Annotated in this window: 56 protein-coding genes and 1 tRNA gene; 40 read left to right on the forward strand and 17 right to left on the reverse strand. The window is 37.0% G+C overall.

The features are described 5' to 3' along the window. The first annotated feature begins 65 nt into the window (after positions 1-65). Both AC000W_RS00970 and rsmI read left to right on the forward strand, forming a co-directional pair. Positions 66-752 carry a hypothetical protein gene (locus AC000W_RS00970; RefSeq protein ID WP_474745258.1) on the forward strand — a complete coding sequence of 229 codons (687 nt, stop codon included), beginning with the start codon at positions 66-68 and terminating at the stop codon, positions 750-752. 81 nt (positions 753-833) lie between these two features. Continuing rightward, positions 834-1,505, forward strand: coding sequence for a 16S rRNA (cytidine(1402)-2'-O)-methyltransferase (rsmI, locus tag AC000W_RS00975; protein ID WP_474745259.1), 672 nt, complete (start codon positions 834-836; stop codon positions 1,503-1,505). Here the strand turns inward: rsmI and AC000W_RS00980 are convergent, their stop codons facing one another. Together AC000W_RS00980 and AC000W_RS00985 are read right to left on the reverse strand one after the other, a co-directional pair. After that, a complete protein-coding gene (locus AC000W_RS00980; RefSeq protein ID WP_474745261.1) occupies positions 1,506-1,682 on the reverse strand; it encodes a hypothetical protein in 177 nt (58 codons plus the stop codon). A 237-nt stretch (positions 1,683-1,919) separates the two neighbouring features. Continuing rightward, the gene (locus AC000W_RS00985; RefSeq protein WP_474745263.1) at positions 1,920-2,510 is read right to left on the reverse strand and encodes a carboxymuconolactone decarboxylase family protein; all 591 of its coding nucleotides are present in this window, start codon (positions 2,508-2,510) and stop codon (positions 1,920-1,922) included. 54 nt (positions 2,511-2,564) lie between these two features. On the opposite strand from AC000W_RS00985, the gene AC000W_RS00990 reads away from it, so the two are divergent. Together AC000W_RS00990 and recJ are read left to right on the forward strand one after the other, a co-directional pair. Then, the gene (locus tag AC000W_RS00990; protein WP_474745265.1) at positions 2,565-2,975 is read left to right on the forward strand and encodes an OsmC family protein; all 411 of its coding nucleotides are present in this window, start codon (positions 2,565-2,567) and stop codon (positions 2,973-2,975) included. Positions 2,976-3,020: 45 nt separating this feature from the next. Next, entirely contained in the window at positions 3,021-4,709 is a 1,689-nt protein-coding gene (gene recJ / locus AC000W_RS00995) for a single-stranded-DNA-specific exonuclease RecJ (RefSeq protein ID WP_474745267.1), read from the forward strand. Positions 4,710-4,872: 163 nt separating this feature from the next. Here recJ and AC000W_RS01000 read toward each other — a convergent pair whose 3' ends face one another. Beyond that, entirely contained in the window at positions 4,873-6,294 is a 1,422-nt protein-coding gene (locus AC000W_RS01000) for an HmuY family protein (RefSeq protein WP_474745269.1), read from the reverse strand. A gap of 12 nt (positions 6,295-6,306) precedes the next feature. Then, positions 6,307-8,433: a TonB-dependent receptor plug domain-containing protein gene (locus tag AC000W_RS01005; protein ID WP_474745271.1), complete on the reverse strand. Its 2,127-nt coding sequence runs from the start codon at positions 8,431-8,433 to the stop codon at positions 6,307-6,309. Positions 8,434-8,560: 127 nt separating this feature from the next. Between AC000W_RS01005 and AC000W_RS01010 the strand changes: the two genes are divergently transcribed. The 4 genes from AC000W_RS01010 to AC000W_RS01025 all read left to right on the forward strand — a co-directional run bounded on the left by AC000W_RS01010 (position 8,561) and on the right by AC000W_RS01025 (position 11,719). Beyond that, a complete protein-coding gene (locus AC000W_RS01010) occupies positions 8,561-9,487 on the forward strand; it encodes a DUF6607 family protein (RefSeq protein ID WP_474745273.1) in 927 nt (308 codons plus the stop codon). Next, the gene (locus AC000W_RS01015; RefSeq protein ID WP_474745275.1) at positions 9,453-10,025 is read left to right on the forward strand and encodes an FMN-binding protein; all 573 of its coding nucleotides are present in this window, start codon (positions 9,453-9,455) and stop codon (positions 10,023-10,025) included. Before AC000W_RS01010 ends, AC000W_RS01015 begins: the two co-directional genes overlap by 35 nt. 5 nt (positions 10,026-10,030) lie before the next feature. Continuing rightward, the gene (locus AC000W_RS01020) at positions 10,031-10,387 is read left to right on the forward strand and encodes a hypothetical protein (protein WP_474745276.1); all 357 of its coding nucleotides are present in this window, start codon (positions 10,031-10,033) and stop codon (positions 10,385-10,387) included. A 63-nt stretch (positions 10,388-10,450) separates the two neighbouring features. Continuing rightward, complete coding sequence (locus AC000W_RS01025) at positions 10,451-11,719, forward strand: MFS transporter (RefSeq protein WP_474745277.1); 1,269 nt, start codon at positions 10,451-10,453, stop codon at positions 11,717-11,719. Here the strand turns inward: AC000W_RS01025 and AC000W_RS01030 are convergent. Then, positions 11,709-12,482 carry a UDP-2,3-diacylglucosamine diphosphatase gene (locus AC000W_RS01030; RefSeq protein ID WP_474745279.1) on the reverse strand — a complete coding sequence of 258 codons (774 nt, stop codon included), beginning with the start codon at positions 12,480-12,482 and terminating at the stop codon, positions 11,709-11,711. The two genes, AC000W_RS01025 and AC000W_RS01030, sit on opposite strands and share 11 nt — an antisense overlap. Positions 12,483-12,591: 109 nt before the next feature. Here AC000W_RS01030 and AC000W_RS01035 point away from each other — a divergent pair, with 109 nt between their 5' ends. Next, positions 12,592-14,223: an N-acyl-D-amino-acid deacylase family protein gene (locus AC000W_RS01035; protein ID WP_474745281.1), complete on the forward strand. Its 1,632-nt coding sequence runs from the start codon at positions 12,592-12,594 to the stop codon at positions 14,221-14,223. Positions 14,224-14,235: 12 nt separating this feature from the next. Here the strand turns inward: AC000W_RS01035 and AC000W_RS01040 are convergent, their stop codons facing one another. The 6 genes from AC000W_RS01040 to AC000W_RS01065 all read right to left on the reverse strand — a co-directional run bounded on the left by AC000W_RS01040 (position 14,236) and on the right by AC000W_RS01065 (position 19,622). Then, on the reverse strand, positions 14,236-14,685 hold the full coding sequence (locus AC000W_RS01040; RefSeq protein ID WP_474745283.1) for a 6-pyruvoyl trahydropterin synthase family protein: 450 nt from the start codon (positions 14,683-14,685) through the stop codon (positions 14,236-14,238). A gap of 52 nt (positions 14,686-14,737) precedes the next feature. Beyond that, a complete protein-coding gene (locus AC000W_RS01045; RefSeq protein ID WP_474745285.1) occupies positions 14,738-15,856 on the reverse strand; it encodes an acyltransferase family protein in 1,119 nt (372 codons plus the stop codon). A gap of 97 nt (positions 15,857-15,953) precedes the next feature. Further along, a complete protein-coding gene (locus AC000W_RS01050; protein WP_474745287.1) occupies positions 15,954-16,823 on the reverse strand; it encodes a LytR/AlgR family response regulator transcription factor in 870 nt (289 codons plus the stop codon). 163 nt (positions 16,824-16,986) lie between these two features. Continuing rightward, complete coding sequence (locus tag AC000W_RS01055; protein ID WP_474745289.1) at positions 16,987-17,754, reverse strand: enoyl-CoA hydratase/isomerase family protein; 768 nt, start codon at positions 17,752-17,754, stop codon at positions 16,987-16,989. A gap of 20 nt (positions 17,755-17,774) precedes the next feature. After that, on the reverse strand, positions 17,775-19,067 hold the full coding sequence (locus tag AC000W_RS01060; protein WP_474745800.1) for an MATE family efflux transporter: 1,293 nt from the start codon (positions 19,065-19,067) through the stop codon (positions 17,775-17,777). Between the two features lie 54 nt (positions 19,068-19,121). Beyond that, positions 19,122-19,622 (reverse strand): GNAT family N-acetyltransferase, encoded by a 501-nt coding sequence (locus AC000W_RS01065; RefSeq protein ID WP_474745291.1) that lies wholly within the window; start codon positions 19,620-19,622, stop codon positions 19,122-19,124. 53 nt (positions 19,623-19,675) lie between these two features. Here AC000W_RS01065 and AC000W_RS01070 point away from each other — a divergent pair, with 53 nt between their 5' ends. The 4 genes from AC000W_RS01070 (at position 19,676) to AC000W_RS01085 (ending at position 20,916) form a co-directional block, all read left to right on the forward strand. Further along, positions 19,676-20,473, forward strand: a complete 798-nt coding sequence (locus AC000W_RS01070; RefSeq protein WP_474745292.1) for a universal stress protein — start codon at positions 19,676-19,678, stop codon at positions 20,471-20,473. 125 nt (positions 20,474-20,598) lie between these two features. After that, a complete protein-coding gene (locus AC000W_RS01075) occupies positions 20,599-20,772 on the forward strand; it encodes a GIY-YIG nuclease family protein (RefSeq protein ID WP_474745293.1) in 174 nt (57 codons plus the stop codon). Further along, complete coding sequence (locus AC000W_RS01080) at positions 20,727-20,849, forward strand: hypothetical protein (RefSeq protein WP_474745807.1); 123 nt, start codon at positions 20,727-20,729, stop codon at positions 20,847-20,849. The genes AC000W_RS01075 and AC000W_RS01080 overlap by 46 nt, the downstream gene beginning before the upstream one ends. After that, positions 20,840-20,916: transfer RNA gene (locus tag AC000W_RS01085), tRNA-Ala, on the forward strand. The genes AC000W_RS01080 and AC000W_RS01085 overlap by 10 nt, the downstream gene beginning before the upstream one ends. A 224-nt stretch (positions 20,917-21,140) precedes the next feature. Here the strand turns inward: AC000W_RS01085 and AC000W_RS01090 are convergent. Beyond that, positions 21,141-22,052 (reverse strand): helix-turn-helix domain-containing protein, encoded by a 912-nt coding sequence (locus AC000W_RS01090; RefSeq protein WP_474745295.1) that lies wholly within the window; start codon positions 22,050-22,052, stop codon positions 21,141-21,143. A 193-nt stretch (positions 22,053-22,245) separates the two neighbouring features. Here AC000W_RS01090 and AC000W_RS01095 point away from each other — a divergent pair, with 193 nt between their 5' ends. The 12 genes from AC000W_RS01095 to AC000W_RS01150 all read left to right on the forward strand — a co-directional run bounded on the left by AC000W_RS01095 (position 22,246) and on the right by AC000W_RS01150 (position 36,281). Further along, the gene (locus AC000W_RS01095) at positions 22,246-23,313 is read left to right on the forward strand and encodes an alpha/beta hydrolase (protein ID WP_474745296.1); all 1,068 of its coding nucleotides are present in this window, start codon (positions 22,246-22,248) and stop codon (positions 23,311-23,313) included. A gap of 28 nt (positions 23,314-23,341) precedes the next feature. Continuing rightward, positions 23,342-23,812, forward strand: coding sequence for a nuclear transport factor 2 family protein (locus tag AC000W_RS01100; RefSeq protein ID WP_474745297.1), 471 nt, complete (start codon positions 23,342-23,344; stop codon positions 23,810-23,812). 11 nt (positions 23,813-23,823) lie between these two features. Beyond that, on the forward strand, positions 23,824-24,273 hold the full coding sequence (locus AC000W_RS01105; RefSeq protein WP_474745298.1) for a nuclear transport factor 2 family protein: 450 nt from the start codon (positions 23,824-23,826) through the stop codon (positions 24,271-24,273). A 49-nt stretch (positions 24,274-24,322) separates the two neighbouring features. After that, positions 24,323-25,969 carry a carboxylesterase/lipase family protein gene (locus tag AC000W_RS01110; protein ID WP_474745299.1) on the forward strand — a complete coding sequence of 549 codons (1,647 nt, stop codon included), beginning with the start codon at positions 24,323-24,325 and terminating at the stop codon, positions 25,967-25,969. Positions 25,970-26,006: 37 nt separating this feature from the next. Continuing rightward, positions 26,007-28,175: a pyrroloquinoline quinone-dependent dehydrogenase gene (locus tag AC000W_RS01115; protein WP_474745301.1), complete on the forward strand. Its 2,169-nt coding sequence runs from the start codon at positions 26,007-26,009 to the stop codon at positions 28,173-28,175. A 78-nt stretch (positions 28,176-28,253) separates the two neighbouring features. Next, positions 28,254-28,709 (forward strand): (2Fe-2S)-binding protein, encoded by a 456-nt coding sequence (locus AC000W_RS01120; protein ID WP_474745303.1) that lies wholly within the window; start codon positions 28,254-28,256, stop codon positions 28,707-28,709. Between the two features lie 18 nt (positions 28,710-28,727). Then, positions 28,728-30,989 carry a xanthine dehydrogenase family protein molybdopterin-binding subunit gene (locus tag AC000W_RS01125; RefSeq protein WP_474745305.1) on the forward strand — a complete coding sequence of 754 codons (2,262 nt, stop codon included), beginning with the start codon at positions 28,728-28,730 and terminating at the stop codon, positions 30,987-30,989. A gap of 47 nt (positions 30,990-31,036) precedes the next feature. Further along, positions 31,037-33,298: a xanthine dehydrogenase family protein molybdopterin-binding subunit gene (locus AC000W_RS01130; RefSeq protein ID WP_474745306.1), complete on the forward strand. Its 2,262-nt coding sequence runs from the start codon at positions 31,037-31,039 to the stop codon at positions 33,296-33,298. A 397-nt stretch (positions 33,299-33,695) separates the two neighbouring features. After that, positions 33,696-34,565: a toprim domain-containing protein gene (locus tag AC000W_RS01135; protein ID WP_474745308.1), complete on the forward strand. Its 870-nt coding sequence runs from the start codon at positions 33,696-33,698 to the stop codon at positions 34,563-34,565. Between the two features lie 79 nt (positions 34,566-34,644). Further along, positions 34,645-34,941, forward strand: a complete 297-nt coding sequence (gene mbpA / locus AC000W_RS01140; RefSeq protein WP_474745309.1) for a mobilization protein MbpA — start codon at positions 34,645-34,647, stop codon at positions 34,939-34,941. Then, complete coding sequence (locus AC000W_RS01145) at positions 34,938-35,807, forward strand: relaxase/mobilization nuclease domain-containing protein (RefSeq protein WP_474745310.1); 870 nt, start codon at positions 34,938-34,940, stop codon at positions 35,805-35,807. Before mbpA ends, AC000W_RS01145 begins: the two co-directional genes overlap by 4 nt. A gap of 18 nt (positions 35,808-35,825) precedes the next feature. Continuing rightward, positions 35,826-36,281 carry a DUF6730 family protein gene (locus AC000W_RS01150; RefSeq protein WP_474745311.1) on the forward strand — a complete coding sequence of 152 codons (456 nt, stop codon included), beginning with the start codon at positions 35,826-35,828 and terminating at the stop codon, positions 36,279-36,281. Between the two features lie 183 nt (positions 36,282-36,464). On the opposite strand, the gene AC000W_RS01155 is transcribed toward AC000W_RS01150, so the two are convergent. Beyond that, the gene (locus tag AC000W_RS01155) at positions 36,465-37,451 is read right to left on the reverse strand and encodes a helix-turn-helix domain-containing protein (RefSeq protein WP_474745313.1); all 987 of its coding nucleotides are present in this window, start codon (positions 37,449-37,451) and stop codon (positions 36,465-36,467) included. Between the two features lie 124 nt (positions 37,452-37,575). Here AC000W_RS01155 and AC000W_RS01160 point away from each other — a divergent pair, with 124 nt between their 5' ends. From AC000W_RS01160 to AC000W_RS01200, 9 genes are all read left to right on the forward strand, one after another. Further along, positions 37,576-39,990 carry a TonB-dependent receptor gene (locus AC000W_RS01160; protein WP_474745315.1) on the forward strand — a complete coding sequence of 805 codons (2,415 nt, stop codon included), beginning with the start codon at positions 37,576-37,578 and terminating at the stop codon, positions 39,988-39,990. Positions 39,991-40,011: 21 nt separating this feature from the next. Beyond that, positions 40,012-41,454 (forward strand): hypothetical protein, encoded by a 1,443-nt coding sequence (locus AC000W_RS01165; RefSeq protein WP_474745316.1) that lies wholly within the window; start codon positions 40,012-40,014, stop codon positions 41,452-41,454. 88 nt (positions 41,455-41,542) lie between these two features. Then, complete coding sequence (locus AC000W_RS01170; protein ID WP_474745317.1) at positions 41,543-43,057, forward strand: ankyrin repeat domain-containing protein; 1,515 nt, start codon at positions 41,543-41,545, stop codon at positions 43,055-43,057. 7 nt (positions 43,058-43,064) lie between these two features. Beyond that, a complete protein-coding gene (locus AC000W_RS01175) occupies positions 43,065-43,562 on the forward strand; it encodes a DUF2271 domain-containing protein (protein ID WP_474745318.1) in 498 nt (165 codons plus the stop codon). 6 nt (positions 43,563-43,568) lie between these two features. Continuing rightward, positions 43,569-45,764, forward strand: coding sequence for a PepSY domain-containing protein (locus tag AC000W_RS01180; protein ID WP_474745319.1), 2,196 nt, complete (start codon positions 43,569-43,571; stop codon positions 45,762-45,764). 198 nt (positions 45,765-45,962) lie between these two features. Further along, positions 45,963-46,103 carry a transposase gene (locus tag AC000W_RS01185; protein WP_474745801.1) on the forward strand — a complete coding sequence of 47 codons (141 nt, stop codon included), beginning with the start codon at positions 45,963-45,965 and terminating at the stop codon, positions 46,101-46,103. 195 nt (positions 46,104-46,298) lie between these two features. Continuing rightward, entirely contained in the window at positions 46,299-47,306 is a 1,008-nt protein-coding gene (locus tag AC000W_RS01190) for a PfkB family carbohydrate kinase (RefSeq protein ID WP_474745320.1), read from the forward strand. Beyond that, positions 47,303-47,923: a bifunctional 4-hydroxy-2-oxoglutarate aldolase/2-dehydro-3-deoxy-phosphogluconate aldolase gene (locus AC000W_RS01195; RefSeq protein WP_474745321.1), complete on the forward strand. Its 621-nt coding sequence runs from the start codon at positions 47,303-47,305 to the stop codon at positions 47,921-47,923. Before AC000W_RS01190 ends, AC000W_RS01195 begins: the two co-directional genes overlap by 4 nt. Positions 47,924-47,981: 58 nt before the next feature. Continuing rightward, a complete protein-coding gene (locus tag AC000W_RS01200) occupies positions 47,982-48,914 on the forward strand; it encodes a sugar phosphate isomerase/epimerase family protein (protein ID WP_474745323.1) in 933 nt (310 codons plus the stop codon). Between the two features lie 79 nt (positions 48,915-48,993). On the opposite strand, the gene AC000W_RS01205 is transcribed toward AC000W_RS01200, so the two are convergent. Beyond that, positions 48,994-50,091, reverse strand: coding sequence for a sulfatase-like hydrolase/transferase (locus tag AC000W_RS01205; protein WP_474745325.1), 1,098 nt, complete (start codon positions 50,089-50,091; stop codon positions 48,994-48,996). A gap of 904 nt (positions 50,092-50,995) precedes the next feature. On the opposite strand from AC000W_RS01205, the gene AC000W_RS01210 reads away from it, so the two are divergent. The 3 genes from AC000W_RS01210 (at position 50,996) to AC000W_RS01220 (ending at position 52,912) form a co-directional block, all read left to right on the forward strand. After that, on the forward strand, positions 50,996-52,171 hold the full coding sequence (locus AC000W_RS01210; RefSeq protein ID WP_474745327.1) for an NAD-dependent epimerase/dehydratase family protein: 1,176 nt from the start codon (positions 50,996-50,998) through the stop codon (positions 52,169-52,171). A 4-nt stretch (positions 52,172-52,175) separates the two neighbouring features. Further along, positions 52,176-52,526: a hypothetical protein gene (locus AC000W_RS01215; RefSeq protein ID WP_474745329.1), complete on the forward strand. Its 351-nt coding sequence runs from the start codon at positions 52,176-52,178 to the stop codon at positions 52,524-52,526. Between the two features lie 74 nt (positions 52,527-52,600). Next, positions 52,601-52,912 carry a hypothetical protein gene (locus AC000W_RS01220; RefSeq protein WP_474745330.1) on the forward strand — a complete coding sequence of 104 codons (312 nt, stop codon included), beginning with the start codon at positions 52,601-52,603 and terminating at the stop codon, positions 52,910-52,912. A gap of 1 nt (position 52,913) precedes the next feature. Here AC000W_RS01220 and AC000W_RS01225 read toward each other — a convergent pair whose 3' ends face one another. Next, on the reverse strand, positions 52,914-53,927 hold the full coding sequence (locus tag AC000W_RS01225) for an AraC family transcriptional regulator (protein WP_474745332.1): 1,014 nt from the start codon (positions 53,925-53,927) through the stop codon (positions 52,914-52,916). Positions 53,928-54,097: 170 nt separating this feature from the next. On the opposite strand from AC000W_RS01225, the gene AC000W_RS01230 reads away from it, so the two are divergent. The 3 genes from AC000W_RS01230 to AC000W_RS01240 all read left to right on the forward strand — a co-directional run bounded on the left by AC000W_RS01230 (position 54,098) and on the right by AC000W_RS01240 (position 56,504). Further along, positions 54,098-54,778, forward strand: coding sequence for a hypothetical protein (locus AC000W_RS01230; RefSeq protein WP_474745334.1), 681 nt, complete (start codon positions 54,098-54,100; stop codon positions 54,776-54,778). An 11-nt stretch (positions 54,779-54,789) separates the two neighbouring features. Continuing rightward, positions 54,790-55,215, forward strand: a complete 426-nt coding sequence (locus AC000W_RS01235; protein WP_474745336.1) for an N-acetyltransferase — start codon at positions 54,790-54,792, stop codon at positions 55,213-55,215. A 65-nt stretch (positions 55,216-55,280) separates the two neighbouring features. Next, the gene (locus AC000W_RS01240; RefSeq protein WP_474745337.1) at positions 55,281-56,504 is read left to right on the forward strand and encodes an alpha/beta hydrolase family protein; all 1,224 of its coding nucleotides are present in this window, start codon (positions 55,281-55,283) and stop codon (positions 56,502-56,504) included. 37 nt (positions 56,505-56,541) lie between these two features. Here the strand turns inward: AC000W_RS01240 and AC000W_RS01245 are convergent, their stop codons facing one another. After that, positions 56,542-57,174 (reverse strand): hypothetical protein, encoded by a 633-nt coding sequence (locus AC000W_RS01245; protein WP_474745339.1) that lies wholly within the window; start codon positions 57,172-57,174, stop codon positions 56,542-56,544. Between the two features lie 4 nt (positions 57,175-57,178). After that, on the reverse strand, positions 57,179-57,589 hold the full coding sequence (locus AC000W_RS01250; RefSeq protein ID WP_474745341.1) for a hypothetical protein: 411 nt from the start codon (positions 57,587-57,589) through the stop codon (positions 57,179-57,181). Positions 57,590-57,671: the final 82 nt, after the last annotated feature.

Raw genomic sequence — 57,671 nt, forward strand, 5'->3', positions numbered from 1 at the left:
ATAAAAGAAGCTATAAAATTATTAAAAAAGAAGCACCTTTAGAGAATTAGGTTAAATAAAAAAGGATGAAAAGAAAATTGAAAGAAGAATTGGTAAAAATGTCTACAGATATTATTACTTCTAGAAACCTAAAAGAGATTCCAGAATTGTATGAAGCTGCCAAAAGTCTGTATGAAAAATTGGCGGTTCTTAAGTTCATAGATGAGAAACTAAATGATATTGAAATAGACGTGTCCAACAATGTGGTAGCTGCCAAATTTGAGAAAATGGCAAATGCTGTGATGAATGAAAATACGTCGGTCCCAGAAAATAATCCACACGATGAGGACATTATGATTCCAGGTATGGACACCATAAAGGATATGGTTTCCGAAATGCCCAATGATGCAAGCTCAAAAGAGGTGTTGGCAGATTTTTTGTCAACTCCCAATATAATGAAGAATGACATGGAGCTATTTATGCCCGAAACTAAAAATGGAGAAAAGGAGCCAACTCAACCAAAATCTTTGAATGATAGACTCAACAAGGATATGCAGGTAGGATTAAATGATAAATTGGCTTTTATTAAGCATTTATTTAATGACAGTGCAGAGGATTATAATAGGGTGTTGTCCCAACTAAATACAATTGATACAGAGGAACGCTCTCTCTCTTTTATAAATAATTTGGTAAAGCCAGAATATGATAATTGGGCCGGAAAAGAAGAAGTGGAAGCTCGTTTTATAGGGTTAATTACTAGGAAATTTAGTTAAAACAATAAAGAAATTTAAAATATAGGCCGAAAGCTGATGTATCAGCTTTCGGTTTCTTATTTTTAGTACTTACTTAATTCTATGGGAAAATTATATCTTGTTCCTACCCCTATCGGAAATTTGGAGGACATCACTTTTAGAGCTATAAAAGTTTTAAAAGAGGCCGATTTAATATTGGCAGAAGATACCCGAACCAGTGGTAAATTGTTGCAACATTACGGTATAGATACACATATGCAGAGTCACCATATGCACAATGAGCATAAAAAAGTTGAGGGGATTGTAAAAAGGATATTGGCTGGTGAAACAGTTGCCCTTATTTCGGATGCTGGCACACCGGCCATTTCTGACCCAGGATTTTTATTGACACGTGCCTGTGTGGAAAACAATATTGAAGTTGAGTGTTTACCTGGTGCCACGGCTTTTGTGCCAGCATTGGTGAATAGTGGACTCCCAAATGATAAATTTGTATTTGAAGGTTTTTTACCCATAAAAAAAGGCAGACAAACCCGACTGAAATTATTGGCAGAAGAAACCCGGACTCTTATTTTTTATGAATCTCCACATAAATTGGTAAAGACCTTGACCAATTTTGTGGAATATTTTGGGGAGGATAGGCCTATTTCAGTCTCACGAGAACTTACCAAGTTATATGAAGAAACCATTCGCGGAACCGCAAAAGAAGTTATGGAACATTATACTGCGAACCCACCCAAAGGAGAAATTGTGATTGTGGTTGGGGGGAAGAAGTAGTTATTTTCTAAATCTATCCCAAAAACTTGCTTTTTTCTCATATCTGGCAATTGCATCAATTTTTGAGTCATCCAAATGTTTTAGTTTATCTATTCTCTTTTGCTTACATATTTCCTTAATTATTGTGCTACCCCAAACAACTAAAGCATAAATTATCAAATATAAATAATCTTTCATATCCATTTTTTAAAAAAGAGAGAGTTTTGATTCTCTTTAGTTAAAACGGAATTTATTTATTCTTGTCAATTTTTATTGATTAAGTCACTCATAATGTGGTAGATACAAAGATGAAAAATCAATAATAATCATGGAATTAGATTTGATATTCATAGGTGGAAAAGATGGATTCCCCCTCTGCAGGAATGACAAAAAACTGTCTAAAAGCGAAGTGGTCTAATATTCGTTAACGAAAGGCTAAATATGTTTCCCCTTTTCCCATCCATGTTTGCCCAAATACTGTTCGCCACTTTCAACTGCTCCATTTTCAATAGAAGTTCCCATGGAGTCGTTCCAACGGTTAAGATATCCAAAAAGGGAAATTACGCCCAGCATTTCCACAACTTCACCTTCGTTCCAATGTTGGTACAATCGGGTTTTAATTTCATCGTCCACAGCATTGGGAACCTGTGATGCAAGCAGAGAAAAATCTAGCGCAGCACGTTCCGCGTCCGAAAAAGCTGGGTGAGTACGGTACTCCCATATATTGTCTAATTGTTCTTGTTCTGCTCCGTAACGTTCTGCGGCACGTATAGCATGGGCTTGGCAGTACCTACATCCTGTAGCATTACTACTCACCCAAGCAATCATTCTTTTTAGTGCAGAGGTCACCCTGCCTTCATTGGCCATTACTGCTTTGTTGAGATTAATAAAAGCCTTTGAAATGGCAGGCCTATGCTGCATGGTCAATACCGAATTGGGACAGAAACCCAAGGTTTCATTAAAGAATTCGGCTAGTTGTTTTGTTTCAGAATCGTGGTTGGGGTCAAGGGGTTGTACCAATGGCATAATGCAGTCTTTTTATTGTATTTTTATCCTCCACAAGAAACAAAAAATTATGTTATGACAAATCATATTACCACCAAATGGCTGGGTGAAATGGCATTTGAGAGCACCAATACATCTGGAAATACTTTTAAAATTGAAGATAAAGAGGAAAGTGATGGCCTTAGACCAAAATCCTTAATGCTTTCAGCTTTGGCCGGTTGCTCCGGATTGGATGTGGCTTCATTGATAAAAAAAATGAAGTTGGATGTTGATACTTTTAAGATAGATACGATTGCCAATATGACCGAGGAGCATCCTAAACACTATGATGCTGTGGTGGTTGAGTACCATTTTTATGGAAATAATTTAAATGAGGAAAGGTTAAACAGAGCCGTGAGCCTTTCGGTGGATAAATATTGTGGTGTCTTTGAAATGTTTCGTCAGTTTGCTAAAATGGAGACCAAGGTGATGTTTCATCATGGGTAAGCGTCATTGCTAACAAAGTTAAGTAATGACAAACAGAGAGAAATTATGCGCTGGACACTTAAGCCAAAACCACAACAAGAAGAGATAGACCAACTTTCAAATGCATTGAATGTTGACGGGTTGGTTGCACATTTACTTTTACAGAGAGGAATTACTACCTATAAAGAAGCAAAAATCTTTTTTCGACCAGAATTAGCTCATTTGCATGACCCATTCCTCATGAAGGATATGGATGTTGCGGTGGAACGTATTGATAAAGCGATTAACAACGGCGAAAACATTCTTGTTTTTGGGGACTATGATGTAGATGGCACCACGTCGGTGGCATTAATGTCATCCTATTTATTGTCTCATTACCCAAATGTTGCCACCTATATTCCTGATAGATATGATGAGGGATACGGGGTGTCTTTTAAAGGAATCGATTTTGCCGAAGACAATGGTTTTTCCCTAATTATAACGTTGGATTGCGGCGTAAAAGCAATTGATAAAGTTGCTTATGCCAAAGAAAAGGGGATTGATTTTATTATCTGCGATCATCATAGACCTGGGGACAACTTGCCAGATGCGATTGCAGTTTTAGACCCAAAGAGAAATGATTGCTCATATCCTTATGATGAGCTTTGTGGTTGTGGTGTGGGGTTTAAATTGGTGCAAGCCTTAGCTTCAAGAAAAGGGGAAAGTATAAATGAGTTAATTTCGTATTTAGATTTGGTGGCAACAGCCATTGCTGCGGATATTGTTCCTATGACTGGTGAAAATAGGGTGCTGGCGTATTATGGACTTAAGGTAATTAATGACAATCCAAGAATTGGAATAAAGGCAATCATCAATCAAATTAAAAAGACAGAACTCACTATTACCGATGTTGTTTTTGTCATTGCACCACGAATTAATGCTGCCGGGAGAATGGAACATGGACAACATGCGGTGAATTTACTGACTGAAACAAACTTAGACCAAGCAGAAATTTTTGCAAAACAAATAGAAGAGTTCAATACAGATAGAAGGGGATTAGATCAAGAAATTACCAAACAGGCCCTTGTCCAAATTGAAGAGAATAAGGAAGAAAAAGGGTACACTTCTGTAGTGTATAAAGAAGATTGGCACAAAGGTGTCATAGGTATCGTTGCTTCCAGATTGACAGAAACCTACTATAGACCCACATTGGTTTTTACCAAAAGCGGGGATAAGTTGGCCGCGTCTGCTCGCTCCGTTAAGGGATTTGACGTATATAATGCACTAGAGGGTTGTACAGATTATATAGAACAATTTGGAGGACATAAATATGCCGCGGGATTGACTTTGCTTGAAGAACAATACAAAGGTTTTAAAGAGCAATTTGAAAAAGTGGTTTCGGAAACAATTGACCCAAGTTTATTGACACCAGAAATTACAATTGATGCTCAATTGGAACTAAATCAAATTAACCCAAAACTAATGCGAATTATTAATCAATTTGCTCCTTTTGGCCCAGGCAATATGACACCTGTTTTTATGACGGATAGTCTTAAGGATACAGGATATGCAAAAACGGTTGGGCAAGAGGGCAAGCATTTAAAATTTGCAGTAAAAGGAAGCAGGAATATGACGATTGGGGCCATTGGGTTTAACCTCGGCAACAAGAAAAATTTGGTTACTGACAAAAAACCGTTCAGTGCGGCCTATGTTTTGGATGAAAATGAGTGGAATGGTAAAATAAGCCTACAATTAAGGGTAAAAGACATAAAATAGAGTGTTGTAATTATCAATAAATACAAATTAATAACCAAAAAGCATCAAAAATCAAAGACTATTGTATACAAAAAAGGCTGTTTTTATTTCAAAAACAGCCTTTTTGCAAAACTACTAAAAACCTAAAAGTTCAAATAGGATGTTAATTCGCCCCTATTCATTTTTACAATAACTCAAATTCAAATTCTGGATAACCTCTTACACCACTCTCATCTACAAGTGCAGTAAAACGAATTTTATAGATATTACCATCAGCATCTTTTAAAATATAAAATACATCATCTTTAATGGATGGCAAAGTATCTGGGCCACCACCGTTTCTCCAGCCACTACCAATAGCACGTTGGTCTGTTACAAACGATGCTTCATCCACATTGGTCATGGTAAAGTCAGCATACGCTGTTGTAGCCGTTTCTACTTGATATGCTGTAACGCCAGAAAGACTATTAGTGGTAATAAAATCTGAATATCCATAAGATCCAAATCCTGGAATCTCATTGGTAAAGACAGTAAAGTTCATGTCCCATTTACCACTTTCTGGTTGTACGGAAGCTAAATCCTCGGTATCAAAACTAAAATGAGTAAAGTGGTATCCAGTAGTTTTGGGAATAGTTACTTCAGTATGTTCAGAAGCATCTAAATCAGCATATTGTAATACATAGTCATCACCATTGCGCAATACTCTAATCTTCTTCCATCCACGTGGGTCATCACTTACATCCACACTTCCAGCTTCTGGAGTGTCTGTACCTACTTGGTAACCTAAGTTTACCAAGTAAACAGTATTTTCTTCATCTGTTGCAGAAATTTCAGCAATGGCAGTTTTAGTAATATCACCATCTACACCATCCACAAAAGCAATGTTGGCAGCGTCAAAAGTACCTACAGCAACCTGTGCCTGTAACTCTTCAACATCTGTAGGTGTAACTGCATCTATATCTGTTGCTTCAAGTTTAGCAGCGGCCATAAAAATGGAACCATTTAAAACCACTCTAAAATCTGTGCCACTATAGAATCCCAAATCCCAACTATCACGACTAATCGCTTTAGAGGATAAAGAGCTTAAATCTACATATACTTGATTACCCTCATTTGGACCGCCTACCTCTGGAGCAACGCTACCAGCTGTTGCAGCAGTTTCTGTAAAGCTTACTTGCAATGTGGTATTTCCATTGGAGACAGCATCAGTAATACTAATAGATGCTATACTGAAAGTCACAGATTTTGTTGTACCCTCTATGGCGTCTTTTAATTTGTTGAAAGTGAATGAAGCACTGTTTGTTGAAGCTGCAATATCAACAACAATGGAACCATCTGCACCAGATGGAGTAGTTGTAAAATCTTCAGTATCTCCATACGTGGCATTTTCAGTGGTGTAATTTATCGTTGCAGTTCCACTTTCCAACGCAGTGGTGGAGAATACCAGATTTATGGTCTTCTGACTATCTGCCGTATCAAAACTTAATGATGGATTTTCAAAGGCTACTACCAAATTTTCAGGTATTGTTCCACCATCATCACTACTACAACTAACCCCAACAAAGAGTAGGGCAAACATTATTAAATAAAGAATTGGATTTTTCATAAAGAATTGATTTTAAATATTTAGTTTATATAAAAATTTTAGAAAATAAGACCTACCATATCCTATTAAAAGGCCATTGTTTGGAGTGGAATGTATCTGCCCCCCCGTACTGGTCTGCCTATTGATTCGTGTTAAATTGAAAAGATTCCTTGTGCCTAAAGTGAGGTGCAGTTTTTTATTCATGAATGTCTTTTTAACAGATGCATCTGCCCAGCTATAGCCATCCTGTTTTGTTCTAATAAAATTGGAATTATCACCTTGGGTATCCAATACAAATTGATATTCCGGACCATTGTATTTAAAGAACAATGAGAAAACTGTATTAATTTTTGGTGCCGAATAGGCCAAATTGGTGTTGGCCTGTAACGCATAGAGGTAATCATCGTTATATTCCCCATCACTCTCCAAAACCTTACTTTGCCCAGAAAAGGACAACCCTACATTTAATTGCAGATTGTCATAAGAAAACCCATTGGAGAAAGTAAGCCCCCAAGTTTTAAAAAGATCAATATTGTTGTATTGGAAAGCCAATGGACTGGGGTTTACCACAGTAAGCTCAATGCGGTCATCTACCTTAAGATACCACCCAGAGAGCTTGCTATTTATTTGCCAAGCAAGGTCTTTGGAAAAGAATGATTTTTTAAGGTGTAAAAAAGATGAAAAACCGCGTTCTGGTTTTACATTAATATTGCCACGCAAATCATGGTTTACATCCACAAAGTAGGTAAAAAGCTCATCGTAGTTGGGGTTTCGGGGGGAACTACCTACAACAGCACGCAACTGATAATTGTTTTTAAGAATATAGCGCACACTTAAAGAATGTGCTGCCTGTGCATCAAATTGGGAGGAAAGCATTAATCTGCTTCCAGGTTGTATGGATATCTTTTTTCCCAAAGGAATTTCCGCAGTTGCAAAGACATCATAAGACTCTAACCTCCTTTCAATATTATCACCGTCAAAACTCCCTGCCAAGGCTGAAGAATATCCATTAATATTACTCAACTCATAGCCTAATTGAAAATCCAGCTTATCAGTTTCAAAAAAGTTGGTAAACGTCCCTCTGGAATAAATTCCTTTTCTAGATTCATATTCCTGTTTGTCAACATCAAATTTTTCTTTGGCATTTATACGGTAATTGTACTGTTCTATATTTCGTTTTTGCTGTTGGTAAGAAGCTGAAATATCATAATCTAACTGCCCAAACACCTTTCCTGCAATATTTGCATGGTGGTACAATCTAGTAGAAGTAAAAATCTCATCCGTTGAGGTAGGATTGGTAGTTTGTGTTGCAGAATTGTAATTTTCCCTAACAATGGAATCATAACGCTCTATGGTTTCGTCAAAATATTCTAACCGGTAAAAAGCTTGTGTATTTTTAGAGGTATATTTTATTAGTCCTTTCCCAGAATATTGCTCTTTCGGAAGCCACTCAAACCCTCTTTTTCCATCGTTCAATGAATGGTGCTGTCCTAGTTGTTCATTGGAAAATCCAGTAAAGTCATTATGGGTAAACCCTGCATTAACATACCAATTTTTAGAAAGTTTATGGCCTATTGTTAAGGATTGTATGTGCCTGCCTTTGTCAAAAGTGCCATATTCATCACCAATGGTTTCTTCTTGTATGTAGGGAGTAATTTCCCATGTATGCTGGGACTCTTTCTTAGTTATTATGTTTATAATACCCGAAACAGCGTTAGAACCATATTGAACTCCCATAGAGCCCTCCACAATTTCTATTTGCTGAATATCATCTAGGTTTATTTGGGTTAAATCTGTATTGTTACCCAGACCTTCATCGTTAATAAGTGGAATATTATCAACCAATATTTTAAAATACTGGCCATCTAGACCAAAAAGACTTACACTGCTTTTTCCTGTAGAAGGGTTGGGTTCAATGGTAATATTTAAAGATTGGTTTAGGACATCTGCCAAGGTGCTTCCAGCAAGTCGCTCTATAGTTTCTTGATTAATGACCTTAACCTCAAAAACAGATTTATCTACACTTTTCTTATTTATTTGCCCTGTAACAACCACTTCATCTAATTCATTTAGAGGAATACTGTCCTTACTGTTTTCAATCTCTTGTGACAAGAGAAACATTGGAACTAAGCAGGTGAAAAATACTAGTTTTGTTTTCATTTATTATTTAGAACAAATCTTAATAAAAATAATTTTCGACAAATATATTTAGTTATTTTTAATCAATCTAAATAAATTTAATATTTTTGTCAAAGAATTTTATCTATCAACTTTTAAAACAATTATTATGAAAAATTTTAAACCCCTAACCGCACTTTTATTTTTGATTGTGTTCGGGGGGATTGCCCAAGAAGGGAAAAAGCAACAGGACATAGACGCCATTAAGGCTATGTGCGGTTGTTATGACATTACCTTTAAGTACACTGAGACCTTTGCTCCAGAGATTGATTATGAACAGCACCATGATTACACTGCTTCTGCCCACGAACTGGCTTTGTTGATAGAAGATGGTGATAACAAATTGTCTATTCAGCATTTATTGGTTCTCAGGGACACCATGGTTATTAAGCATTGGAGACAGGATTGGTTGTTTGAAGATGACAAAGTATTCCATTACGACAAGGATAACAATTGGGTGTTTTCAGCCGTACCAGAAGAAGAGGTTAAAGGCCAGTGGACGCAGAAGGTATACCAAACCGAGGATAGCCCAAGATATGCAGGTTCCGCTACATGGATTCATGCAGATGGTAAACATTATTGGGAAAACAAGTCCAGTGCTCCATTGCCAAGGAGAGAGTATAGCAAGCGTAGCGATTACAATGTAATGTTCAGGGGAAACCGTCAAGAAATTACAGATTACGGTTGGGTACACGAACAGGACAATGATAAGATAATTAGAGAAGATGGTGCCGAAGATGTATTATTGGCACAAGAAAAGGGGTACAATATTTACAAAAAAGTGCCAGATGAAGAATGTGCTGTTGCCAAGGAATGGTGGAAAAAACACAGTGATTTCTGGGCAAAGGTTCGCACTTCTTGGGAAGAAGTCTATAATAGAGAAGGAGATTTAACGCTTAAAAAAGCTGTGGACGAGAAGCCTTTATTTATGCATTTGTCTACATTACAAAAAGAGAATGGCGATATAGATGATATAAACAAGGTTCTTCAAAGGTTTTTAGATGATAAAGCAACGGCAAGTGTTGAAGGGAAGTAAAACAATAATAGGTACGGTTGTCATTTTTTTGACGACTGTACTTCTTTGCTCTTTTATTGAAGTACAGTTTCCACCACGACTTCAAAAGAAAATAGATAGCGCATTAAAGACCACTTTTATGGTGGAGTCTTATACATTGAAACAAGTAACAGTTTCTGATAAAATAAATAAGTCGACAAAGGCAGAATTATCGGGAGACAATCTTTTTAAGGTTTTGGAAAATGATGAGTTACTGGGATACATGTATGTTGGGGAAGCACCAAGCATGAAAAAAGTATTTGATTATGTTATACTGTTTAATCCAGATTTGACCATTAAAAAAACCAAAGTGCTCATTTATCGCGAGGATTATGGTTTGCAGATAGGTAGTCAGCGTTGGTTAAAGCAATTTATTGGTTTATCTATCTCGGATTCAGCAATTTATGAAGAAAATATTGATGGCATAGCTGGCGCTACCATTTCTGCAAGTAGTATGACGCGCGCTACGGATGATGTGTTAAAGACGTTAAAAAGTCTTCAAGAAAAAGAGCTTTTATAAGTAAGATGAACGACATAGACCACATATACAGTAATAATTTTGGAGTGGCTTTTCAATGGAAAAGAGGTACTGCCAAGCACTATAAAAAAGTACAGGTGGTTTTTAGAGATACGGGTCTGTTATTGTCCAAGGAAGAATTGGTGCAATTTGCCAAGAATATTGAATGTACTAAAGGGGAGAGGGGTCTTTGCGGGCAATGTTCCCAAGATGAAGGTTGTAGAGCTTTGCTTTTGGACACTCCTGCGCCACAAATTACTTTGGCGGTTAGCTATAAAGAACTGCAAGCCATTCAAGATTTGGTTGAGGGAACTTTGTTCCAAATAAATCTTGATAATTATCTGGGAGATATTATTGGGAGTTAGACATTATTTGGGAGTCAATAATAGGCAATAAAGAATACCTTTGCAGCTTTATTTCCCACCAAAATGAGTGTAAAAGACCCATACGCCGCATTACGACATAAAGAATTCAATATTTTTCTGATAGTTCGTTTTGCCATGGTCTTTGCGTGGTCCATGCAATTTATTGTAATAGAATGGCAAGTGTATTCCATGACCAAAGACCCTTTGTCTTTGGGAATTATTGGCCTTATGGAAGTGATACCTGCTGTTTCTATGGCACTCTTTGCAGGTCATATAGTGGACCAAAAGGAAAAGCGAAACCTTTTGGTGAAGTGTATTCTAGGATTTTCGGTCATTAGTTTTGGTCTGTTTTTATTGAGTTGGCCAGTAGTTTTTGATGGGATTCCATCAAAAACTACTTTATATAGCATCTACTTTTTAGTGTTTTTGGGCGGATTTGTTCGCGCTTTTATTGGACCAACAATTTTCTCCTTGGTTGCACTCATTGTTCCTAAAAAAATATATCCCAATGCTGCTACGTGGAGCAGTTCTACCTGGCAAGTAGCGTCTGTTGTGGGACCTGCATTGGCAGGTTTTTCTATTAGTTGGATTGGAGTCCATTGGTCCATGTGCCTAGTCTTTGGTTTTTCCGTTATGGCTCTAATAGCATTGTTTAGAATACCAAAAAAACCAATTTTAAACCCTAAAATTGGCGAACCTGTGGCGCAAAGTTTAAAAGAAGGACTAAAATTTGTTTTTAACACAAAGGCTGTTTTTGGGGCACTGACCTTGGATATGGTGGCAGTTCTTTTTGGTGGAGCAGTGGCATTACTGCCTATTTTTGCTCAGGATATTTTACATGTAGGTTCCCAAGGGTTTGGAGTTTTAAGAGCCGCACCAGCAGTGGGAGCTAGCATAACAATGTTAGGTTCTGCCTATTTTCCGTTGCATAAAAACGCTGGCAAAAAATTGTTGTGGGCCATCCTAGGGTTTGGTATTTGTATAATTGTATTTGGTCTATCCACGTCCTTTTGGATTTCTGTCTTAGCACTTTTTGTAAGCGGTGCCGTGGATGGGGTTTCAATGATTATACGCCAAACAATTCTGCAACTAAAAACACCGGATCATATGAGGGGCAGGGTAGCTTCTGTAAATTCTATGTTTGTGGGTTCATCCAATGAATTGGGTGCTTTTGAAAGTGGATTTACCGCTAAATTAATGGGCACGGTTACCGCGGTTGTTTTTGGAGGAGCCATGACCTTGTTCACGGTAGGACTTACCAGTATTGTATCACCTAGTTTTAGAAAGTTGGATTTGACCAAAGATTTGGAGGAGCATGAAGCTACTCAGTAGTATCAAGTTTTTTTAACTCAAGTTTTTCTCCATCAAAATCAGCATATGTGTAATGCGTTATCCAATCACCAAGATTAATGTATTTGGATTTTTCATTCAGGTTAATGTTTAAAGGTAAATGGCGGTGGCCAAAAATAAAATAATCATAATGTTGGTTTTCTAACTTTCTCTTGGCATATTGTACCAACCATTCGCTTTCTTCACCTAAGAACTTTATATCCTCATCACCAGAAATAAGCTTGTTTTTAATGGAAAGGTACTGCCCAAGCTTTACCCCTAAATCGGGATGCAACCATCTAAATAACCATTTGGCCAATGGATTGGTAAAAACTTTTTTCATTCTTTTGAACCCTTTGTCCCCAGGACCCAAACCGTCACCATGACCAATAAAAAAAGAAGTATTGTTAATTTTGAATTGCTGAGGTTCATGAAAAACAGGGATATTAAGCTCTTCCTCAAAATAGCCGTTCATCCATAAGTCATGATTGCCAACAAAGTAATATATGGGGATGCCTTCATCAGATAATTCAGCTAATTTTCCTAATGTCCGTGTAAAACCTTTTGGGACAACGGTTTTGTATTCGCACCAGAAATCAAAAAGATCGCCCATCAAAAAAATGGCCGCGGCATTTTCTTTTATTTGGTCTAACCAAGCCACAAATTTCTTTTCTCTGGGTAGACTTTGTTCCATTGTGGGGGCACCCAAATGGTTGTCACTTGCGAAATATATTTTTTTGCCTGTTAAAAGGGAAATATTCTTCATTTATCCAACAAATATAATTAAAGATTAAAGAGAACATCATACCTATATTACAGGGGCCCTTTTTATAATGGTTTATTTCATAGTTTTATAACTCAATAAACCATCCATTATGAAATACTGCTTTATTTTTTTCTTGGTTTTTGCATTCTCATGTAATAACGCCCCAGAATATGATACAATAATAAGGAATGGAACTATTTATGATGGTACTGGAGACAAGCCATACATTGGCGATGTGGCCATACATGATGATAGGATTGTTGCCTTGGGAACTTTAAAAGGAGCTGGGCGTGTGGAAATTGATGCAACGGGGAAAGCAGTTTCCCCTGGATTTATTAACATGCTTAGTTGGGCAAATATTAGTCTGTTGGAAGATGGTAGGTCCCAAGGAGAGATTCGCCAAGGTGTTACCTTGTTGGTTATGGGAGAAGGAAGGTCTATGGGGCCTTTGAATGATGAAATGAAGAAAGATATGCTGGATGGTCAGCAAGAAATAAAATTTGATGTTCCGTGGAGTACTCTTGGAGGGTATTTAACACATTTAGAAGAAAAAGGAGTTTCTACCAATGTAAGCTCCTTTGTTGGCAATGGCACCTTGCGAAGCCATGTTATGGGCTATGATAGTAGAAAGCCCACACCTGAAGAACTGGAGCAAATGAAAACTCTTTTGGCAGAAGCCATGGAGGAAGGAGCTGTTGGGGTTTCTTCTTCGTTGTTGTATGCGCCAAGTATGCATTCTGATACTGATGAATTAGTAGAGCTGGCAAAAGTGGCCAGTGCTTATGACGGCATGTATATTTCCCATATTAGAAGTGAAGGAAATGAATTGTTGGAATCTGTTGATGAGGTTCTGACCATTGCCAAAGAAGCAGATATTAGAGCTGAGATTTACCACCTTAAAGCGTCCAGTGCAAATAATTGGCAGAAATTGGACACTGTTTTTAATATGATAAATGAAGCCAGAAGCAGTGGTTTGGAGGTAACAGCAGATATGTATACCTACAATGCAAGTTCTACAGGACTACATGTTATGTTGCCAGAGTGGGTGCGGGAAGGCGGTGTAGAAAATATGTTGGAAAGGTTAACAGACCCCATAAAAAAGAAAAAGGCAATCGAAGATATCTATTGGAGGGTCCCCTCACACGGGGTATTGTTTGTTGGGTTTAAAAATCCTGAATTACGTAAGTTTTTGGGGAAACGTTTGGATGAGGTTGCCAGAGAAATGGACTTGCCCGAAGATGAAGCCATTGTAGAGCTTATTTTACAAGACCAAAGCAGGGTACAAGTGGTGTATTTTTCCATGTCTGAAGAAAATATTGATAAAAAAATTCAGCAACCATGGATGAGCTTTTGTTCGGATGCCGGTTCTTACAGTGCAGAAGGGGTGTTTTTAAAACAAAGTACCCATCCACGTGCTTATGGTTCTTTTGCTCGTGTTTTAGGGCTTTTTAGTAGGGATAAAAACCTTTTTCCTTTGGAAGAAGGTATTAGAAGATTAACATCCTTTCCCGCCAACAACCTAAAAATAAAAGACAGAGGACTATTGAAAGAGAATTATTTTGCGGATGTTGTCATTTTTGACCCATTGACAGTAGCGGATAAAGCAACTTTTGAAAAACCGCACCAATATGCAGTTGGGGTTGAATATGTTTGGGTAAATGGGAAGGCAGTTCTTAAGGATGGCGAACATACAGGTGCAAATGCCGGCAGGTTTGTAAAAGGACCAGGTGCTATAAAGTAAGTTCTTTTTGGCCTAATTCTCAGAAGCAAACCACTCTGCAAAAGCAGTTTCTGTTTCTCTGAGTTTTAAAGAATGAAGCTGTATATTTTTTGGTAAACGCGCTTTTATTTTTTCGGCGAAATCTATCACCATATTTTCACTGGTGGGCTGGTAATCAGCTAAAATAACTTTATGCCCTCTATCGGTCAGTTCTTTTGCGAGCTCCACATGGGGGGTGTTTTTATTAAAAACCGTGGCATGATCAAAAGGGTCTACCACCTCTTCTTCAACAATTTTTTTTAAGTCGCCAAAATCTATTACCATTCCTAATTTTACATCAGAAGTATCCGTAATAGGTTGCCCTATAACAGTTACGGAAAGTTTGTAACTATGGCCATGCACATTTTTACACTTGCCATCATAACCGTAGAGTGCGTGGCCGGTTTCAAAAGTGAATTGTTTGGTAATCCTAATATTGCTCATATAAGCGATTTAAAGGGCAAAGGTAGGAATTCTTTAAATTGAAATTATCACTTTATTTATTCTTCATTTTTAAACCAAATAAAGGTCTCATGAATTTCCATTTTCGAATTAGAAATTCATAAAGAATCCAAGAGCCTAAAAAAGTTCCCAAGACCATTATGGTGAATTTTGTAACAAATCCCCAACTTAAATCCATAAGATAGTACCCAATGATTATCATAATTGTTTGGTGTAAAATATAAAAAGGATAAACAGCTTCATTGGCATAGGACAACATCTTGCTCGGTTTGTTTAGATAAGTTGCGGCATAGCCAAACAATACCATAATCCATGCCCAGATATTAAAGACCTTTACCAATGCTTCGGTAAAATGGCGCAAAGTAGAATCTTCAAAACCAATAACAAGCATCATTAAAATTGAAAAACTGATAAGCCCGGCAACCAAATACCATGTACGATAGTGTTCTACGGTTTTCCAGAAAGTTTCTTTGACCGAAATCAATAAAAACCCATAAAAGAACAATATCATTGAGCTAGTGAAATTGAACCAATCATCAATTAAGGCATGGGTCACATTAAAGAAAGGCTCCAAAAAAGCTTCGCATAAGTACAAAGGAATAATCAACCAAAAGAGGCCAAATGGTTTTGAGGCCAGTTTATTTATCCATTGTTTCAACTTGTTTTCAGGATGTTTTTTTAGGTATAGAAAAGCAGGAATCAAAAGCAGGGAGAATATCAACAAATAGGGTAAGAACCATAGGTGGTGCCAACTAAGGTTTCCCTCTGGATAAACACCCTTAAAGGCTTGCGAAGGCCAATAATCAAAATATCCGCCCAAGAATTGTTTGTTTGCTAATCGCTCAATGTACACTTGTGGCGGAACAATAAGCAACATGCCCACAACCAAAGGAATGCCCAGCCTAATGATACGTTCCCAAGAAAATTGCTTCCCTGTTCTTTTGTTTAGGGCATAGTAGGTGCCCATACCTGATATGACAAAAAGAATGGGCAAACGCCATTGGTTTACAAAAAGCATGGGATACCTTAACCAATCATAAATGACATTATTTTTAATATGAAAACCCCATGGCACAAAGAACATTCCCACATGATAAAAAATAAGTAATCCAAATACCAAAACCCGTAACCAATCTAAATCGTGCCTGCGCATATCTTTTTGTTTTTTGGTCAAATGTAAAGGCTAAACCCCATGAAAAGCAAAGCTTGTGACGGGCGGCAAGCTTTTGGGACAAATAACAAGAAAAAGCTTAAATGACTTTCAATTGGTTTTCGAACTTGGGAATTATGCTTCTCGAAACCGAAATCATTTCTTCGGAATCCTTTAGCTTTATCCTATAACCTTGGGCATTGCCAGAAATTGTTTCAATAAAATGAAGGTTCACCAAGTAAGAACGATGGGTTCTTAGGATATGGGAGACCGAACTTAATTGTGATTCAAGCTCTTTGATGGAAATTCGTTTTAATAATTTGTTCGCTGTTGCACCAGTTTTTAAATAAAGTTCTACATAATTGCCTTCGGCCTTGGCAAAAAGAAAGTCGGTCACATTCAATTCAAAATCATCGCCTTTCAAATGGGTCTTAATAGGGATAATTGATGGAATTTGCTTTTTGTACGAAGTAGTTACATCTAGTTCATGGGCTTTTTTACTGTTTTTTTTGGTCAGTCGGTTATGGTTCCATGGAACAAGAATACACAAGACAAAAGTGCCTGATAAAAAGGTGTTTCTTATTTCCTCAAAAAAGAATTTCCAAGACCAATTATGCGGATTATCATAGATTAAATCTCTGATAAGAAATTGTACAATACCTATTAATAGTAGAAAAATTGCTAAAAGGATAATTTCTTTACCCAATGTCCATTTTTCATCAATCTTTGGATTTCTTAAAAAGGGGATTGCAAGCAAAGCAATTAATATGGGTGTAAAAGAATGAATAAGGCTAATCCAAAAATAATCCATTTTATGCTCAGGAACATAGACATTAAAAGGCTCTAGCAGATAATTGAATGCAAAACTGATTAAAAATGCAACTAAAAGAAAAATGGCCAGACTTTTGCCACGGTAATAGAATGGATATGGTTGTCTTAAAAACGCGTTTATTTTTTTCAACCAAGCCATAGAAAATCTATCGTTTAAACTTTTTGTTTCTTCTTGTTCGGTTAATAAAATAAATAACCACTACAAAAAGGGCAAGCATGGGAAAGATTAAATCTCCATTTAGGAAGTCAAGAATGTTCATAACATGTATTTAGAAAATATAAACGAAAAAGTAACCATTCTATTACTTTTTAAACTTTTGCAAGGCAGTTTTTGTGTTGGGGGAGAGCGCCAATTTTCCGGACATTTCTGCACGTTCCATAAGCAGTCTGTCCCAATGCTCTGTACCCTCCCAAAGAATTTTTTTCATTTCAGCTAAAGCTTCAAAATTATATGTTGCCAGTTTTTCGGTATAAATTTCAAGCTCTTTGTCCATTTCATGGATGCTACCATATACTTTGGAGAACAATCCTTTTTCTTTGGCCCAATAGGCATTTTTCCATTCGGTTGGAGCTAAAGAAAGTTCGGCCAAGCCATCTTTTCCAATTTTACGTTCCACCGCAGGAGCAATAACTAAAGGCGCAATACCAATGGTGAGTTCTGATAGTTTTACAGATGCATTCTCAGTTGCAAAAACATAATCGCATGCCGCCGCCAAACCTACACCACCTCCTACAGCCCTTCCCTGTACACGACCAATAATAGGTTTGGAGCATGTTCTCATGGCGTTGATCACATTGGCAAAACCACTAAAAAACGCTTTTCCTTCCTCTAAATTTGAAATGGCCACCAATTCATCAAAAGAGGCACCTGCACAAAAAGCACGGTCACCTTCGGATTTCAAAACCACGATGGAAACTTTATCATTTTCTGATAGTTGGTGCAACTCATTTGTCAACCTTTCCAAAAGTTCGGAAACAAAGGAATTACTGGCAGGGTGTCCAAATTCCACCGTTGCGATTCGGTTGTGTATGTTGGTGAACAAGCTTCCGTTTTGCCTATTGGTTCCCATGTTTTTTGTTTTATTCAAAATTAAGTCTTTTGCAATAGAGGGCGAAACTTTCGTCTAAACTTCCAGGCCAAAGCCCCACCACGGATAAGCATCCATATAGTAAATGCCACCCAAATTCCATGAATTCCCCAACCTAAATATTTCCCCAGATATAGCATGGGCACAAACCCCAGAAAACTAGCAGAAAGTAATACATTTCTTAAATATTTCATTTCTCCCAAACCTTTAAAAAGGCCATCAAAAATAAAAGCAACACTGTTCATGGGCAATCCCAACAACAGAATAAAAAAGATAGAGTAAAAGGTCTGTAGTACAATGGTTTCTTGGGAAAATAAATGCCCTATGGGTTGATAAAAAACAAAACCTAATAACATTAATACGGTGCTTACTACAATACCGTAAAGCATTGTCTTTTTAGCTAATTTCCATAAACCATTATAATCTTTTGCTCCAAGAAGTTTCCCTCCCATTATATTGCCTGCTGCACCATAACCATCAATAAAAAATGCTGAGAAAAGCCATATATTGGTTGCAATAGTATGTGCGCCAATGTAACGGTCTCCCAAGGAAGTAGCCTCCCTAACAGCTAAAATTAAGGCAACATTAAGAGCCAATGCCCGCACAAAAAGATTTAAGCTCATTAAGGCTAATTTTCCCAATTCTTGATGAAGTGGAAATTTTATTTTTAAACTTATATTGGTTTTTTTGATTAGAAGAATAAACACGATTATAGTCATAACTCCTTGGGATACTAAACTTGCCCATGCCGCTCCTTCCAAATTCATGGGGTTTATAAACCCTTCTATTCCATAAACTAAAATAAAATCCAAAATAATATTCAACAACGCACCAATAATGGCAACAAGCATGGGCCAGAATGTATTTTGTAACCCCCTAAAGATCCCAAAAAGGGCAAAAGTGAAGAGTGTTAGGGGAAACCCCCAAACCCTAATAGAATAATAAGATACACAGTATTCTAATATTTTTCCAGTGGCTTCAAAAAGCATAAAAATATCCTCGACAATAAAAATGGTAGATAAAAGCACAATAACACTAAGCCCCAGATTAAAGAAAATGGCCTGTGCGGGCAGATTTTTGACTTCTTCTAGTTTTCCAGCACCTAAATATTGAGATATAATGGCAGAAATAGCACTTCTAGTTTGCCCCAAGACCCAAATCAACATTGATAGAAAGGAACCAACAATGCCCGCTGCAGCCAATGATTCCAAACCATTTTCTGGAATGTTCCCCACAATGGCAGTGTCGGTAATGGATAAAATGGGTTCTGCTATTCCTGCTATGGTAGCGGGCATGGCCAAATTATTAATACTTCTAAAAGTGATTTTTGTTTTCAAAAAATATTATTTCTATAAGACAAGTTCATAACAATGAAAGGGGTGTTCACTTTGCTTAGGAAAAAAGATATTTCCCAATTTTTGATACCCCCTTGCTTCATAAAACCGTTGATTTCTTTTATTCTGACTAAAAGTATCTAACCTTACTGAAGTAAAACTATTTTCTTTAGCAAAATTTTCTGCGAAAGTCATTAACTGTTGAGCGTATCCTTTTCCTTGCAAATCTGGGTGTACTGCCAATCTATGAATGTACACATTGTTTTTATTGGGTGTTAACCATTCTATGGGAACATATTCTTCATCCATAAAAGTTGAAACAACAACAGTTCCAATAATTTTTGCATCAATCTCTAGAACATACAGTTCTTTTCTTTTTATATCGTTTTTAAAAGCTGCTGCGGATGGGTAATGTTCGTTCCATTGGTATATACCATTGGCAATCATATATGTGGCGCAGGATTTTGAAAGTGATAGAATATCAGGGATTTCCGATATCTTTGCATGTCTTATCATACAACGAAATTAATTTAGTTGTAAATTTATCATATAACGCATAAAATAATATCATGAAAAATATTTTAGTTCCTATAGGTACCTCACCAGATGCTCACGAGACTTTACAGTATGCCGTACATTTTGCTGCTGAATTTTCTGCACAGGTTTATGTGATGGAGGTTTTTAGTGTTTCCGTTGGTGCTGGAAATTTAGCCAATATAGCAGACAAAGTTACTAAAAGCAGTATGGAACACTTAAGGGAGATAATCAACAAAGTTGATGCTGGAAAGGTTGATATAAAAATTGCTACCTATAATGGGGAACTTGTAGATGGTCTTAATAAAATTGATAAGGAACTGGGAATAGATTTATTGATTATGGCTCCTAGAAGTAATGATATTAAAGAAGAACTCTATTTGGGAAACACTTCTGGACCTATTATTAAAAGAACTAATATCCCTACTTTAATAGTACCAAAAGGAACTGCTTTTTCTCCTTTTAAAACCATATTGACAGCTTTTAAGTCTGGAATTGTAAAAAGGAAAAGCACACTTAATCCGTTAGAAAGAATTAGTAAGAGATTTAAATCCACCGTTAATCTTTTGCTGGTGAAAACACCAGGCTATTCGGACAATGATTTAAAAGTAAACCCAGCCTTAATGGATATAAGTTCCAATTTGTCCATAACTGATAATGCTACTACCTATCAAGGAGTTTTGGAGCATTTTCAAGCTCATCAGCCAGATATGTTATGTGTATTTAGAAGAAAACGGGGGTTCTTTAAGAAACTATGGGAAAAAAACACAATCCTAAAGTCAGAGTTCTTTGTAAAAATACCGGTATTGGTACTCCCATCTTTAAAAGATTAAAGCATAGAGATTTAATTTTGATACTTATTTAAAAAGCATTTTCTTTGTCTGGCAAGGGGGATTAGCCTGCCCGACTGAAGTCGTTCAGGCGGGCTCAGCTGGCAACTTTAATTAAAGTGTAATACATGTATTATACATACGTTCTTTATAGTGATAAATACAAAAGTTATTATGTTGGGATTTCTGCTGATGTGAAGAAACGTTTATTTGAACATAATAATGGGAATTCGAAAAGCACAAAACCTTATATTCCTTGGAGAAAATTGTTCATATTGAAGAGTATGATAACAGAGTTTTAGCAAGGAATAGAGAAAAATATTTGAAAACAGCAGCAGGTAGAAGATGGCGAAAAGATAACATTAATTTGGGGGATTAGCTCAGCTGGCTAGAGCGCTTGCCTGGCAGGCAAGAGGTCACCGGTTCGACTCCGGTATTCTCCACCAATAACAGTAAGGCTTCAAGAGTTTTTGACTTTTGAAGCTTTTTTCATTTGCACGCAATTTGCACGCAAAATAGGTGTGAAATTTGGTTTGCTATCATTTGTTACAAATTGATAATTATATACTCTTTGCAGAATGCTTTTTAATTGAGTGGCCCTATTTTTAGGGCTCTCAATCTAGATTTTTAAATTAAAGAAGTAATAACTTAATGAAACAACAGGCAAAATTTAATTCAACTGTCTGTAATCACTTGGCGAATATCCTACACGCTGTTTAAACAATCTTGCGAAATGTTGTGGGTACTTAAACCCTAGTTCATAAGCAATTTCACTAACCGATTTATTAGGGTCAAAAATTTTAGTCTTTGCAACTTCTATCAATTTTACTTGAATATACTCTTGTGCAGATTTTCCCGTTTCCTTTTTTACTAAATCACCAAAATAATTCGAAGACAAATGTAGTTGGTCTGCAAAATAGCTTACAGATGGTAATCCTTGTTTCAGTGGCTTCTTCGAAGAAAAATAATCAGATAATAGAGAATCGAATTTCTCTAATGAATTTTGATTTACAGTTTCTCTGGTTATGAATTGGCGGTCATAAAAACGTGTGCAATAATCTAGAAAAAGTTCAATACTGGATACTATTAACTTTTTACTATGCTTATCTAGATTCTGCTTTAATTCATACTGTATCTTATCAATTAAACTTAATATTATCTTACGTTCTTTTGCAGATAAATGCAATGCTTCATTGTTTGCGTATGAGAAGAAATTGTAGCTATTTATTTTACGGCTCAACTCGGAACCTATTAGTAAATCTGCATGAAATAAAAGTGCATATCCTTTAGGACGAAAATTGGGGTCATCATATGTTAATCCAATAACTTGGTTAGGGCTTACAAAGACCAAAGTTCCATCATCATAATCATAATCTTTCCCCCCATATTTTAATTTACAACCTGTGGCATCCTTTAAGAAAATCGCATAACAATTAAATCGTAACGCGTCATATCTTTCTATAGCCATGCCCGCTTCAACTACTTCATCAAAATCAACCACACCAACCAAAGGGTGCAAGACTTCCTGCTTTCTCAATGCTAGGTAATCTCTAACCATATTTATGTCCAGTATGTTTTCCATTAAACTTTTATTTTTTGTTAAATATAAGTTATTGATTACCAGTAAATCAAACTGCTATTCTTAAATCTGTAATAATGGTTGGTTAAACCGTAAAACGGGTAGGTTAATTAAAATGAGTACTTCATACTTTTGGGTAATCGAGATTGATATAAATGAATTGTGCAATTACCACAATCAACAAATTATCATAATTATGAAAAGCTTAGCAATAAATATTTTTTACATTTTAGGAGTAGTTATATTGACAACCTCTTCTGTCTATGGGCAAAAAAAACCTATGATTATTCAAGATCAGGGCAGTTTTGCTGTGGGTGGTACCGTAAAAAGTAATCCTGGAACTTTTGATGCCATCAAGAGAACACCAGAAGGGCAAACTTTTCACGGTGACCACGCTTATGTTTTTTATCAAATTCCGGCAGAAGCTCGTAAATACCCATTAATCATGTGGCATGGTATTGGTCAGTTTTCAAAAACATGGGAGACTACCCCAGACGGACGGGATGGCTATCAAAATATTTTTTTAAGACGTAGGTTTAGTACATACATACTGGATCAACCCAGACGAGGTAGAGCAAGTCGTAGCATGGAAGAAGCAACAATAACTCCCAATCCTGATGAGCAGTTTTGGTTTAACATCTTTCGTGTAGGAGTATGGCCAGAATATTTTCCTGGCGTACAGTTTGCTAAGGACGAGGAATCATTGAATCAATATTTTAGGCAAATGGTTCCCAATATGGGTGGTTTTGATACTGAAGTAATTACCGATGCAGCATCACAACTTTTCGACAAAATCGGGGAGGGAATTTTGGTAACCCACTCCCATTCAGGAGGATTTGGATGGTCTACTGCCATGAAAAACGAAAAAGTAAAAGCCATTGTATCCTATGAGCCGGGATCCGGTTTTCCTTTCCCGGAAGGAGAAGTGCCAGAGCCCATAGCAAGCTCATCAGGAGCATTGCAAGCGGTTGGTGTTTCAAAAGCAAATTTTTTAAAGCTGACCAAGATTCCAATTATCATTTATTATGGAGATTTTATTCCTGAAAATTATGACTCAAATCCTGGTACCGATGGTTGGCGAGTTCGCTTAGAAATGGCACGTAAATGGTGTGATGTTGTAAATAAAAATGGTGGTGATGTTACTGTGGTTCATTTGCCAGAAATTGGTATCAAAGGAAATACCCATTTTCCATTTTCTGATCTGAACAATATTGAAATTGCCGATTTGATGTCTGAATGGTTGAAGAAAAAAAAGTTGAATTAAATCATAATAACTTTAAAATAGAACACAAATGAAAAACTCAAAGTTACATACACAATTAATGACCTTATTTTGCCTGATTTTCGCCATTCAAAGTTCTTTTGCGCAAAATAATACTGTTGAACAAGAAATTAAGGAACTCTCTAAAGCCAAATGGCAATGGATGGCAGATAAAAATGTAGAAAAACTGGCCGAGCTATTTCATGACAAATCCAAATTCGTACACATGAGCGGATCCTGGAAAAAGGAAAGGGAACTTGAAATAATTAAAACAGGAAGCATTTGGTACAAGCAGGCGGATGTTCATGACGTTGCGGTAGAGACATTTGGAGACAATACCGCTGTACTATGGAACCGTATTACGCTAACTGCCCACGTGAGAGGAAACGATGTTCAAAATGAATTTACCGTAACCGAATTCTATAAAAAGGAAGGGAACGATTGGAAATTGCTTGACCTGACCTTTAGCAGTGTACGGGATACACACGAAATAGAACACTAAATAAAAACACTATGATAAACAAGAAACTGATTTTAGTTGTACTGATTGCTTTTTTAAGCATGCCTATGGCTATGGCGCAATCCGCGGATATTGAACAGGAAATCAAGGAACTCTCCACCAAAAAATGGCAATGGATGGCGGATAAAAATGCTGACAAGCTTGAGGGACTTTTTCACGACAAGGCTAAGTTCGTTCATATGGGCGGCACTTGGGGAAAAGAACGTGAAGTGGATATAATTAGACAAGGCTTCATCCACTATAAAAAAGCCGATGTACACGAAGTCATGATTGAAGTATTGAACGAGAACACAGTCATATTGTGGAACAGAATCACCTTATTGGCCGTTGTTGGCCCTAATGAGGTTACCAACCCCTTTATGGTCACTGAAGTATATGCAAAAGAAGATAATGAATGGAAATTGGCTGACCTGACTTTTAGCAAACTGATGACCAGGAATTAGGCAATATAACTACCAATTAATTCATAGTAAGAAATTAAAATTAAATAACATGAAAAATATTTTTACGGTATTTGTAACTTTCATTTGTTGCGTATCATGTGCTCAGAAAACAATTTATAATTCGTCTTCCTCTTTAGATGCCTTAAAGGTGAAAACGGAAGCTGGTTTGATTCGTGGAGCTAGCGAGGAAGATGTAGTTAGCTTTAAAGGAATTCCTTTTGCTGCTCCTCCAGTTGGTGAGTTTAGATGGCGCCCACCGCAACCTGTTGAACCATGGGAAGGAATACGTGACGCAACCGATTATGGGGCCAACTGCGCTCAGTCTGGCTGGGGAGGAGCTCCCGGAAGCATAGTTGAAGGATCATCGGAAGACTGCCTTTACCTTAATTTATGGAAACCTACAGGTATTAAACAAAATGCAGAATTGCCGGTCATGGTATGGATACATGGCGGCGGCTTTGTTGGCGGTAGTGGTTCCGGACCGGGTATTGCTGGTAATAATTTTGCAAAACAAGGGGTAATTCTGATTACAATTAATTATCGTTTGGGTCGTTTGGGTCACTTTGCATTCCCTGCATTGAGTGCCGAACACCCTGAAGAACCCAAAGGCAGCTATGCCTATATGGACCAAATTGCAGCCCTTCAATGGGTTCAAAAGAATGTTTCAGATTTCGGAGGTAATCCTGATAATGTAACGATTTTTGGTTTTTCTGCAGGTGGCGTGTCTGTTCATTCCCTTATGAGCATACCAGATGCGAAAGGGCTTTTTCATAAGGCTATAAGTGAGTCTGGAGGTGGTAGGGATGGTGTACTTACAGGTAGGCCAATACGAGATGAAGACACCGATATCTTTTACAAGGTTTCAGCCGAAACCATTGGTGTCAACTTTGCAAAAAAACATGGAATTGAAGGTGTTGATTCCGATGCGCTAGCCAAGCTTCGTGCGCTAAGTGTAGAAGAAATAGTGGATGGTGGACAGGAATCGAATGGTGAGGGAGGCCTTCGTATCTATTCTGGCCCAATCTTAGATGGAAGGTTGGTTGTAGAAACAGCAGAAAGTGCTTATAATAATGGGAATCAAATGAAAGTCCCCTTAATGATCGGTTCAAATAGTGCAGAGATAGGTGGCAGTTTTGTCAACGCCAGTACTACAAAAGAAGAGCTTTTTGCCCTTTTTGGAGATCTTAAAGAGGAAGCAAAGGCAGCTTATGATTCAGATGGTACCAAAGACTTTACCGAAATCATCACAAAGTTCAATACAGACTGGGTTTGGGGCGAACCTGGCCGTTTTGCTGCCAAAGCCATGTCAGAACAGGGTGAACCCACATTCTTTTACCATTTTGGTTTTGTCCCAGATCCGATGAAAGCAATGATGCCATATGGAGCTGGACACGGCTCTGAAGTAGGTTATGTTTTTAAAAACCTCAATGCCCGTTTTGGTAACCCTGAAACAACACCTGAGGATATATCTGTTTCGGAGATAATGAATGCCTATTGGGTAAATTTTGCCAAAACTGGCGACCCTAACGGTGACGGACTTCCCAAATGGCCCTTGTACAACCAAAAGGATGACCGAATTCTAGATGTGCAATTGGACGGTAAACCTGTAGGGAAGCCAGATCCTAGAAAAGCTAGGCTAGATGTAATTGAAAAAGCCATTAAAATAAGAGATCAACTACAATCACGTGGAATTTAAAAGGAATTGTTCAGAAAACGGAAAATAAATTGCCAATATGACAATAAAAATTGTACATAATTATATTCATCACTCCATGTATATTGGTCTTCTTTCAATGTTGTTATTGACCAATTGTACTGAGGAAACCAAGGAAAACCATAATAGCTGGACCACCTATAAGGCTGATAACAAGGCTTCAAGCTATTCCCCATTGGACCAAATAAACGTGTCGAATGTTAAGCAATTACAAAACGTTTGGACATTACATGCCAAAGATGTTCCTGATGGGGAAGAACCTGCGCCCTCGAGTCAGTCCAATCCCATCATAATTGATGGTACCATGTATGCGAATTCAAGGAACCAAACCGTATATGCTATTAATGCTAAAACAGGTGAGCAACTTTGGGAATTTATGGCCTTGGAAGAGGGTGCGCCAAGTGCGGCCAGTAGAGGTGTTACATATTGGGCAGATGGGGAAGATAAACGTATACTATACTCTGCGGGAAATTATTTGATGGCCATCAATGCAAAAACTGGTGAGTTGGTCCCCACTTTTGGTGAAAGTGGAAAAGTAAACCTTAATGTAGGTGTTCGTGACAATCCTGAAGAAATTTCGGTAACGTTGACAACACCTGGAAGCATTTTTAAAGACCTGGTGATTATAGGTTCAAGATTGCCCGATTTTTATGGAGCCCCTCCCGGTTATGTTCGTGCCTATAATGTAAAAACTGGAGAATTGGCTTGGACTTTCCATACAATTCCCCATCCAGGTGAACCAGGTTATGAGACATGGCCTCCAGATGCCTACAAATATGCAGGAGGAGTTAATTGTTGGGCAGGAATGAGTATAGATAATGAAAGAGGAACGGTTTATCTGGCTTTAGGCTCACCTTCCTATGATTTTTATGGAGCCGATAGAATAGGTGCCAATCTTTATGGGAACTGTGTTTTGGCATTGGATGCAGCCACAGGTACTTATAAATGGCATTTTCAAACAGTACACCATGATATATGGGATTATGATTTACCTGCACCTCCAAGTTTGGTGACATTTCAAAAAGAAGGTAAAGAAGTTGATGCGGTAGTTCAAACAACAAAACACGGTTTTGTTTTTGTGCTTGACCGTGATACAGGAGAACCAATTTATCCAGTGGAAGAGCGTAAAGTACCTGCCTCCAATCTTCCTGGAGAAGTAGCTTTTGAGACACAACCTTTTCCATTAAAACCAAAACCTTTCGTAAAGCAATTTATGACCGAAGACGACCTTAATAATTATTCCCTTGAAGATCATGCAGCAATCTTAAAAACATTTCGTTCGGTGCGTTATGAAGGTTTGTTCACCCCACCAGATTTAAAAGGAACTCTTTCGTTACCAGCCACAAGAGGGGGAGCCAACTGGGGAGGTTCTGCCTATGACCCCGATACCGATTATCTATATATCAGGGGAAATAATCTTCCTGAAATCCAGACCATCGTTGATGCCGATGAACATTTCAAGGCCCAAAACAATACGCGTTTTGAGTTGGGCCGGGTAACCTATGAAAAACATTGTGTGGCTTGTCATGGTGCTGAAAAACAAGGAATGATGGCAGACGTACCTTCTTTGGTTAATTTGAAAGACAAGCTTTCTGAAAATGAAACCCTACAAAAAATTCAGCAAGGTGGAGGTAAAATGCCAGGTTACAAAGGTGTGATTACTATCGAAGAGGAAAGGGGAATCATTGCCTTTTTGTACGAAATGAAAAACACCACTATTGCTTCCACTGAGGCAATTGATGACCACGATAAACCGACAAGGTATATGAATATAACTCCTTATCGAACATGGAGCGACCCCAGTGGAAATCCGGCACTAAAGTCCCCATGGAACACTTTGAATGCATTGAATCTATCCACAGGAGAATATGAATGGCAAATTCCGCTGGGCAATGATGAAAGCTTACAAGAGGAAGGGGCTCCACCCACGGGATTATTGGCTCGTTCGGGACCTATGGTAACCGCAGGTGGCTTGGTTTTTATAAGTGGTGCGGCCGATAAAAAACTTTGGGCCTTTGACAAGAAAACAGGAGTACTTGTTTGGGAAAAAGAATTGCCTGCCGCAAATAACGCAAATGTGTGCTCTTATGTGATTGATGGCAAACAATATATTGCACTTTGGGTAGGTGGTTCAAAGGAAAACCCTTCAGGGTCTATAATGGCATTTGCATTGTATGATAGTGAATAAAAGGGATATATGAAACTTTAACATAAACCTCATAAATGCCCAATTTTAATTTTATAATTTCAAGCAAACAATAAAATCATGGCAACATTTAAACTGAATATCAACGGAAAAATAAAAGAAGTTGACGTTGACCCGAGCACTCCAATACTTTGGGTTTTACGTGATCACGTTAAACTTGTCGGTACTAAATACGGTTGTGGCATTGCTCAGTGCGGTGCCTGTACCATCCATTTAGGAGATAATGCGGTTCGTTCTTGCCAATTGCCGGTTTCAGCAGTAGGTGAACAAGAAATTACGACTATAGAAGGTCTTTCAGAACAAGGTGACCACCCTGTACAAAAAGCTTGGTTGGACATTGATGTGCCCCAATGCGGTTATTGCCAAGCGGGGCAGATTATGACCGCTTCCGCATTATTGAAAAGAAACCCGAGTCCCTCAGATGCCGAAATTGAATCTGCAATGAATGGTAATATTTGTCGTTGCGGCACATACATTAGAATCAAGAAAGCTATAAAAGCAGCTGCAGAATCTTAATCTAAAAAAGACACGAAAATGGCCTCTATAAAAACAAAAATAGGAAGACGCACATTCATTAAAAACACCAGTTTGGCAAGTGGCGGACTTGTGCTAGGCTTTAGCATTTTAAACTCTTGTAAGCCAAAACAAGCTACTGAAATGGCAGTCAGGGAAATGCCCAAAGAATGGTTCGAGATAAATGCATATTTGAAAATTGGTGATAATAGTTTGGTGACTATCCAATGTCCAAATCCAGAATTTGGGCAAGGTGTAATGACTTCCATGCCTATGATTGTTGCAGATGAGTTGGACGTTTCTTGGGGGGATGTGCTTGTTGAACAAGCTACGTTCAATTCCGAATTATATGGCAATCAATTTACGGGAGGAAGCCGGGGCATAATGTCTCGATGGAACGGTTTAAGAATGGCTGGAGCATCGGCAAGACAAATGCTCGTAATTGCTGCCGCTCAGGTCTGGAAAGTTCCAGCAAGTGAAATAACAACGGCAAATGGTGTTTTGAAACACGAAGCTTCTGGTAAATCGGCTGGTTATGGTGAGATGGCGGCCGCTGCCGCACAAATTCCGGTTCCGGAAGAAATCACCCTTAAAGAGGTAAAGGATTTTAATATTATCGGTCACTCCAAAAGGGATGTGGAAACACATAAAATCATAACGGGACAACCTTTGTTCGGGATAGATTACCAATATGACAATGCTTTGATTGCAATGGCAGCCCATCCTCCGGCCTTTGGATTAAAACTAAAATCATTTGATGATTCGAAGGTGCGAACTATGCCTGGAATTGTGGTTGTCTTTGAAATCAAGACTTTGGAAGATGATTATGAACGAAATTACTTTGACACCGATACATTTACAAATTTGGTGGTAATCGTTGGAAAATCTACTTGGGAGGTCATGAACGCCAAAAAGGAATTACAAGTGGAATGGGAGCCTATTTCAGATACCACTTTTATGATGAATATGTTCGGAAATAAGAGAGAGGTAGTCGTACCCAAAGGTTTGGAAAGTACGGAAAAGCACAATGCAATGATGGCCGAGTATGCTTTAAAACCTGGAAAGGTGGCGAGAAAAGATGGAAATCCTGAAACGGAATTTAAAAATGCGTCCAAGGTTATTGAACGTTCCTACAGTTGCCCATTTTTAGCACATAATTGTATGGAACCCATGAACTTTTTTGCCTATGTTACGGAAGATTCAGCCAAACTGGCCGGGCCGTTACAAGCGCCAGGATTCATTGAGGGTACGTTAGCTGCCCGTTTGGGATTGCCATTAGAAAAAATTGAGATTGAAATGACCCGTATGGGTGGTGGTTTTGGTAGAAGGGCCTATTCACACTATGCCGTAGAAGCTGCGGTGATATCAAAACAATTGAAAGCACCCGTAAAACTGGTCTATACAAGGGAGGACGATATGACTTTTGGTATTTACCGACCTTCTTATCATGCCACATATAAAGCCGCGTTGGATGAAAACAACAACTTAGTTGCTTTTCATGTAAAAGCAGGAGGCATTCCAGAAACGCCACTTTTCGCCAACCGCTTCCCTGCTGGTGCCGTTGACAATTATTTGGCCGAGCAATGGGAGATTAACTCTAATATTACTATTGGAGCTTTCAGGGCACCGCGTTCTAATTTTATGGCAGGTGTGGAACAAGCATTTTTGGATGAAATTGCCGAGGAAATGGGAAAAGATCCAATTGATTTTAGATTGGAGTTATTGAAAAAAGCCAAGGATAATCCAGTTGGCGAAAATAATGATTATGACCCTGACCGTTTGGCAGGGGTGTTGAAACTGACGCGTGAAAAGTCGAATTGGGGAACATCGAGACCAGGGGTTCACCGTGGGGTTTCGGCCTATTTTTGCCATAACAGTTATGCTGCCCATGTGTTGGATATCGTAATGGAAGGAAATACTCCAAAAGTGGAAAGCGTAGTTTGTGCATTGGATTGTGGTATAGTGGTAAACCCTGATGCTGCCTCAAATATGGCTGAAGGTGCCATTGTAGATGGTGTAGGAAATGCCATGTATGGAGAGCTTACTTTTAAAGATGGTAGTACGGAACAGACCAATTTTGACACCTATAAAATGATTCGCCATAGCGAGGCTCCAAAAAATATAGAAGTGCATTTTGTTAAGAACGAAATTGACCCAACTGGATTGGGTGAACCACCTTTTCCACCCGTTATGGGTGCTCTGGCAAATGCGCTGTACAAAGCCACGGGAAGAAGGCACTACCATCAACCTTTTGGCACGGACAAACCACCCTTGGTGGGATAGTTGATTTAATAAAATGCATACCAAAATTTGAACTAAAAAGAAATATCATGAATACCATCGTAAAAACCAAAATCGGTCGTCGTGCCTTTATCAAAAACACAAGCTTGGCAAGTGGCGGTCTGGTTTTGGGTTTTAGTTGGTTAAATTCCTGTAAACCAAAAGAAGTTGAAAGGTTATTGCCTTTAGAAATGCCCGATGAATGGTTTGACATGAACGGGTATCTTAAAATTGGAGATAATGGTTTGGTGACCATTATGTCTCCCAATCCAGAAGGGGGACAAAATGTGAAAACATCCATGCCCATGATTGTGGCCGACGAGCTTGATGTTGATTGGCAACATGTCATTGTAGAACAAGCTCACTTAAATACGGAGCTGTATACGCGCCAATTCATTGGTGGTAGTCAGGCTATACGGCATGGTTGGAGCGGACTTAGAACGGCAGGGGCAACGGCACGGCAAATGCTCAAACAAGCCGCAGCGCAAATTTGGGAAGTGCCTGTTGCTGATATTACCACTTCCGAGGGTGTGATAATGCATGAACCCAGTAAAAAATCAGCATCTTATGGTGAAATGGCATCCATAGCGGCCCAAGTTCCTGTTCCAGAAGAGGTATCCCTTAAAAGTATTGATGATTTTAAGATTATTGGGACTTCCCAAAAGAATGTTGATGGACAAAAAATCGTGACCGGTAAACCATTGTTTGGCATAGATACATATCAAAATGGGATGCTTACTGCAATGATTGTACACCCACCTGCATTTGGGTTACAATTTAAATCTATGGAAGACGCCGAAGCTAAAAGAATGCCAGGTATTCTCGATATTTTTCCTATTAAGGTGTTGAACGATGATTATGTAAGGCAGCATTTTGACACCTGTACCTTTCTTGAGGTAGTTGCCATTGTGGGTACATCTACTTGGGAAGTAATGCAGGCCAAAAAAGCAGTACAAGTTACGTGGGAACCCTTTGAAACATATTCTGAAGAACGAGTACCTTATGGTAGGTCTCAAATTACTATGACCATACCTGTAGGATTGGAAAATACAGACATTCATACGGCTGAAATGGCTAAAATGGCAACCAAGAAAACTACTGTAGTACGGAAAGACGGTAACCCAGAGGCAGCACTTAAAAAAGCTGTCAAAATAATTGAACGTACCTATACAGCTCCTTTTTTAGCTCATAATTGCATGGAGCCGATGAACTTTTTTGCTGATGTTAAAGAAAACAGCGCGCAACTAGCTGGCCCATTACAAAAAGCAGAACTTACAGAACACACCATTGCTGCACAATTAGGAATTCCTGAAGAGCAGATTGATATTCAATTAACCCGACTTGGAGGCGGGTATGGCAGGCGCTCTTACGCACATTGGGCAGTGGAGGCAGCACTTATCTCCCAAAAAATGAAGGCCCCTGTGAAGCTAGTATATTCCCGTGAAGATGATATGACCGGAGGCATTTATCGTTCTGCGTATCATGTGTGTTATAAAGCAGCATTGGATGCAGACAATAACTTAACAGCGGTACATGTAAATGCTGGTGGTATTCCTGAAAGTCCTTTATATGCTAACAGATTCCCAGCAGGAGCCGTTGAGAATTACCTAGCAGAAAGTTGGACAATAAATTCCAATATTACGATAGGATCTTTTAGAGCACCACGCTCCAACTTTATGGCCAGTGCAGAACAATCTTTTTTGGATGAAGTAGCCGAAGTTGCTGGGAAGGACCCTATAGATTTTAGATTGGAACTGCTAGAGCAAGCTAAAAACAATCCCGTCGGGGAACGTAACGATTATGATGCGGAACGCTATGCAGGAGTATTAAAATTGGTGAAGGAAAAATCGAATTGGGGCAATGGGGATACTGGTCTTAGCAGGGGTGTATCTGCCTATTTTTGCCACAACTCCTATGCAGCTCAAGTTCTGGATGTAAGGGTCGAAAATGGTAAACCAATTATTCTAAAAGTTACTTGTGCCATTGACTGTGGAATTGTGATAAATCCAGATGCAGCTACCAACTTGTGTGAAGGCGGAATTGTGGATGGGATTGGAAATGCGCTTTTTGGTGAGCTTCCCTTTAAGGATGGTGTACCACAAAAGTCGAATTTTGATAAATATCGTATGATTCGTATGACTGAGGTACCCAAGGAAATTGATATCCATTTTGTACAGAACAACATTGATCCAACAGGATTAGGTGAACCGACCTTTCCGCCGATTTTTGCAGCAGTGGCCAATGCATTCTATAAGTCGACTGGTAAGAGGCTGTACCATCAACCATTTTTAGATAATCCCATGAATGGATAGTATAATCATTCTTTTCGTTTGATGAGAGACTATTCGATAGAGGTTATTCTGTTGTAGGTTACCCCCTGATAAATTGACGAATCCATAAAATAAACGTTTTAAGGAACAGCTTTTAAATAGAATGTCAATTTTTCTTCAATCTGTACTTTTTAAAGCCCTTATTTTTCTGTTTCTTCAAATTTAATTGTTCATAACTCTGTTTTTTCTATTAAACCATCTATTTGTTAATATTCAAACTAGTGTCATTTAGTATTTAATGAAACTAAATAAAATGAAGAATCAGAATAGTTTATTCTATTTAATAGAAATTGAATCAACTTGTTGATTGTCAATTATTTGTGAACAAATAATTATTTTCCCTAGTTTATTTCTTTGCTTATTTTATTAAATTCTTTTCATGAAAGTGAAAGGAAAACTAAGTTGTGAAAAAGCCCGCAATCTTTCAATTTTAGAGGCATTGAAAAGATTGGGGCATTTCCCCAAGAGGGAATCGGAAAAAGAAGCTTGGTTCCTAAGTCCTTTCAGGTCAGAGACCCAAGCCTCTTTAAAGGTCTGCAAAACGTTGTACCGTTGGTACGACCATGGAGCTGGCATGGGCGGGAACGTCATTGACCTTGTTTGCCTAATCACAAAATCCACGGTCAAAGAAGCACTACAGTTTTTAAGTGAAGACAGACCTTCTTTTTCTTTTCACCAGCAGCCCTTTTTCAGTCCCGATACAGAGCATCTAATACAAATCATTAAAATAAAGAAATTGTCCCATATTGCTTTGACCCAATATCTACAATCAAGAAGGATTCAATTAAAGACCGCTTTGAGATTGTGCAAAGAGGTGCATTACCGCCATAAAGGGAAAAACTATTTCGCCATTGGATTAAAAAATGATTCAGGCGGTTGGGAACTACGGAACAAATACTATAAAAATTCCTCTTCACCAAAAGACATTGCCCACATTAAAAACGAAAACAAAAAGCTCATCATAACAGAGGGCATGTTCGATATGCTTTCCTTAATGGAGGATAATATGGAACTGGAAAAGAACAATGATTTGCTGATTCTGAACTCCACAGCATTCATAGAAAGGGCAAAGAAAATTTGTAGTGAATATGATACTGTTGAGCTCTATTTGGATAATGATATAACAGGAAAAAGAATGACCAAAGTACTGATGGAACATTCAAAAAAATGTATTGATAATTCAAACCAATATGAAGGTTATAAAGATGTAAATGAGAAGAAAATGGTTTGTGCTAATCTATCCGTTTGAGTGAGCAATTCAAGATGTGTCTTTGTTGCCACAAAGACCACTTGCTTTGCTCCCGATGGTCGCAAAGAAAACAAAAAAAATGAAAAGAGACTATATCAAATTCAGATGTTCCATCTATGAAAAGAAATTACTCAAGATAAAGGCAAAAAAAGCAGGCATGTCCCTATCGGAATATTGCAGGAGTTCAGCTTTTGAGAACAATATTGTGGAAAGGCTCACAAAAGAACAATTGGAACATTATGCCATGTTGGTTAAATATAAGAACAACTTTAAGAGCATCAGCAATATGTTCAAAAAGCGCAATCCAAAACTGGCAAAAGAAGTAGAACAATTGGCAGAAGAAATTCGAACACATTTATACAATTTCAAGAAATGATAGGTAAGGGAAAATCCATATCGCATACAAGAGCTTCCATCAGTTACGGATGGAACCAGGAGAAAGATGCCGAAATGGTATATACCCAACATCTGGCAGGAGAATCTCCAAATGAAATTACGGACGAGTTCAAAATCATCCAAGAGCAGAACATAAGATGCAAGAACAACACCCTGAGTTTTGTGCTGAGCCCCACCATAGAGGACGGACAAAAATTGAGAAAAGAAGAACTAAAAGAGCTTACTCAAAGTTTTATAAAGAAAATGGAATTGAAGGAACACCAAGGCATTGCATTTGTCCATAGGGACAAACAACATACCCATGTCCATTTGTACGTGAACAGGATAGGCTTTGATGGCAAGGCATACAATGACAGCTTCATTGGAAAAAAAAGCCAACATGTAGCCCATGAGGTCGCCAAGGAAATGGGTTTGACCACAGCAAGGGAAGTACAACAAGAAAAGCTGAACGAAATAAGTAATATCAGAAATGAAATTAAAAAGGCCAATGAACGAGTCATGGCAGAAATGAGGCCAAAGGATTTTGACCAATACATTAAATACATGAAGCAAAATGAAATAGAAGTCATTCCCAGTATCAACAAATCAAACAAGCTGCAAGGGTTTAGGTTTGAATACAAGGGACATAACCTAAAGGGAAGCGAAGTGCACCGTTCCATGTCCGGCAACAAACTGGCCATACAAATATCCAATAATAACCAAAAAGGAATTGAACTGCCAGAGAACAACACTATCAAACTATTGGGGAAGACCACAGAACTCAGTATCAATTTAGCTGCAAGCTTGGCCAAGAAGGCCATAAAAATGACAATCAAAAAAGCCTTGGACCATGGGATGGGGATTTAACAAACAAAGAAAAGCACTATGAAAAAATTGGATGACATAATGGAACTGTTGACAGAAGAGATAGATGGGTTCAACAAGTCAATAACAAAACTGGAAAAGCTTTCTGAGAATATAAGGAACACAAGAATCACAGCAGATTCTTCAGGGATAGAAACCATGATGAATAATTATATAAACAGGGAAGAAGTGACTTCCATATATTATAAAAAACAACTAGAAGAAATAAACAAGAAACTTAAATGGGGGAAGGTACTTCTCATCCTGTTTTGTATAACATCTGGAATAACAGTATTGACCATGGGGTACTTTGGATACCAGAACATCAAACTTGAAAACGAAAAGGAGATTTATTACAGTGAAGGAAAAGAAGAAACCATGGGACAGTTTCAAGGGTATTTTAATGAATACCCAGAGGCTTATGAAGATTACAATTTGTGGTTAAAGAAACAAAGTCCTGCTGCCAACAAAGAGTAGTGTGCGCCCTATGGGGTTTTTGCTCAACGCTTATCTACCTGAACACTACAAAAACCCCACAGGATCCATGCGCAAAGTTTAGGGGTAAGATATGGGGATTAAATATGTTCTATTTTTATAATCTTAGTTGATGATATATAATCCATGTGGTTTTGGACAGGAATTTTTAAATTCTTTATGAAATCACTTTTTAAGTTTACTTGGTAAATAACCCAACGTTCGTTTGAAGGCATTGGTGAAATGTTGTGGGTTGGTATATCCTACCTCATGAGCAGCTTGAGCTATCGTAAAATCTTCGTTACGTATAAGTGCACTTGCCTTTTCCATGCGTAATCTTGTAATGTATTTGAATATTGTAGTATCATAGACTAGTTTAAAATCCCTCTTTAGTTTTGATTCGTTAAACCCGGCTATAATAGCTAGTTCTTTGATAGGTAGAGTTTTACCTAGGTTTGATTTTATATGTTTCTCTACAATACTCAAACTGGCTATGTCGGTTTTAGGTAAATTAATTTTTTGATAAGGGCTCAACTTCCCATTGGCTTCAACTAATATATCAACCAAGAGAGTCGTAATTTTTGATTGTAGATACGTTTTTTTTAAATGACTGGCTAAGGGGCAAGCTATGATTTCTTCCAAAATTTGGCCATATTCTGGAGAAATTGCACGAGGCTGTTTCCAGAACACAAAAGGTTTACCCTTTTCAACTACATTGTTAATTCTTTTCAATATTTGATCATAGTTGTCCCCTGCTAGTTTTTTAATCAAGCCAATAGTGAATATAATTTCAAGCGTGCGTCTAGGAGAACCCTTATATTCGAGAAGACCATTTGTTATTGGCAAGTAAAACATGTTATAATGAAAATCTGATATTTGCACAAGCGGTTTATGCTGCTCTTTTGGGGTATATTTATAGTTTCCGGCAATTTCAAAATGCAATTTCAACATTGGAAAATTATTTAACACTTGAATACTATAGCCTCCTGGAGCGTTCATATTGTTAATAATAATAAACATTCCATCGAGTTGAAGCTCCTTGATTACACCTGAAACTTGGGGGGTATTTACGATAATATTGTTTTCAATCAGTTTCTTGGTCAAGAAGTCCTTATTGTATTTTTTTCTATAAATACTATTCTTAAAAATATCGCTTTTTAAAGTTGACTCCATTACTTCCTTTTGCGTATATAAAAATTCTTTTCACGGTATTTCACCTTGCAATTCTATTTTAGATTTGCAAAGTTATTTATTTAGACTAAATCTAAATAAAAATAATTACACTTTTTTTATTCATATGAAAATATTTTTTACGGCATTCTTGCTCATAATTTTCTTATCTGCTCAAGGACAAGAAGCATTAGGAACAATATCGGGTTCAGTAATTGATGCTTTAGGAAAGCCTTTGCCTCATGCAAGTGTTATTATAGAAGATCTAAAACTTGGTGTTGTTGCAGACGATAAAGGGTCATACTTCATTAGTAAAGTGCCATTTGGAAAGCACAGGGTCGTAGTTTCCTTTATCGGCTACGGTACGAGCTCAAAGACCATTGATATCAATGAAAGTGCGAGAGATATTAAGATTGGTTTTACTTTAAGGGAAACCGCCGAGAACTTAGATGAGGTAACGGTAAGCGGTAAATCAAACAAAACGGCCATAGAAACCAAAGGTTTTGCAGTAAATGCCATAGAAACCAAGGAGGCTGGGCTTAGAAGCATTCAAACCAATGAATTGTTGAACACCACGGTCGGGGTCAAAATACGTCAAAATGGGGGCTTGGGCTCAAACGTTCAATACAGCTTAAATGGTCTTTCTGGCCGTTCAGTCAGTATTTTTATAGATGGTATTCCAATTGCTGTTTACGGTTCTTCCTTTAACTTAAATAGCATCCCTCCTTCAATGATAAAGAATATTGAAGTTTATAAAGGGGTAGTTCCTGGTCACTTGTCCAGCGATGCAGTCGGCGGGGTCATTAATATTGAGCTTCATGATGGGGCCAGAAACAATCTGAACGCCTCCGCTTCCTATGGGTCGTTCAACACTTTACAAACTAATTTGAATGGCGCCTATAGATTGGAAAAATCCGGATTCACCGTAAAAGCATCCGCATTTCATAACTACTCGGATAATGATTATAAAATTTCAGGTAGAACTATAGTGGATATTGCCCCCAACGGAGTACAAACGCCTATTACTGCCAGAAGATTCAATGATGCCTACCGTTCTTCTGGAGGGACGGTACAATTTGGATATACCAACGTTAATTGGGCAAATCAATTTTTGGTGGGCATTACTGCCTCCGATGAATATAATGAGGTACAGCACGGTACTTTTGTGACCATATCACCGTACAAAGGTCGATTTTTGGAGTCGGATGCCTTTCTAGGAAACCTAACATACCAAAAAAAGGATTTCTTTATTAAAAAACTTGACCTAACCGTCAATGGGGTTTACGGCAAGCGTAACCGCACTATAAATGATACAGTTGCACAAGCATATACTTGGGCAGGGGAGAGACTGGTCGGGTTTGATGGCGAGTATCTTGATTATATTTGGGGTTCCCAAAACGAAAATGGCCCAACGTTGGCCAAAATTGTTCGTAATGTAGCATCAGTGCGATCTGGTCTTACCTATGCCATCAACGACAACCACAAAATTTTATTGAACCATGTTTACAGTGGCATAGACAGGGAAGACAGTGATGAAATGGTGTCCCTATTGGAAAACACCTTTCAACAAACCAGTGATTTGTACAAAAACATAGTTTCCCTGAGCTATGATCTCAATGCATTTAATGATAAGTTTAAGTTAAATGTTTTTGGGAAACACTATTTACAGAAAGTGCTGAACACCAAACCTGTATTCAATGATGATAATACTGAAGTAATAGATGAGGTTTACGAAAGTGACAAGGATTATACAGGATATGGGTTTGCCTCCTCTTACATTGTTATTCCTGAAATTACGTTGTTGTTATCGGCAGAGAAAGCCATTCGGCTACCCAGTGAAAACGAAGTTTTTGGGGATGCCGGGGATAACTTGCTTCCCAACCTGACCATTCAGCCCGAAACTAGTGATAATTTGAATATTGGTTTTCGTTTTGGAAAGTTTTACATTAAAAAACACGGGCTTACCCTGACAACCAACGTCTTTGCCCGTAATATTGAAAACAGAATTGGGTTACCAGCAAATGCCGATGGTCTTAGGGAAAGTGATGAGTTTATACAATATACGAACTTAGAGAATACTGCTGAATCCAAAGGAATTGAAGCCGAATTCAATTATACGTACGATAACAACCTTGGCTTCAACTTTAACTTGACCCGTATGAGTTTGACCACGGTAAATTCGGGGTTGAAAAGCAATGTCCCCAATGTGCCCTTGTTTACCATGAATGCGGGTTTGCGGTATACCCTTAAAGACTTTATTCAATCCAATTCTTTGATCAATCTGTTTTACAATGCCTACTATACCGACGAGTTTACCTTCAAATTCGCCGCAGGTACAAATACGTCGGGCGAAGAAGAATTTTTAATTCCAGAACAAATATCCCATGACTTTGGGTTGAGTTATACATTCCCTAAAAAGGATTTTATCCTAAGCTTCGATGTCAAAAATATTTTTGACCAAGCAGTCTATGACAATCTATCCGTACAAAAACCGGGCAGAGCTTTTTATGTGAAACTTAATTATATAATCAACAATTTTTAATCTTAATAAATCAAATTGAATATGAAACGTACCTTTTTAAATTTTAAAACTTTAATGGTCCTTTTTTTAGCTATAGGACTTATGACTGCCTGTAGCAGTGATGACAATGGTGGGGAAAACCCTGTGATTGTTGACACCGATGGCGATGGTATTGCAGATGCAAGTGACGAATGCCCTTCAGTGGTGGGAACAACTGCTAACAATGGATGCCCTGAAGAGGAATCCCGATGGATTACAATAGCTGGTGCCAAAATGGGCGATAACCCTGGTGATGGAAATGGAGGAACATTAATCTATTCCGTGACTGATGCTGAGGCCAAAGACCCAACCGTACAAATAGACCCTTTTAACAACGGTTTTGTAGCACCATCCAACAGAACGGCCAGATTACAGGCTTCGGAAGATGGCAATACTATTTTCAACATCAGTTACGCAGGTGATACCGGAGGAAACTACAGTAAATATATTGTAAATGGTGGTAATGATTTTGAACAAACAGGATCAGAGATAAGCATCGCACCTTATGTAGGTACTGCTCCAAGATGGATCAAGTTATTTGATGGGGACAAAACGGGTTCTGCCGTTTACGTATCTACCGAACACCAAGTTGATGACAATGGTACCCCGGATGATGTGGTTGATGACACCTACATCCGTACAAGACAGACCATTGGTATTGTAACTTTGAATTTAGTCGATTCCCAAATCAACAATTTCCAAGAACATGAAATTGGTTTGTCTGAAGAAGAGGAGGCCTTGGGGTATTACATCTCAAGGATTGACATGCCTACCTTAAATGCAGCTGGAGATAAATTATATATAGGCGCACGTGTAAGCAAGGTTGACCCTGAAACTGTTGAAAGAGATAGTGATTATGAAATTTTAGGTTCTAAAACCATTGTAGTGGATTACCCTTCATTGTTGAACCCTACAATCATTACTTCTGGTATAAGTCATGGTAATACCAACGGTTACCGTAGTATTAATTCTTTTGAATATGGTGGTGCCGTTTACCAAGCTAACCAAAGCGACCCTGAAGGTTCCCATATCCTAAAAATCACTGCTGACAACCAATATGATGATTCTTATGATTTTAATCTGGACGATGCCTTGGGTGTAACCGGTGCTTACGTATTGGCGTGGAGACCTGCTGCTAACGGAAAAGCAGTTTTGGCCTATCGCCACGATGGATCAGAAGAAGGTGTTGCCGGTCAGCAAGGTTTCTTTGCCCTAGTTGATCTAAATGCAACGACAGCCGTAACTATTGACGAAATTCCGTACGAGGCAGATTTTTACTTGTTCCAATACCAAGGATATGCGGTTGATGGGAGCGAAATTTACTTGACACAAGCCCCAGTTGGGAAGAATGGAAATATTTATATCGTTGACACCGAAACAGGTGAAGTTACCAAAGGTGCCGAACTTATTAATGCTGAAGGAAGCCACTTTATAGGGGCTTGGTAAAGCTATAAAATCATTAGCTTTGAAATACCATTATCGGGCCTATTGCCCGGTAATGGTATTGATAATTTAGAAACTAAAATTCACGAAAATGAAAAATAATTTTAATAGAACATTTGTTTTGGTTCTCACTTTGGCGTTTGTTTCCTTAGGAGTTATGGCGCAACGAAACGCTCCACGAGACCCAAATCCATTTTTGAACAGGGACTACTGGGAAAAACAACCTAGTATCAGCAGTATAGAAGCGACCATAAAAGAAGGGCATTCTCCTACTGTAGCAAATAGAGGTGGGTTCGATGCCACTACCTTTGCAATTTTTGGCAAAAATCCAATCAGTACCATTGAATTTTTATTGGATCAGGGCAACGATGTGAACAAAAGAACCCATGATTCACGAACCTATGTTTTCTGGGCGGCATCTAGCGGAGACTTGGATTTGGTGAAATATTTGATAGACAAGGGATCAAAATTAGATGTAGTAGATTCCCATGGATATGGACCTATATCCTTTGCCGCCGCAACAGGACAGCAGAACACGGCTATTTATGACGCATTTATTGCAGGAGGTGCCGATTTGCAGAATGAAAAAGACCACCATGGTAAAAACGCACTCTTGGTTGCCATTTCTCGAGCAAAGGATTTAAAATTGGTAGATTACTTTGTTAAAAAGGGTTTGGATATCCATAGTACAGATGATCACGGCAACGGTATTTTCCATTATGCCGCCCAAGGGGGGAATATTGAAATTTTAAAACAATTGATTGCTCGTGGCATTTCTACCAAAAAGAATGAGGAAACAGGAGAAAATGCAATATTCTTTGCCAGTAAAGGCGGTAGAGGTTCCAGTAACGCACTCGAGGTTTTTCAGTATTTGGAAGGTTTAGGCCTTAATGCCAATGTAGCCACCAAAGAAGGAATTACCCCTTTGCACAATTTGGCAAGGACTACGGACGACATTAAATTATTTGACTATTTCGCTGCCAAAGGCGTTGATTCAAATACCGCTGATAAAGAAGGTAATACGGCCTTAAGCAACTCGGCCCAAAGAAACAAGCTTACCGTCGTAAAGTACTTTGTGGAAAAGGCAGAGGATATAGACCATATGGATAAAGAAGGAAAAACAGCTCTATCCATAGCAATCCAAAACAACAATGCAGATGTAGTCTCCTATTTAATATCCAAGGGAGCCAATGTAAATGCTGTGGACAGTAAAAAAAGGAACTTGGTATTTTATTTATTTGATACAAGAGGAGTTCCCAGAGATTTTGATGCTAAAGTTGAAGCCCTAAAAACGGCTGGAATTGACTTTACGAAATCTCAACCTGACCAAAGAACGGTATGGCATATGGCCATGGAGAAAAATGATTTGGGCTTGCTTAAAAAAGTGCAAGCTTTCGGAGCAGATATCAATGCAAAGGACGAACAAGGAAACACTGTTTTGCACTATGCGGCCATGAAATCTACAGACACAGAAATTCTTAAGTATCTAATTGCCAATGGTGCGGATATCAACTCAACTACAGAGTTTGGTGAAACCGCATACGAGTTGGCCCAAGAAAACGAACTTTTGGCCAAAACCAATGTGAATTTGGATTTTCTAAATTAATTAAACTATGAAAAGATTATTGAATCACACTGCAGCAATAGTTACATTGGTCCTTGTTTTTTTTACCGTTTCATCCTATATGCAAGCACCATCCCCAGTATCCTATAAGTGTATGATACAGATGGCTAACTATACAGGAGAAAAAGCCTATGTGGTTGTTTCTCTTATGAATGCCGAAGGAGAATATGTAAAAACCCTCTATGTGCAAGGGGATGACCCGGAATGGTTCCCCGACCTTAAAAATTGGTGGGGTTTTAGCCATGGTACAAACGAGAATATTGATGCTATTGCGGGAGCGACCGTGGGCAATGGCCAAAGAAACATTATTTCTTTGACCGTAGATGCCTCTCAAGTTGACAGTGGCTATAAAATTCGTTTTGAATCTGCTGTGGAAAATCAGGAATACTATACCATTGATGCTGAGATAGACCTAAATTCAGCTACCATTAAGAATAAAGTTGATGGGAAAGGTTATATCCGGTATATCCGAATGATGCCAAATTAATATTCTATGGCCCTTTCAATATGGCGCTATAGCCACTTGATCTTGGCACTGGTATCATCCCTGTTTCTACTGGTAGCATCCATTACAGGAGTAATTTTGGTCGTAGAACCTATATCGAACAAAGTACAGCCCTATCGTATTGCTGATGCAGATGAGCTTACCTTGGCCCAGACACTGGAGAACCTAAATGCGAAGTACGATGAGATTCTTTCCATCTCGCGAGATCGTAATGGGTTCATCAGTGTTTCGGTCATCATAGAAGGTGAGAACAAGCAATTTTATGTGGACCCCTTCACCGGACAAGAGTTGAGCCCGCTCATTGAAAAAGCCCCAATTTTTCAATTCAGTACAAACCTACACCGCTCCTTGTTCCTAAAATCTACAGGACGGTTCTTGATAGGCCTTGTATCCTTTCTTCTTTTTTTAATTGCCATTTCTGGCATAATGCTCATTGCCAAACGTCAAGGAGGTATCCGATATTTTTTCGCCAAAGCGGTACGTGAAAATTTTTACCAATTCAATCATGTTGTTTATTCTCGTATAGCATTACTGCCAATTCTGGTGTTGTCATTGACAGGTGTATACTTGTCGTTGCTACGTTTTAATTTAATTCCAGAGGAAAAGATAGTGTATGAAGTGGATTATGATTCCTTACAGGAAATCCCCAACTTATCCATACAAGAATTTGAGCTGCTCCAGAATACAACTTTGGGACAACTTCGGAAATTAGAATACCCTTTTTCTGAGTTTGTGGAGGATTATTATACCATCCGCCTCAAGAATAGTGAGATTTTGCTTAACCAGTTTACAGGCGAGGTCATTACGGAAAAGAAACAACCGCTTGTTACGACAATCTCCTCATGGTCAACTGTACTGCATACAGGGGAAGGCAGTATCATTTGGAGTACCATTTTGGGACTGGGCAGTCTTTCCATTCCCTTTTTAATGGTTACGGGTTTTGTTGTTTATTTTAAGCGGCCCAAGATTCGTATTAAAAATAAGTTTCCAAAAAATGAGTGCGACCATATCATATTGGTTGGTACTGAAGGCGGCACGACACTTTTATATGCTCAAGAATTTCACAAGCAATTGCTAAAGACTGGGAAAAAAAGCTATTTGGGAATGATGAACGAATACAATGTATTTCCGCAAATGAAACAGCTTACCATCCTAACAGCAACCTACGGACAGGGGGAGGCACCTTCCAGTGCCTCAAAATTTATGCAATTGGTTGTAGAGCATCTTCAAAAACATCCATTCTCTTTTTCTGTGGTCGGATTTGGTTCTACATCCTATCCAAATTTTTGTGAATTTGCTTATGAAGCATATAAATCTCTCAAAAATCAATCGAATTCTACGGCTTTTGGGGACGTTTTTACCATAAACAACCAATCTTTTGAAGCGTTTTCCAACTGGACAAATCAATGGGCCGTATTGCAAGGAACAACACTTCAGCTTGAAAAGCCCAAAATAAGCCTTTCCAAAAAACATGTCATGGATTTTGAGGTTATGGACAGAGTAGATTTTAATAAAGATGACACCTTTCTACTTACTTTAAAGAGCAAAGATGTAACAAGGGCTGTTTCAGGTGACCTTTTATCCATTACTCCGAAAGAGGACGGTCGAGAACGTCTATATTCAATAGGCAACATAGGTAAACGAATGTTGGTCATCAGTGTAAAAAAGCACCCCAATGGAATTTGTTCAACCTGGCTAGGGCAGCTGAATAAGGGTAAAATCTTGTCGGCTGGAGTGGTCAAAAACAAACATTTTCATCTTCCAAGAAATTCTAAAGATACCGTGCTGATTGCTACGGGAACTGGCATCGGCCCTTTTTTGGGCATGATTTCTTCCAACTCAGCTAAAAGAAAATTAAGGCTTTATTGGGGTGGTAGAACTCCAGAATCGCTCCATATATACCAATCATATATAGATGATGCCCTCTCAAAAAACTATTTGGAAGACTTTATCCCTGCTTATTCACGAAACCAAGAAGAAAAGGTCTATGTTCAACACTTGATTAAAAGAGACGGCAGTGAAATAGCCGAGGTCTTACGTAAAGGCGGTTGTGTGATGGTGTGCGGGTCAATTGCAATGCAGGGCGAGGTTATAAGTGAGTTGAAAAACATTTGTAGCATCTATCTTGACAAAGACTTGAGCTATTACCAAAATCGTGAACAGATTAAGATGGATTGTTATTGAAAGAAATGTAAAAGATTCAGTAGCGAACCTGTATAATGAGATAAAAATTATAGGCAAAAATGCCCAATGTGTAATAGCTAGGTGTAAAAAGCCACAATGGAATTATATATCAACTAGTTTTTTATTATAACCATTATAATTTCCCCCAATATTAGGACAGCGATTTAAGTTAGATTATTAGCCTTAAATTACTGTCAAATAAGCAGAAGAAAACTCACATCGCAGTTCAAGTTCAAGGTCGTTCTGGAGGTCTTGTCCGAACGTTACAGCATCCAGAAACTGGGGAGGAAGCACGAACTTCACCCGACCCATATTACTACATGGAAAAGCCAGTTTTGAGTGGCAGGCAAGAGGTCACTGGTTCGACTCCGGTATTCTCCACCAAGTATGACATGGCTTCAAGAGTTTTTAACTTTTGGAGCTTTTATATTTTGCATGGAATACATCAATAACTCCTTTTGAGACAAAATATAAAGGAGCAAAGAGTATTTTAATTATATTACGACTCATTTTCTTTTCCTCAAAAATAAATATATGAGCTTCTTGTGTTTTGGAGAAATAATGCTTCGGTTAACCCCTAATAGCAAACAGAACAAAATATTTAAATCCACCTTGTTTCAAGTAAATTATGCGGGTTCAGAATCCAATGTTGCATCATCACTAGCACTACTTGGAAATAAAGTTCAATTTGTAACTAAACTTCCAAATAACCAATTGGGCGATTCTGCGGTTAGTTCTTTGCAAGAATATGGTGTGGATACAAGTTCTATAATTATGGGAGGGAATAGAATAGGAACGTATTTTATTGAGCTTGGAGCATCTATAAGACCTTCTAAAGTCATTTATGATAGAGTAGGTTCTGCTATTAGTGAAATTAAAGAGAATGAATTTGATTGGAGTACTATCCTTAAAGAAAAGAAATATCTTTTCATTTCTGGAATAACACCAGCATTGTCCACCCAATGTTTGTCAGAAACCATTAAATTGGTAAAAATGGCTAAGGAAGCGGGGGTTTTGGTCTGTTTTGACATGAACTATAGAAGAACTTTGTGGCCCAATGCAAAACAGGCACATGCCTGTTTTGACAAAATTCTTGAATCTACGGATGTCTTATTTGGGAATAGCGGTGTATTAAAAGATGTTTATGATATGAATTTTGAGGGTTCTAGTGATGAAGAAAAAACAATAAGGGCAATATCTATGGCAAAAAAACAATTTGGAACACAACACTTAGTTTTTACAAGTAGAACCCATATATCTGCTTCTACAAATGAACTTTCAGGAGTTTACTTGGGAGAAGAGGGAGTAATTGCCTCCAAAAAATATATGATTGATGTTCTTGACAGATTTGGGTCTGGCGATTCTTTTGCAGCTGCATTTCTTCACGCAATGGAAAAAAACTGGAACTCCAAAAAAGCATTGGAATTTGCCGTTGCTGCTTTTGCATTAAAACATACCATTAACGGGGACCAGCATTTAAGCAACGAAAGTGAAATCATGTATATAATGAATGGTAATATATCTGGGCACGTAATACGATGAATAAAGAAGACATTGTAAATAAAATATCGCACGAAAAAATTGTTGCCATAATACGTCTCCAAGATGTTTCTAAAATCGGGGATATTGTACAAAGTCTGGTTTCTGCTGGAATCAAAACAATAGAAATAACCTCAAACACCCCAGGATTCTTAACCGAAATTAAAAAAGCTAAAAAGCTATTTCCCAAAACACTTATTGGAGCAGGAACAATTACTAACTCAATAGTTGGGAAAAAGGCAATAGATGCTGGAGCCCAATTTTTGGTTACTCCAAATTGTGACATTAAAATTATAGAACTGGCCCACAAAAACAATATCCCAGTATTAATGGGGGCACTTACCCCCACTGAAATTAATATAGCTGTTGAAGCAGGTGCGGATTTTATAAAATTATTTCCTGCAGGAGTTTTGGGATTAAATTATTTTAAAGCCATTAAAGCTCCATTTGATAAAGTAAAGTTCATTCCTGTGGGTGGTATTGAAATTAAAGATACTGAACAATGGATTTCTGCTGGAGCAGTTGCAGTAGGTCTTGGCAATAGTTTGATAAGACCATTGGGGGAAAAGGAAAACACTGAATTCATTGAAGCTACATTAAAGAAAATCAATAAGTTATAACGTTAAAGATTATTTTACACTTCATATTTTCCTATTTTTATAGAACATCTTTTATATCATGAAACCAACCACCAGAAGAAGCTTTCTTAAAAATGCCGCCGTACTTCCTGTAGGACTGTCTGTTCCCACATTAAATTATGCCAATAAGCAGTCAACAATTGATAGTAGTGCAAAAATAAAACTGAGTTTAAACGCTTGGTCTTACAATGTACCCCTCTATAAATATAAAAATGGAGAGGATGGCGGGATGAGTCTTTTTGATATGCTCGAAGAATGCGCGCGATTGGATTTTGATGCTGTTGACCCCACAGGATATTTTTTCCCTGAATATCCTGAAGTACCCAAAACAAAATTTATTAATGCTTTTAAACGCAGGGCTTTTTCCTTGGGTTTGGATATTAGCGGAACTGGTATTAGAAATGACTTTGCAACTCCTGATGCAATGAAAAGAAAGGCCGATGTGGAATTGGCCAAACGTTGGATTGAGGCAGCAGCAGAAATGGGGGCTCCTGTTTTACGGGTTTTTGCGGGGAACCAACCCGAAGGACATTCATGGGAAGAAACAGCTAAATGGATGACAGAAGCTTTGGTACAATGTGCAGAACATGGGGAAAAGCACGGTGTTTTGGTTGGTGTTCAAAACCATGGAGATATGCTTAAAAGTGCTGATGAGGTTTTAAAAATTATGGAACTAGCACAAAACGATTGGTTGGGAACTATCGTTGATACAGGATTTATGCTAACTCCCGACCCATATGATGATATTGCACGTGTGATACCCTATGCAGTAAACTGGCAAGTAAAAGCATTGCTTAATGCAAGAAAAGGACCAGAAATAGATATGGATAAATTAGTAGAAGTTATTAAAGATTCAGGCTATCGAGGGTATGTGCCTATTGAAACACTCCCATTGCTTGATCAAAAAGATGAAGATTACGATGCTTATAAAAAAGTCCCTGAATTATTGAACAAACTCAAAAAAGCATTGTAAACAAAAAAACCGACGTAATAAGCGTCGGTTTTAAAACTAACTCACACAAGATTAACTCAAACATGAATCTTCAATATTTTTAGTTCTTTCTATAAGTAAGGGGGTTTCCTTTCATATTATTTTTGTCAATTTCTAGACCTAAAAGCTCCATAATTGTAGGAGCAATCTGGTTGCTATATAGTTGCTCACTTTTATCTACTTCGCCTAAAGCCGTAACACCTTTTCCAAAGACAACCATCCAAACCTGGCCTGCATTGTGGATTTGGCTTCCATGATGTTTCCAAGTCTCCAAGGGCTCGGTTCCTCTACCATGATCTGTTGTAATAATAAATATAGTATTGTCTTTATAAAAAGTATCATTTTGAGTAAACTCCCACAATTCTTTTATCATGCCATCTGTTGTATGAGCAGATTTTAAATAAGCATCATATTCTCCGTCGTGGGCAAAGTCATCAGTCTCACCATAAGAGATAAAAACCAAGCTAGGATGCTCTTTTTTCATATGCTCCAAGGCATAGTAGTGGGTAAAGGCATCCAGCCTTACGGTGCCCCAAGGGCTTGGGACTTTGGGTTGTAATTCGTTGAGGAATTTTTCGCGTTCAGTTAAACCATTTCCTTTTGCCAACTCAAAACCTGCATTTACGGGAACTCCAGAACGTTCTTCGTTTACAATAAAAGGGAACACATCCCAACTACCAAAAGCTGCAACTTTGTCCTTATATATTGGGGTATTATTTGCCAGTTCTAATATGGTAACGTTGGGATTGTTTATTTTATCATTACTGGTAATACGCTTATCATCTGCTTTCCCAGTTAAAATTTCGTTGTATCCTGGGTAAGAAAACCACATGGTATTGGTTAGGTTTACATTGCTTCCCAAAACTCTATTTCCATGTAATTGACCCATTTTGGAGACTTCTTTCCAAAGAAAAGGAAACAATAGCTCTCTTCTTTCTGTTGGGGTTTCCTTCCAAAAGACGGATTTTAATTGAGTAGTATCATGGACATATTCTTTGTTGGCAATCAATAGGGAATCTGCACCTGTATAAAGCTCTTGCCAACGAAGTCCGTCTAAGGTGATTAAAATTACTTTGGATTTTTCTGAATTTTGACTCCATAGATTAATAGAAAAAGCACCTACCAATAAACTCGCTAATCCAATTTTTAACTTTCTCATTATTCAATAGTCTTTTCTAACTTACCTCAGGGACCAATAAGTATTGGTGACAATTGTAATACATTTACGTTGTATACCTTAAAGCTAAGACTTTTTTAAGTATTTGCACATTATTTCTTAGTCTTCATATACCGCTTTTTCTTTATGAACCACCTATTCTATGTCCCGTAAAATTTTCTCTTTGTATTTTCCTGTTATAATTGTGCCAATTAAGAACTATTCCAATAGCAGGGCTTCAGGGGTTATAAAGCCTATTTAGACCTGATGAGCATAACAAGATTAACTTATCTATAAAAGCATAGCAGGTTCGTTAGTGTAATGTTTAGGAGAAAGACAATCTAAATTTTAAGGGTTATTAGATTCTATCCCTTTTCCTATATATGCCTAGACAAAAAACAATCAGGCTGTCTTGATTCTGTCCAACGGATTTTCTTGCTATCGTTTAAATTTGAAAAGTGAGTGAACCTTTTAGAATCCATGGGTGATTGATTGATGAATGATTTCATAGTTAAGGTTTTAATATTGTTAAACTATCAAAAGAGACTTAACGGTTAAAATTTCTGTACTGAGCCCATTGTGCTCTTTTGCTATTTCTAAATGATGAGAAATACTGTCCTGTTTTTGATTCTGTTGCTGTTCTGTTACTTGATGCTTGCATAATTTTATATTTTGTTTATTAATTTATTATGGTACAAAGATGTTTAGTTTTACTTATTGGATGAAATAGTTATGACCCAACTGTCATTTTTATAGAGTAAGTTGTAATATTTCTATATTAAACCCATTTAAAGCAATTGTTTTTGTTTCATATTCGCAAATAGTCAATAGATAGGCGTAATTCAACGAACCCGTCATAAGTTCTCTCTCTAGTTTTGTCTTGTTAAATGATAAATACCATTATAATATGAAGACAAAATATTTAATATTGGGTGCAACAGGAGGCATTGGATATGGATTAGTTAAAGCACTACTTAACCAAAAGGTTGATATAACTATTTTAGTAAGAAATCATAAAACTGCTTTTAGACTTTTTGGTGATGATAAGCATTTAACCATAGTAGAAGGTGATGCAACAAATAATGAGCTACTTAACCGTATAAGCAAAAATGTAACACATATTTTTCACGGTTTAAATGTAAGTTATGAGAAATGGGGAGCGGTAATGCCGTTACTAACAAAAAAAGTAATTGATGCAGCAAGCACAAATAAAGCAACACTTATATTTCCTGGAAATATATATAATTATGGAAATACAAGAGAACCTATTTCCGAAGTAACACCATTTTATGCAACTACAGAATTAGGAAAAGTACGTGTCTCTTTGGAACTAATGCTTCAGGAAGCTACAAATCAAAAGAGAATAAAAACGATGGTTGTAAGATTGCCAGAAATTTGGGGGCCCAATGTTACAAACAAATCTTTTGAGTCTGTTTTTACAAATGCGATAAAAGGAAGCAAAATCCCTTGGCTTTATAACGTTGATATACCACAGCAATTAATCTATAATCTTGATGCAGGGAGAGCTATAACAAAATTATCACTCAATAATTCAGCAAAACAAGATTACTCTGTTATAAATGTGGGCGGAGAATTATATAATTCAATGCGAGATTTTTTTAAGAAGGTTAGTAATGAATCCAATACATCATTAAAAATTCAGGTTGTAAGCCAAAATTTCATAAAAATGCTTGGTTTGTTTAACCCAACAATAAAAACTATTCAGAGTTTAAAATATAAATATGAAAAGACGATTCTTCTTGATGACAATAAGTTTAAAAAAATATTTCCTGCTTTTGAATATACACCAAATAAAGTAGCATTAAAAGAAACAATAAACTGGTATAAAGAGCATATTGTGGCACCTAAGAAAGCTCTTAAAAAGCAAAATTTAAAAAGAAGAGTGTTAGATTTTATTGCTGATAATCTATCCATAGGAATATTCCCATTTATTATTGCTGGCCTTATTATTTTATTTCCGAAACTACAAGCAATAAACGTATTACTTGGTGTTGTTGCTGGGATTTATTGGTCTCCATTAATACGAACTCTTTTCAGAAAATTATTTTCAATTAAAAGCTAAAATGATGAAGTTATTATTATTCTTCTTTTCAATTGTTGGTATGCTTACTATGATTTATGGAATTGTGGGTATGGTAATAGATATTACATCTTTTGACCAAACAAAAGGAGGTTATCAATATCCTTATGAAGGGTGGACAGGAAAACCAGTAGACTGGGATAGTATGGATATAACAAAAACGGGTTTGGTAAAACGGGGTTATGTTGTTGATGTATTGGTAAATGGAAGAACGGGAATGATAAGCTTTAAAGTTTTAGGCACAACATTTGACTGGCAAACATTTTCAGACAGAGCTTTAATGGTGCATAAGCCAAAAGAGGCTTTACTAAAAAAAGGATTTAAACCAGAATTTTAAATATTTTAAAAATAAAAACACTAAAAACATATTTATTAATAAACAGTATATTCTCTTTATTAAGTGGAGTAATAATGGCTGAATTTTCAAGCAAATTTCTTGAGTTTTTTGATATTGTTACTGAAAAAAACAGATATCTTTTTGATGTTATAGGATTAGCACTAATTATATTTTCAATTTTTGTTGGAATAGTTTCCTTTAAATATTTGTCAAACAAAATATTAGTGAACATAATAAGTGCTCTTGATATTCTTTGGGTTTTGGGAAGTTTTATTATTGTGATTTTCGGATTGTTTAATTTATCTAAAGAAGGAAATATTCTTATTGCAATTGTTGCCGTTTGGATTGGATTTTTAGCTTACAAACAAATGAAACATAACCAGTAGCTTATTTTACAGGGTATTCGCTTGGCGAATATCCTGTCCATTTTTTAAAGTTTCTAGAAAACACCGAAAGTTCTGAAAACCCTAAAAGAAAAGCAATTTCAGATTTATTAAAAACAGCTTTTTTTAGATAATCTATTGCTAGCTCTTTTCTTATATCATTTAATAATTTTTGGTAACTGGTTCCTTCAGTTTTTAATACTTTTTGGAGTGTTCTAACTCCTAATGCCATTTTTGAGGCAACAGCTTCAATTGAAAGTAATTCATCACTAATATGTTCTACAATAATCTTTTTTACTTTTTCTGAAGTTGTATCTGTTCCTTCAAATTGGTGGTACAATTCATTTACTTGCTTATCAAAAAAATGAAACATTTCTTCATTCTGCGATAGCAAAGGCAAATCCATATCCTTTTTATTATAAATTAGATAGCTCTTTTCCACACCAAATTCAACTGGCGCTGGAAAAAATGTATCACGGTATACTTGATGGTTTGAAGGTTGCTGATAGTTAAGACCAACACGTATTGGACGAATGGGTTTTATAGTATTTTTTTCTGACCACGAAAGACATGCATTTAGAAAAATATCTATTGTGTAGCGCAGTTCTTCATGCCAATCGCTCCATAAATCTATAAAAAGAGTAAAATAATCCTCGTCCTCCTCAACTCGCATTCCCATGGAATCTCCAACAAGCTTTTGATAACGACAAAATTTATGAAAAGCAGTACCTATAGTTGCAGAATTCATCATAACATAACCAATAAGCCCTGTAGCTTGAATAGGAAAGTTTAAACCACAAACAACACCAATATCTTCTCTATTGGTTTCTGAAATCATAGCTCTCCACAAAGTGCGTTCTTGTTCTAATGTTACCAAAGATTTATTGTCCGCTAACAATTGAGGAGAAATACCAACTTTCTGTAAAATAGTATTTTTATTTGCTCCTAATCGTTCAGCAATACTCAACCTATAATTAATAATAGAAACGCTTAAATATTTTGTTTTGGTAGGGTTCAATTTGAATAAAAATTAATTGCTGTTTAATTTACTAATTATAATTAATACAAAAATTAATTCGTTCTTAAAGCTTTCGTAAATAGTCAATTAAACTACGTATATGGTCTAATTGAATGTAGTAATTGAGGATACATTTGTCCTATCAATTAATCAATTAAATCAACAAACAAATGAAACATTTATCAATTAAAAACGGACAGTTATTTTTTAAACTAATTCTTTTAGCCTTATTATTAAGCACAACATTTACGAAAGCACAAAATAATGATGGCAAAACCTTTAATGAAACTAAAATTTTTGATGGTTTTTATTTAGGAATAAATGCAGGAAATCAAAATATTTTCGGAGGTGCTTTTATAGATGACCTTGATGTTTTAGCTCAAGAATCAAAGTTTGTATTTGAGTTTACACCAGGCTACAGGGCACAATTTTTAAACAACAGATTAGTTGTTGGGGGAGAACTTTTATTTGGATTAACAGACGGAAATTTATCTACTATAGATAATAGAAACCAAAAAATTGTAAACTATGAGAACAACAAGCAAAAAGGGTATGGTTTTAATCTTGGCACAACGTTGGGGAAGCAAAAAAAGCTACTTATGTACACTTTTCTACAAGTAATTAATAGAGATTTTGAGGTAGCTATTATAGACCCAGACGGTACGACATTTAATCAAAAAGATGGACAAAAGTTTGGTAGATATGGTTTAGGTTTTGAATTTCCTATCTACAAAAGATTCCACATTAAAAGTACTTTAGCCTTAACAACAGTAGATTTTGGAGACTTGGAAACAAACATAGATGTAGAAGACAAAATGGATTTTAATATCGGAATTAATTATCAATTTTAAAGTAACAAACAATGATACGAGAATATAAAAACTCAGATTTAGAAACAATAATGAAAATATGGTATAATGCCCAGACCTTGGCACATCCATTTCTTAATAAAGACTTTGTGGAAAAAGTAAAGGTTATGATGAAAGAAATGTTTATACCTAACTCAAAAACTTGGGTGCTAGAAGAGAATGGAGAAGTAAAAGGGTTTATTGCTATGATGAATAATGAAATTGGAGGATTATTTGTTAACCCAAAACAACACTCTAAAGGTATAGGAACACAACTAGTAAATCATGTATTGTCATTTTATAACACCTTAGAAGTTGAAGTTTTTAAAGAAAACACTATAGGTAAATCGTTCTATAACAAATATGGCTTTACTTTTAGTAAGGAATATCTACATGAGGAAACACAAGAAACAGTTTTAAGATTAAAATTTGAGAGATGAGAAAAACCTATTTCATATTTATTCTGTTTATATCATTAATTTCTTGCAAAAAAAATTTAGGGCAATTGTCAAAAACAGGAAGTTATACAGGTCTTTTTAAATCTGGTAATTTTTCTGATAACATTAAATTTGAAATAGAAAAAGACTCAACAAATTGGAATGTGTTTTTTACAAGTTTAGAACAAAATGCTAACAGAATACCATTCCAAAATGTTGAAGAAAAAGGAGACTCAATAAATTTTAAGTTACAAAGTGATTTTTATGCCTATATCTTTAAAAATAAATGGGTAGATGATTATACAAAGCTTAAAGGCTCTCTTACTGTTGATATGGTTACAGTGCAATATATTTTAGAGAAAGAATCTTATTTACAGCAAAATGAAAAAAGTGAAGATGTTAGCTTTACATCAAATGGGTTAAATTTAAATGGTACTATTTGGCATCCAAAAAATGATAACAATAAAGCATTAGTTATTTTAACATCTTCAGGTAATGTAGACAGGAGTGCATCTAGAGCTGAAGCTATTTTGTTTTCTCAAATGGGGTATACAACATTTCATTATGACAAAAGAGGAACAGGAAATTCTGAAGGTGGTTGGGCAACTGCTACAATGCAAGAATTAATATCAGACGATATTAATGCCATACAATTTTTTTCAACAAAAACAGGTATTCCAATTTCAAGTATAGGTATTAAAGGAAGCAGCCAAGGAGCAACTAAAGTACCTTATGTGTTGAATGAACTATCAGCGTTAAAGTATGGAATTGTGGTTAGTTGTCCAGGAACAACCTTACTAGAGAGCGATTTAAATTATTGGAAAAATAGAAACTCTGAATTACTTGGCGAAAACATGAATGATGCTGAAGTGTTGCAAAGAAATGTTTTTAGGCATATTGCAGGGCAACTCACAAGGGCGGATTTGGAGAATGAAATAGCTAAAAAAGAAAACAAAACTTGGTTTAAAAATATTTGGATTCCAAATCTTGATGAGGTTCAAATAGATAGGAAGCTCAACTACAGCCCAATACCCTATTTTGAACAAACAATACAACCAATTCTTGTTATTCATGGAACTTTAGATGAGATTATTCCAATGAATAGCTATAGGGCAATTTCAAAAGCACTTACTAAAGCTAATAACTTTAATCATGAAATTATCAAATTAAATGGCGCTTCTCATTCCATGTATTATGTAGGAGAAAGTGATTTTCCATACTGGTCAAAACTGCACCCAAACTATATGAATACAATTGAAAATTGGTTAAATAATGTTCATAAAGAAAATTAAAACATTAAATGGGCAAGAAACTCCTAAAATAAAATTCTTATTCCTCATAAAAAACCAAATCCTGGGTTGCCATTTCTAATGTGACCAGTTTCACATAATCTTTTATTGTTTTGTTAATGTTTACAGGATCTTCTACTTCTACAATCCCTCTCCAAATAAGTTCTCTTTCTTTGCCGACACAGATACAGTAAAGGGATGTTTCTATATCATAAATAGTGAAGTTGTCATAATATTCATCATCAAAATATATGGTTTGATGGTCTAAATAGTCATCTTTAAAGTTTCCATAAAGATTATTGATTTCTGACAACCTTGTCTTAAAGGTTTGCCTGTTTTTGGAACCAACTACTTTTGTGAAAAGAATGGCATCAAAATCTTTTTGGAGCAATTGCTCTTCCACCTCTGTAAGCTCTTCCTCAGACTTGGAAGAATCAACAAAGGCAACATCAAATAAATCTATACTTCTAAAAGCTTCTACATCTCTTTTTGTGAATTCATTTTTTAGCTTGGTTTCAAAATCCAATCGAGCTTTTTCATTTTGGGTCATGCCCACTATAAGTACTTTATTGGCATGAAAAAGGACTATGTCTGGATTTTTCCAATTACTGACCAATTGAGTAGACGCGCAGCTACTTAATAAAATCCCTATAAGCAATACTATTTTTTTCATGTTATTATTTTTTTCTTTTTTTGAGAATGCTTCCAGCATATTCAAAAATCTCTGTTTTTATTTTTTGAAAATCCAATAAGTATTCCGCTACGGAATCTCCAACTTCTTTATGCTTTTGGTAATATTCCATATCACAAGCCTCATTTTTACACTCTAGTATACCGCCAAGGATTTTTTCATGAGTTAGGATTTGTTCTTTTACATCTTTTGTTCTTGCAATAATGGTTTTAAGATGCTCCAAATATTCCTGAAGCCTTTCAAAGAGATTATGGGTGTCTGGTTCAAATATATAAGAGTCTAATAAATGCTGTATAAAAACAATCTCATCTTCTATAAAATGAATTTTGGACATCCATATCTGTGATTCGTTATAAAGGGTGTCTGCCTTTCTGTTTTGTACATTTTTTTTATCCATAAATTATATATCATCGATTCAATTATTCTGAATAAAAGTACATTCAAATGTAAATTGAGAACATGATTTTTATCATGGTTTT

It is taken from the genome of Saonia sp. (assembly GCF_056326165.1).

What these genes read in the sequence shown, in the direction of transcription:
- AC000W_RS01105 (WP_474745298.1), top strand. Translation starts at nt 23,824, where the DNA reads ATGATAAACAAGAAACTGATTTTAGTTGTACTGATTGCTTTTTTAAGC.
- AC000W_RS01190 (WP_474745320.1), top strand. Translation starts at nt 46,299, where the DNA reads ATGAGCTTCTTGTGTTTTGGAGAAATAATGCTTCGGTTAACCCCTAAT.
- AC000W_RS01030 (WP_474745279.1), bottom strand. Translation starts at nt 12,482, where the DNA reads ATGAAGAATATTTCCCTTTTAACAGGCAAAAAAATATATTTCGCAAGT.
- AC000W_RS01090 (WP_474745295.1), bottom strand. Translation starts at nt 22,052, where the DNA reads ATGGAAAACATACTGGACATAAATATGGTTAGAGATTACCTAGCATTG.
- AC000W_RS01195 (WP_474745321.1), top strand. Translation starts at nt 47,303, where the DNA reads ATGAATAAAGAAGACATTGTAAATAAAATATCGCACGAAAAAATTGTT.
- AC000W_RS01020 (WP_474745276.1), top strand. Translation starts at nt 10,031, where the DNA reads ATGAACGACATAGACCACATATACAGTAATAATTTTGGAGTGGCTTTT.
- AC000W_RS01005 (WP_474745271.1), bottom strand. Translation starts at nt 8,433, where the DNA reads ATGAAAACAAAACTAGTATTTTTCACCTGCTTAGTTCCAATGTTTCTC.
- AC000W_RS01230 (WP_474745334.1), top strand. Translation starts at nt 54,098, where the DNA reads ATGAAACATTTATCAATTAAAAACGGACAGTTATTTTTTAAACTAATT.
- rsmI (WP_474745259.1), top strand. Translation starts at nt 834, where the DNA reads ATGGGAAAATTATATCTTGTTCCTACCCCTATCGGAAATTTGGAGGAC.
- AC000W_RS01010 (WP_474745273.1), top strand. Translation starts at nt 8,561, where the DNA reads ATGAAAAATTTTAAACCCCTAACCGCACTTTTATTTTTGATTGTGTTC.
- AC000W_RS01055 (WP_474745289.1), bottom strand. Translation starts at nt 17,754, where the DNA reads ATGGGAACCAATAGGCAAAACGGAAGCTTGTTCACCAACATACACAAC.
- AC000W_RS01210 (WP_474745327.1), top strand. Translation starts at nt 50,996, where the DNA reads ATGAAGACAAAATATTTAATATTGGGTGCAACAGGAGGCATTGGATAT.
- AC000W_RS01160 (WP_474745315.1), top strand. Translation starts at nt 37,576, where the DNA reads ATGAAAATATTTTTTACGGCATTCTTGCTCATAATTTTCTTATCTGCT.
- AC000W_RS01025 (WP_474745277.1), top strand. Translation starts at nt 10,451, where the DNA reads ATGAGTGTAAAAGACCCATACGCCGCATTACGACATAAAGAATTCAAT.
- AC000W_RS01235 (WP_474745336.1), top strand. Translation starts at nt 54,790, where the DNA reads ATGATACGAGAATATAAAAACTCAGATTTAGAAACAATAATGAAAATA.
- AC000W_RS00980 (WP_474745261.1), bottom strand. Translation starts at nt 1,682, where the DNA reads ATGAAAGATTATTTATATTTGATAATTTATGCTTTAGTTGTTTGGGGT.
- AC000W_RS01095 (WP_474745296.1), top strand. Translation starts at nt 22,246, where the DNA reads ATGAAAAGCTTAGCAATAAATATTTTTTACATTTTAGGAGTAGTTATA.
- AC000W_RS01100 (WP_474745297.1), top strand. Translation starts at nt 23,342, where the DNA reads ATGAAAAACTCAAAGTTACATACACAATTAATGACCTTATTTTGCCTG.
- AC000W_RS01250 (WP_474745341.1), bottom strand. Translation starts at nt 57,589, where the DNA reads ATGGATAAAAAAAATGTACAAAACAGAAAGGCAGACACCCTTTATAAC.
- AC000W_RS01150 (WP_474745311.1), top strand. Translation starts at nt 35,826, where the DNA reads ATGAAAAAATTGGATGACATAATGGAACTGTTGACAGAAGAGATAGAT.
- AC000W_RS01145 (WP_474745310.1), top strand. Translation starts at nt 34,938, where the DNA reads ATGATAGGTAAGGGAAAATCCATATCGCATACAAGAGCTTCCATCAGT.
- AC000W_RS01175 (WP_474745318.1), top strand. Translation starts at nt 43,065, where the DNA reads ATGAAAAGATTATTGAATCACACTGCAGCAATAGTTACATTGGTCCTT.
- AC000W_RS01015 (WP_474745275.1), top strand. Translation starts at nt 9,453, where the DNA reads ATGATAAAGCAACGGCAAGTGTTGAAGGGAAGTAAAACAATAATAGGT.
- AC000W_RS01155 (WP_474745313.1), bottom strand. Translation starts at nt 37,451, where the DNA reads ATGGAGTCAACTTTAAAAAGCGATATTTTTAAGAATAGTATTTATAGA.
- AC000W_RS01135 (WP_474745308.1), top strand. Translation starts at nt 33,696, where the DNA reads ATGAAAGTGAAAGGAAAACTAAGTTGTGAAAAAGCCCGCAATCTTTCA.
- AC000W_RS01245 (WP_474745339.1), bottom strand. Translation starts at nt 57,174, where the DNA reads ATGAAAAAAATAGTATTGCTTATAGGGATTTTATTAAGTAGCTGCGCG.
- AC000W_RS00985 (WP_474745263.1), bottom strand. Translation starts at nt 2,510, where the DNA reads ATGCCATTGGTACAACCCCTTGACCCCAACCACGATTCTGAAACAAAA.
- AC000W_RS01045 (WP_474745285.1), bottom strand. Translation starts at nt 15,856, where the DNA reads ATGCGCAGGCACGATTTAGATTGGTTACGGGTTTTGGTATTTGGATTA.
- AC000W_RS01170 (WP_474745317.1), top strand. Translation starts at nt 41,543, where the DNA reads ATGAAAAATAATTTTAATAGAACATTTGTTTTGGTTCTCACTTTGGCG.
- AC000W_RS01070 (WP_474745292.1), top strand. Translation starts at nt 19,676, where the DNA reads ATGAAAAATATTTTAGTTCCTATAGGTACCTCACCAGATGCTCACGAG.
- AC000W_RS01115 (WP_474745301.1), top strand. Translation starts at nt 26,007, where the DNA reads ATGACAATAAAAATTGTACATAATTATATTCATCACTCCATGTATATT.
- AC000W_RS01060 (WP_474745800.1), bottom strand. Translation starts at nt 19,067, where the DNA reads ATGCCCGCTACCATAGCAGGAATAGCAGAACCCATTTTATCCATTACC.
- AC000W_RS01180 (WP_474745319.1), top strand. Translation starts at nt 43,569, where the DNA reads ATGGCCCTTTCAATATGGCGCTATAGCCACTTGATCTTGGCACTGGTA.
- AC000W_RS01125 (WP_474745305.1), top strand. Translation starts at nt 28,728, where the DNA reads ATGGCCTCTATAAAAACAAAAATAGGAAGACGCACATTCATTAAAAAC.
- AC000W_RS01220 (WP_474745330.1), top strand. Translation starts at nt 52,601, where the DNA reads ATGGCTGAATTTTCAAGCAAATTTCTTGAGTTTTTTGATATTGTTACT.
- AC000W_RS00990 (WP_474745265.1), top strand. Translation starts at nt 2,565, where the DNA reads ATGACAAATCATATTACCACCAAATGGCTGGGTGAAATGGCATTTGAG.
- AC000W_RS01065 (WP_474745291.1), bottom strand. Translation starts at nt 19,622, where the DNA reads ATGATAAGACATGCAAAGATATCGGAAATCCCTGATATTCTATCACTT.
- AC000W_RS01075 (WP_474745293.1), top strand. Translation starts at nt 20,599, where the DNA reads ATGTATTATACATACGTTCTTTATAGTGATAAATACAAAAGTTATTAT.
- AC000W_RS01205 (WP_474745325.1), bottom strand. Translation starts at nt 50,091, where the DNA reads ATGAGAAAGTTAAAAATTGGATTAGCGAGTTTATTGGTAGGTGCTTTT.
- AC000W_RS01000 (WP_474745269.1), bottom strand. Translation starts at nt 6,294, where the DNA reads ATGAAAAATCCAATTCTTTATTTAATAATGTTTGCCCTACTCTTTGTT.
- AC000W_RS01165 (WP_474745316.1), top strand. Translation starts at nt 40,012, where the DNA reads ATGAAACGTACCTTTTTAAATTTTAAAACTTTAATGGTCCTTTTTTTA.
- AC000W_RS01130 (WP_474745306.1), top strand. Translation starts at nt 31,037, where the DNA reads ATGAATACCATCGTAAAAACCAAAATCGGTCGTCGTGCCTTTATCAAA.
- AC000W_RS01050 (WP_474745287.1), bottom strand. Translation starts at nt 16,823, where the DNA reads ATGGCTTGGTTGAAAAAAATAAACGCGTTTTTAAGACAACCATATCCA.
- AC000W_RS01200 (WP_474745323.1), top strand. Translation starts at nt 47,982, where the DNA reads ATGAAACCAACCACCAGAAGAAGCTTTCTTAAAAATGCCGCCGTACTT.
- recJ (WP_474745267.1), top strand. Translation starts at nt 3,021, where the DNA reads ATGCGCTGGACACTTAAGCCAAAACCACAACAAGAAGAGATAGACCAA.
- AC000W_RS01040 (WP_474745283.1), bottom strand. Translation starts at nt 14,685, where the DNA reads ATGAGCAATATTAGGATTACCAAACAATTCACTTTTGAAACCGGCCAC.
- AC000W_RS01035 (WP_474745281.1), top strand. Translation starts at nt 12,592, where the DNA reads ATGAAATACTGCTTTATTTTTTTCTTGGTTTTTGCATTCTCATGTAAT.
- AC000W_RS01110 (WP_474745299.1), top strand. Translation starts at nt 24,323, where the DNA reads ATGAAAAATATTTTTACGGTATTTGTAACTTTCATTTGTTGCGTATCA.
- AC000W_RS01215 (WP_474745329.1), top strand. Translation starts at nt 52,176, where the DNA reads ATGAAGTTATTATTATTCTTCTTTTCAATTGTTGGTATGCTTACTATG.
- AC000W_RS00970 (WP_474745258.1), top strand. Translation starts at nt 66, where the DNA reads ATGAAAAGAAAATTGAAAGAAGAATTGGTAAAAATGTCTACAGATATT.
- mbpA (WP_474745309.1), top strand. Translation starts at nt 34,645, where the DNA reads ATGAAAAGAGACTATATCAAATTCAGATGTTCCATCTATGAAAAGAAA.
- AC000W_RS01120 (WP_474745303.1), top strand. Translation starts at nt 28,254, where the DNA reads ATGGCAACATTTAAACTGAATATCAACGGAAAAATAAAAGAAGTTGAC.